We start from the raw sequence: 55888 nt of genomic DNA on the forward strand, positions 1-55888 counted from the left end.
AGGGTGCTCACGGTCGGATCTCCTCGGGAACGGGGTGGTGCGGGGCGGGGATGGATGCGGGGGGCGTCATCCGATCCTCACCCGGGGGTCGAGGAGACCGTAGGCGGCGTCGACGACGATGTTGAAGACCAGGATCGCGGCGGCGCTGAACAGCAGCACGCCCAGCTCCAGCTGGGTGTCCTGGGCGGTGACCGACTTGACCGCCAGCATGCCGAGGCCGTGGATGCCGAAGGAGACCTCGGTGATGACGGCGCCGGAGAGCACCACGCCCAGGTCGAGGCCGAAGATGGTGACGATCGGGGCCATGGCGCCGCGGAGGGCGTAGCGCCACCACACGTACCGGTTCGACATGCCCTTCGCGCGGGCGGCGCGGATGTGGTCCTCGGAGAGCTGCTCGATCATCAGCGAGCGGACCTGGCGGGTGTAGTTCGACCAGAAGATGATCGACAGGACCAGCCACGGGAGGATCATCCCGGTGATCGAGCTGATCGGGTCCTCGGTGAAGGGGGTGTAGCCCGGCTTGTCGAGCCAGTGCAGGTTCGTCACGAACAGGGCCATCGCCAGCGGCGCGACGAAGAAGATCTGGGTCGACTGGCCGAGCTGGGAGAACGAGCTGGCGATCGTGTCGAACAGGCTGCCCTGCTTCCACGCGGAGACCATGCCCAGGGTGACACCGATGACCAGGAAGCAGACCGAACCGCCCAGCGCCAGCATGATGGTGGCCGGGTAGTTGTCCATGATCACGTCGATGACGAACTGGTGACGCGACTGCGAGTAGCCGAGGCACGGAGCGTTGCAGAAGCCGTCGGCACCGTGCGACGCACCGACGAACAGTCCCTTGACGTAGTCGAGGACCTGCTCGAAGTTCGACTTGTCCAGGCCCATGTTGTGCCGGACGATCGCGAGCTGCTGCGGCGAGCAGCCCTTCGGGCAGTTCAGCATGGCCTGGTCGACCGGCAGGCTCATGACTGCCAGATAGGTCAGCAGGACCAGCAGGAAGAGGATGACAATCGCGCCGAGCGCCCGGCGGGTGAGAAATCTGAGCATGGGTTGGGCTCTTCCGAGTCTGGGCGCCGTCGGCGGCCGCGTCGTGGAGAGTGCCGGGCCCGGTGTGGACCCGGATGTGGGCCTGTTCGGTATTCGGCAGCTGGACCGGTGGGGCCGCCCGGTCGGACGGCCCCACCGGCAGAGCGCGGGATCGTCAGATCCCGCGCCCTGTCAGGTCATTACTTGACGAAGATGCTGGAGATGTCCGTCGCGCCGATGACCTCGTTGTAGGCGACGCCGCCGAGGCCGGCACCGTACACCTGGTAGAACTTGTCGTAGGTCAGCGGGATCTTCGGGGTGTCCAGCAGCGCCTTGTCGGCGAGCTTCATCCACTCGTCGGCGGCCTGCTTCACGTCCGGGATCTTGTTGATGCGGTCGATCTCGGCGTTGACAGCGTCGCTGTTGTAGTGGGTGTAGTTCGGCGAACCGTCAGCGATGGTGCGGCCGTCCAGGGTCGGCGGGACGACGGTGGAGATCTGCGGCCAGTCCGCGCCCCAGCCGGTGCGGTACAGGTCGAAGCCGTTGTCCTTCTTGCCGATGGTCGAGTAGTAGCTGGTCGGGTCCAGCTCCTTGCGCTCGACCTTGAAGCCGGAGTTGTTCAGCGCCTCCTGGATGGCGGCGGCAACCGGCTGCCAGCGCGGGGTGTTGGCGTACGCGAGAACGATCGGGTAGTTCTCGGCGCCGGCCTCCTTCAGCAGCGCCTTGGCCGCGTCCGGGTCACCCTCCGGCTTGGCCTTCAGGCCCAGCGGGTCGGAGTCCTTCCAGCCGGCCACGGTCGGGCTGACCAGGTTGTTGGCGACGTCGCCGGTGGCCGAGCCACCGAGCAGCTTCTGCACCTGGGCGCGCGGGAAGGCGAGGGCGAGGGCCTTGCGGACCTTCGGGTCCTTCACGCGGGTGTTGTTGATGTCGAAGGTGTCGACGAACGGCTGGAACTTGTTGATCAGGCGGTCCTTGTAGGACGCCAGGTCACCCTGGATCTTGGCGATCGACGGGTTGTCGGCGTTCTGGACCAGGGTCAGCGCGTTCTTGTCGTCGCCGTTGCCGGCGATCAGACGCTGGGTCAGCAGCGGGTTCGTGATGCCGAGCTCGAACTCCCAGCTGTCCACGTACTGGTGCCGGATCGGGTCGCTCTTCGGGTCCCAGTTGGGGTTCTTCACCAGCTTGAGGGACTTGTCCTTCTCGTAGCTGGCGATCTTGTAGGGGCCGATGGAGACCGGGTGGTCGTTGTACTTCTCCTTGTCGTCCTTCGACTTCTGGATGGCCGTGATGTTCGGCATGGCCATCGCGTAAGGCGCGTCGGCGTGCGCCTCCTTGAAGTGGAAGACGATGGTCTTGTCATCGGGGGTGCCGATGACGTCGTCACCGAGGTCCTTGCCGTCGTACGGACCGGCGTAGACCTTGCGGTAGTCCGCGCCGGACAGCCAGGTCTGGACGTAGGTCGGGCCCTGGTCCTGGTAGTCGGCGTACAGGCGCTCGACCGAGTACTTGATGTCCTTCGAGGTGATCGGCGAGCCGTCCTCGAACTTCAGGCCGTCCTTGAGGGTGTACGTCCAGGTCTTGCCCTCGTCCGACTCCTTGCCGGTGTCGGTGGCCATGTCGCCGACCAGGATGGTCTTGCCGGTGGCCGGGTCGACCTTGTAGTTGGTCAGGGTGCGGCTGTAGAGCTGCGAGACGGCCTGGTACTCGTTGACGTAGATCTGGCCCGGGTCCAGGTAGTCGAAGCCGGCGGACTCGATGCCGTGGGCGGTGCCGCCCGGCTTGGCGCCGGCGACATCCTTGGCCGGGCCGGTCGAGTCGGCAGCGGTGCCGAGGCCGAAGTTCTGCACCTCCGACTTGGCGCCGTCGCCGGAGACCTTGTTGTTGTGACCACTGGAGCAAGCGGTCAGGGACAGAGCGCTGATCGCCAGCATCGCGGGCACGTACGCGGCCTTGCGAAGTCTCATGGGTTCCTACCTGTCACTTGGCATGGGATGTCTGGTCAGCGCTGACCACCGGGGCACCGGGGACTGCTGGACTCAGGTGATGCGGGGGGCTGTGCGAGGGTGGTGCAGTTACCGGATGGTCTTCGGGTCGAGAGCGTCCCGGACCGCGTCCCCGAGCAGGTTGAACGCGAGGACGAAGGTCGTCAGCGCGATGCCGGGGAAGATCAGATAGGTGAGGTCGGACTCGTAGTACTGGGCGGCGTCGGAGAACATCCGGCCCAGGTCCGGGGTCGGGCTGGTGAAGCCCACTCCGAGGAAGGAGAGACCGGCCGCAGAGGTGATCATCGCGGGGAGCGTCAGCGTCGCCTGGACCAGGATCGTGGTGGCCAGGTTGGGCAGCAGCTCCTTGAAGATGATCCGCCGCGGCGAGGCGCCGGCGATCTTCGCGGCCTCGATGTACTCGCGCTCGCGGAGGCTGATGGTGATCGAGCGGATCAGACGGGCCATGCCCATCCAGCCGAGCAGCGCGAGGATCACCCACATGCCGACCAGGCGGACCCAGGTCGGGGTCTCCTTGTCGATCGGCACGATCGCGTTGACCACGATCGGGAAGAAGGCGATCGCCGTCAGCTGGGAGGGCAGCGCCAGCAGCATGTCGCTGAAGCGGCCGACGAAGTAGTCGAACTTGCCGCCGAGGTAGCCCTGGGCCAGGCCGATCACCACGCCCATCAGCGTGGAGCTGATCACCACGATCAGGCCCACACCGAGCGAGGTGCGGATGCCGTAGACGATGTTGGTGAAGATGTCCTGGCCGGTCTGCGGCGTGATGCCGAACCAGAAGTCGCCGCTCATACCGCCGTTGGGCGCGACCGGCAGGCCGAAGTCGTCCAGCAGCGTGGAGTCCTTCATGCCGTAGAACTCGTACGGGCTCTTGCCGTACAGAGCAGAGATCACTGGCGCCAGTACGGCGGCCAGGATGTACGCGAGGGTGATCACAGCACAGACCACGCCCGTGCGGTTGCGCTTGAAGCGGCTCCAGGCGATCTGGCCCGGGGTGCGCCCGAGGAGCTCGACCGGCTTGGCGCCGGCGGCGTCCGTGGACCCGACGAGGACGGGGTCTTCCTCAGTCGTCGTGGCCCCAGTTGGCGTCGTCATGGTGCAAAAGCTCCCGACCGTGGTCCGTGCAGCAGCAAGGAGTAAGAAGTTGGATGCACGGACTCTTGCAAGTCGTTTATCGAACGTCAAGAGTTTCTCAGCTGCTGGTCGGGCATTTCTTGCTTCGTTCTGGAACGTCAACCACTTCGTAGTTCCAAAAACCTTGACAGCGCTCCAGTGAGACGGTCAAAACCGGACAAACGACCCCGAAGCCGGTTCACGCGTCCGTAACCCGAGCGCGACAAGTCCGCTATCAGGACGGCCCGTCCGGCTGGTCGGTAACGCAACGCGCGTAGACTTGATGTCCGAAATGGGGCTTTTGCGGGTTCTTATTCACTGTATTTAAGTGTCCGATAATCGGACACTATCGTTTCGGGGCATCTCGGGGTGAATTCGGGGTGGCATTTTCTCGCCATTGGCGGGTTTTCGCCGCCACGGTTACTTCACGAGGCCGATGTTCTCGTACACGAAGTCGGACAGGCCCGGCGCGCCGAGGTTGGCGACGTTCTTGCGGACGCCGTAGATGGCCGGCCGCTGGTAGAGCGGGACCATGCCCGCCACCTGCCAGGCCTCGGCGTCGGCCCGGTTGATCGCCTCGGTCGCGTCGTCGGTGGTGCCGGCCCGGCCCGCGTCGGCCATCGCGCGGTCCAGGGTCTTGCTGCCCACCTGTGCGTAGTTGCCGCCGGCGTCCTGCTGGAAGGTACTGGTCGAACTCGTCGCAGGGAAGGGGGTGCCCAGCAGGGCGAAGGCGGTCAGGTCGAAGTCGTGCTTGTAGACGTACTTGTCGAAGAACTCCCCCGCGGGGACGCTCTCCACACTCACCTTCACCCCGACCTCGCCCAGCATCCGGGTCACCAGGGTGCTCTCGTTGGCCGCCACCTGGTTGCCGGTCGGCACCACGAAGCGCAGCGCCAGCTCCCGGCCGTCCTTGGCCCGCACCCCGGACGGGCCGACCTTCCAGCCCGCGTCGTCCAGCTCGGCCGCGGCGCCCTGCGGGTCGTAGCGGCTCAGCCCGTTGGAGTTGTCCTGGTAGCCGTGCTGGCCGGGCACCAGGAAGTGGTTGTTCATCGGGACGTACGGCCAGTCCAGGCCGTTCAGGTCGGTGCGGGTGATCTCGGCCCGGTCCACCGCCCGGAACAGTGCCTGGCGCACCCGGGCGTCGGTGAGCTGGGGGCTGCGGCCGTTCAGCAGCAGCTGCCGCAGGTTGGGGCCGCCGGCCTTGCGCACCTCGCCGCCCGCGGTGGCCAGGATCGTCCGGTAACCGGCCGCGTTGGGGCCGTTGTTGTAGAAGTCGACGTCGCCCTTGGCGAAGGCGTCCGGCATCACGCCGGTGTCGATCGCCTTGAAGGTGATCCGGTCCAGCATCGGCCGATCGCCCCACCAGGCGGGGTCCGCGACCACGGTGACGGTCTTCGTCGCCGGGTCCAGCTTCTCCACCTTGAACGGGCCGCCGGTGACCGGGATCCGGCCCTTGAAGGAGGTGTTGAACAGCTCCGGGGTGGAGATGTACTTGGCCGGCATCAGCGGCGAGTTGGCGGCGTTGTTGAACATCGCCTGCCACTCGGAGAACGGCTCCTTGAAGACCATCACGGCCTGGAAGTCGTCCCCGCCCCGGCTGACGCTCTCCACCTGGTCGAAGCCGGTGGTGGTGGACGTCTTGTAGGCGTCGTCGGCGCCGTTCATCGCCTGCCAGGTGGCCTGCAGGTCGCGCCAGGTGATCGGCTCGCCGTCGGACCAGTGCGCCTTGGGGTTGAGGGTCCACACCACGACCTGCTTGCCCTGTCGCGTCTCGACGTGGGCGTCGCGCAGGTAGGCCGGGTTGGGGGTCTGGGTGCCGCCCGCGTCGGACCGCCAGAGGGTCGGCAGCAGGGCCTTCATCACGTCGTTCGTGGAGGCCTCCGAGCCGTCCGCGTTCAGCGGGTTCCACTGGCTGGAGAACTGGTCGATGGCCCAGTTCAGGGTGCCGCCCTGGCGGAGCTGCTCGCGCGGCTTGGCGTTCAGGGCCAGTTGGGTCATCCGGGGTGCGGAGCCGGCGTCCGCCGCCATCGGTCCCCCGCCCGCGTCCGCCGACCCGGGCTGGGCGCAGGAGCAGAGCGCGAAGGACAGGGCCGCCACCGAGGCGGCCAGGGCGAGCGGGATCCGGGGTCTCGGCATGCGGGACATCTTGGGGAGCGTCACCGCGCGTTGTCGACCGGCTCCCGATCAAGGATTGGTAACCGGACCGGTCACGGCGGGCCACCGGGGTGATTTGCCCCGTTGCGCCCCGCCACTGGCGAGGATCCGCCAGTACGCCGCGGGGCCGGGACCCGTTCCAGGTCCCGGCCCCGTTCGGGCTGTTGACGCGCGGTCAGGAGGCGAACTTGAACACGCGGTCCTTGCCGGTCTTGTCGAAGGTCTGGGTGAGACCGTCGGCGACGTCCTGCGCGGTGATCGGCACCAGCTGGCCGTTCTTCTTGAACTTCACCTTGTCGAAGCTGGTGCCCATGGCGGCGTCCAGCTTGTCCAGGTCCCACTTGGGCACGATCTTGCCGGAGGCGTCCGGGGCCAGGGTGAGCGCCTTGGCCGCGGTGTTCTTGCCGAAGTCCCACTTGTGGGTGCCGGCCATGACGGTCACGTTGCCGGCCAGCACCTGCTTGCCGAGCGAGTCGGCGGCGGCCTGCAGCGCGTCCTGGGCGACCTTCGGCTGGGCGGGCGCCAGGCCCAGTGCGATCTCGCCGTCGGCCTGGCCGGCGGCGCGGTTGCGGTACGCCTGCTCGACCTGGTCGGCCGCGCTCGCCGAGTCCAGCCCCTGCCCGGCCTTGCCCGGGACGACCTCGGCCTGGCCGGCGTCGGTGAAGCGGACGAAGCCCTCCTGGAGGCCCGAGCCCGACTTGGCGGCCAGGTCGTCCAGCGCGGCCTTGAGCTTGGCCTTGTCGACCCGGACCTCGGGCGCGACGGCCTTGCCGCCGCCGGTCAGCGAGCCGATCACCTCGACCGGGTTGTAGCTGTGCTTGGTCAGCCCGTCCACGGTGGCGGTGGTGTCGAAGCTGAGGCCGGCGGTCGCCGGGTCCAGCTGCACCGCCTTGTCGCCGATCTTCAGCTTGAGCGGCTGCTGGCCGGCCTTGCCGACCGTGCCGTCCAGCGCGGTGACCGCCTGGTCACGGGTGTCGCCGCCGATGTCGGTGCCGAGCACCGTGGTGCCCTTGGGGATGTCGGCCTGGTTGAGCATCAGACCGGTGCCGTACGCGGCCGCGCCGGCGAACAGCAGACCGCCGACCGCGTAGCCGGCCAGCTTGCCGCCGCGGCCGGACTTCTTCTTGGCGGCCGGGGCGGCGGGAGCGGCGGCCGCGGGGGCCTCCTGCTCCGGCTCGGCGCCCTGGGCGCTCTGGGCGCCGTCCGGAGCCGCCGGGGGCTGGTTGTTCGGGGTGTTCGCCCGCGGCGAGCCGGGGAACGGCCGGGCCGGACCGGGGGAGTCGGCGAAGCGGCCGACACCAGGACGGGTGGTCGCGAACGGGTCCTCGGGGCCGGTGTGCTCGCCCGGATACGGGTCCGCACCGGCGATCGGCCGGCCGGCCGCGTCGGTGCCCGGGCGGCCGGTGGGATGCGGGTCGGCCGGGGCCCGGCCGCCGCGCGGACCACCGGTGGCCGGCGGGGCGGAGGCGAACAGCGGGGCGCCCGGCGCGCCGGGTATCCCGCCCTGGGGGCGGTCGTCCTCGATCGGGTCGAAGCCGCCGATCTGGGTGTCCTCGGGCTCCTCGTCCAGCGGCGGCCGGGGCGCACCCTGCGGGCCGCCCGGGCGCCGAGCGCCGAACGGATCGGCGCCGGGCGCGGGCCGACCGGCCTGGCCGGCGGCGGGCCGGCCGCCCGGACGGCCGGTGGCGAAGGGGTCGGCCTGGGGAGCGGCCCCGAACGGGTCGGCCTGGGGGCCGGCCGCGAACGGGTCCACCGGGCCCTGCGGGCCGCCCGCCGGACGGCCGGCGAACGGGTCCTCGGCGCGGTAGGGCGAGGCCCCGTACGGGTCCTGGCCGCGGCGCTCGGCCGGGCCGGGGCCCTGGCCCTGGCGGGCCGCCGGGGCCTCGGCCCCGGGCTGCGGCGCGAACGGCGACGCCGGAGTGCCGGAGGGACGCGGAGCCGCGCCGCGCCGGGGCTCCGCCGCGGCCGGGCGCTCACCGGCGGGCGCGCCCGCCGGGACGGACGCCGGCTCGGAGTCGTTGCGGGACTTCTGCCGGGGCTTGAACCACTCGCCGGTCGCGTCCGACTCGCTCGCGGGCGCGGGCTCCTGCCACTCCGGCGGCAGGTTCGGCGGGGTCGCGGTCCGGGCGGAGTCCTCCATCACGCCGCGCACCGGGTCACCGCTGCCGCCGCCGCGGTGCCGCGGCCCGGCGGGCTCCTCCGGCGCCTTCTCGTTCTTGACGGGGCTGCGGACGACCACCGGCGGGATCGGGCGGGAGCCCGGGATGTTGATCCGGATCCGGGTGGTCAACGTGGTCTCCGTCTTCGGGACCTCGTCGGCCTCCGGCTCGGGGGCGCCCTGCGCCGCACCGCCCGGGGCGAACGGGTCGGCGCCGAAGCCAGCGGGCATGCCAGTGCCGTAGGGCGGGGTGCCGGACGGGTACGCGTCGGGGCCGCTGCGACGAGGCGGCGGGAAGGCGCTGTCAGATTCGCGGCTGCTCAATGCTGCTCTGCTCCGGGTTCGCGGCCGGGCCGGCTCGGGCCGTCCGCGGCTTTGTGCCAGCTGTTCTCGTGTTGGCTGCGGCCGACTTGCCGCGGCACCACCTTACTGGTCGGCAAAACCGGCAGAACGGCTACCTCAATATCCGGTACGTCCGGTTCGTCCGTATTGAGACTATGGGCGACCATTCCTGACCGCGCGTTGCCCGTCCAGTGGGGGGACCCCGAAGGCGAAGCCCGACCGGGTCGGCAGGGTCGCGCAGACCACGCCCGCCACCGCGCCCAGGAAGAGGTAGAGGTACGAGGTCACGCTCGCCTCCAGGACCAGGTCGCCCTCCCGCCGCGGAGCCAGAAGGACCATCAGCACCAGGAACCAGCCGCCCAGCGGGATCCCCGCGCCGAGCTTGGTCCCGGTCGCCCGCAGGCCGCCGTAGAACAGCGCCGCCGTGGCCACCAGCGCCAGCACCAGGCCGGCCGGCGCCCACAGGGTCTGCACAAATGCTCCGCACAGCGAGACCAGCACACCGAGCAGGAACAGCACCACGTACAGCGTGACGCGCAGCCCGCGCGGCGGCAGCGGCTCGGCCAGCCGCTCGGCGCGGGTCCCCAGAATCCGGCTGATCAGCACGCGTCCACCCCGGCGAACAGATCGGTCTCCGGGCGCCCCTCGCCGAGGGCGCCGCGGACCAGCTGGTAGTACTCGGTGGCCACGAGCGGCTGCCCGAGATTGTTGCTCAACGCGAAGAACGGCCCGTCCACGGTGATCTGGGTGGCGTGCGCCCGCATCGCCGCGGCCTTCGCCCCGGCGTACGCCGAACCCTCCAGCACCGTGGTGACCAGCTCGTCGTCGACCACGCCCGGCACGTCCGACGGCTCCGCCACCCCGGGGAACGGCGCCTTGGCGGCCGTCTCGGCCAGCCCCTGCGCCAGCACCGAGCGCGGCATCCGGTTGTAGTAGACCTTGGCGATCCGCCAGGCCTCGCCCAGCTCCGGCCGGAACGCCGGATCGGCCGCCAGCTCGTACGCGCGCAGCGCCACCCGGTGCGCCTGGATGTGGTCCGGGTGCCCGTAGCCGCCGTTCTCGTCGTACGTCACCAGCACCTGCGGGCGCACCTCGCGGACCACCGCCACCAGGTGGCCGGCCGCCTCGTCCACCTCGGCCCGCCAGAAGCAGCCGGGCACGTCGTTGTCCGGGACGCCCATCATCCCGGAGTCCCGGTAGCGCCCGGCGCCGCCCAGGAAGCGGACGTCGGTGACCCCGAGCTCGCCCATCGCGGCGGTCAGCTCGCCGATCCGGTACTCGCCCAGCGCGTCGTCCCGGTCGGCGGTCAGGTGGGCCTGCCCGGGCGGGATCACCTCGCCGCCCTCGCCGAGGGTGCAGGTCACCAGCGTGACCCGTGCACCCTCGGCGGCGTAGCGCGCCATGGTGGCGCCGTTGCCGATCGACTCGTCGTCGGGATGGGCGTGCACCAACAGCAGGCTGCGCGGCGGCCGGGCGGGGGCGGAGTTCATGGCCAGCAGCCTAGGCCCTCTCTTTCGGATCACGCCGGGCACCCGCCGCCGGAGCACGCACCTCGCCGGCTTGTCGTCGGTCGCCGATGCTCCGCATGGACTCCCTCCTCCGCACCGCCGAGCCACGCACTCCAACGACGCGCGCTGATCCGACGTGACCCGAAAGAGAGGGCCCGGTGCCGCGCCCTCGCGTCAGAGCTTCAGGTTGTTGATCATTCCGGCCACGTTGGCCGTCACGGCCTGGATCGACGGGGCGATGGAGGTGGACGCGAGGTAGAAGCCGAGCAGTGCGCAGATGATCGCGTGGGTCAGCTTGAGGCCCGAGCGCTTGACCAGCACCCAGACCATGACCAGCATCAGCACGGCTGCGGAGACGGACAAAGCCATGACGGCTCACACCCTTCCTCGGGTGCGCCGCCCCGGGGGCCGGGGCGGCGTTGATCGATGGGTCAACTGATACCCGATCCGTGCCCGCCGCATCACGATCCGTGAGTCCGTCCGGGGTGTCGCCGGTGTGTTCGGGGGCGCACCCTGGCCGGTCAGGGCGGGTCGGCCGCCCCGTGCGCGGCCCCGCACGGGCGCTCCGCCGAACGAGTGATCACCGGCCCCCGCCGGCCCTGGGCCCGTCTTCGAGACGGCCCTAGAGTCTGGTGCCATGACCACCGAGCACCCACAGGACACCTTCCCCCGGCAGTCGGCGCGGACCCTGCGCTACACCGTCGGCGCGCCCCGGTCGTTCACCGTCGCACCGGACGGCTCCCGGGTCTTCTTCCTCCGCTCACGCGGCGGCGCCGATCGGGCCAACCTGCTCTGGACCCTGGACACCCTGACCGGCGAGGAGCGCGCCGTCGCCGACCCGCACGCCCTGCTCGGCGGCGGCGAGGAGCACCTGTCCGCCGCCGAACGGGCCCGCCGCGAGCGCAGCCGCGAGGGCTCGGCCGGCATCGTCGGCTACGCCCTGGACGGCGCCGGCACCCGGGCCGCCTTCGCCCTCTCCGGCCGGCTCTTCCTGGCCGACCCGGACCTCGGCTCCGCCCGTGAACTCCCCGCCGCCGGACCGCTGCTGGACCCGCGCCCGTCGCCGGACGGAGCCCACGTCGCGTACGCCAACACCGCCGGCGAGCTGCGGATCAGCCGTACCGACGGCGCCGGGGACCGCGCCCTGGCCTCCCCGGAGTCGGCCGGGGTGACCTGGGGTCAGGCCGAGTTCATCGCCCAGGAGGAGATGGGCCGCGACCGCGGGTACTGGTGGTCGCCGGACGGCCGCTTCCTGCTCGCCGCCCGGGCCGACGACACCCCGGTGCGCCGCTGGTGGATCGCCGACCCGGCCAACCCGGACACCGTGCCCGCCGAGGTCGCGTACCCGGCCGCCGGCACCCCCAACGCGACCGTCGGCCTGTGGCTGATCGGGTTGGACGGCACCCGGGTCGAGATCGACTGGGACCGGGACGCCTTCCCCTACCTCGCCCGGGTGCACTGGTCGGCCGGCGGCCCGCCGCTGCTGCTGGTGCAGAGCCGCGACCAGCGCAGCCAGCAGATCCGCACCGTCGACGTGGCGAGCGGCGCGACCGAGGCGCTCACCGAGGAGAGCGACCCCGTCTGGCACGACCTGTACGCCGGGGTGCCGGCCTGGACGCCGGACGGACGGCTGGTCCGGGTCACCGACCAGGGCGGGGTGCGCGCCCTGGTGGTCGGCGACGAGGCGGTCACCGGGGCCGACCTGCACGTCCGCTCGGTGCTGGCGATCGGCGAGGACGGCGTGCTGTTCTCCGCCTCCGCCGGCGAGGCGGACCGGGAGCGGCCGCCCGGCTGGACCGGACTGTTCGAGGCCGGCCCCGAGGGCGTCCGGCCGTTCGGCCCGGACGGCGGCGCGGCCTCCGCGGTCCGCGGCGGCGACGTCACCGTGCTCTCCACCGCCTCCGCCACCACCCCGGGCACCACCGTCCGGCTGCTGCGCGAGGGCGAGCCGGTCGCCACCGTCGCCTCGTACGCCGAGACCCCGCTGCTCACCGCCCGCCCGGCCTTCCGCTTCGCCGGGGAGCGGCGGATCCCCTGCGCGGTCTTCCTGCCGAGCGGCTACGACGCCGAGCGGGACGGGCCGCTGCCGGTGCTGATGGACCCGTACGGCGGGCCGCACGGCCAGCGGGTGGTGCAGGCCCAGGCCGGCCACCTCACCTCGCAGTGGTTCGCCGACCAGGGCTTCGCCGTGGTGGTCGCCGACGGCCGCGGCACCCCCGGCCGCAGCCCCGCCTGGGAGAAGGCGATCGCCTTCGACTTCGCCGGCGTCACCCTGGACGACCAGGTCCACGCCCTGCACGCGCTGGCCGAGGAGTTCCCGCTCGACCTGGACCGGGTCGGCATCCGTGGCTGGTCCTACGGTGGCTACCTGGCCGCACTCGCCGTCCTGCGCCGTCCCGACGTCTTCCACGCCGCCGTCTCCGGCGCCCCGGTGACCGACTGGCGGCTGTACGACACCCACTACACCGAGCGCTACCTCGGCCACCCCGACCAGCGGCCCGAGGTGTACGAGGCCAACTCGCTGATCGCCGACGCGCCGAAGCTGGAGCGGCCGCTGATGATCGTCCACGGCCTGGCCGACGACAACGTGGTGGCGGCGCACACCCTGCGGCTGTCGTCCGCGCTGCTGGCCGCCGGCCGGCCGCACACCGTGCTGCCGCTCAGCGGGGTCACCCACATGACCCCGCAGGAGCAGGTCGCCGAGAACCTGCTGCTGCTGCAGGTCGACTTCCTGCGCCGCAACCTCGGCTGACACCCCCGGCGGGCCGCCCGACCCATGACATCTGTCATGGCGAAGGCGCGACGGCCTGCACTGCCGCGCGACCCCCCGTTCCGGGGACTCTGGAGAGGTCGGAGAGACCCTCGGAGAGGACATCATGAGGAACGGAACGGGGGAGGTCGCGGCCTTCCGGAACGTCAGCAAGAGCTACGGCCGTGTCAGGGCCGTGGACGGTCTCGACCTGGTGCTGCACCCCGGCGAGACGGTGGCCCTGCTCGGGCCCAACGGTGCGGGCAAGTCCAGCAGCCTCGACCTGCTGCTCGGCCTGCGCGAGCCCGACCGGGGCAGCGTCTCGCTGTTCGGCACCACCCCCCGCGCCGCCGTCGAGGCCGGCCGGGTCGGCGCGATGCTGCAGAGCGGCGGCCTGATGAGCGACGTCAAGGTGCGCGAGCTGGTCGCCTTCGCCTGCGCCGTCCACCCGCGCGGCCACCGGCCCGCGGAGGTGCTCACCCAGGCCGGCATCACCGAGATCGCCGACCGCCGGGTCGACAAGCTCTCCGGCGGCCAGGAGCAGCGGGTCCGGTTCGCGCTGGCCATCGCCGGCGCCAACGACCTGATCGTCCTGGACGAGCCCACCACCGGCATGGACGTCTCGGTCCGCCGCCAGTTCTGGGCCGCCATGCGGGCCGAGGCCGACGCCGGCCGGACCGTCCTGTTCGCCACCCACTACCTGGAGGAGGCGGACACCATCGCCGACCGCGTCCTGGTCCTGCACAAGGGCCGGCTGATCGCCGACGGCACGTCCGCCGAGATCAAGGCCAAGGCCGGCGCCCGCCGGATCTCCTTCGAGCTGCACCCCGATGACGGGCCGGTCGACGAGGCCGCCCTGCGCGCCCTGCCCGGCACCGTGAGCCTGGACCTCACCGGCCGGCCCGACGGCGTGCGCACCGTGCGGATCCGCTCCACCGACGCCGACGCGGGCGTCGCCGGCCTCTACCGGGCCGGGCTCTTCCCGCGCGGCCTGGAGGTCACCAGCCTCGGGCTGGAACAGGCCTTCCTGACCATCACCGGTGCGCAGGACGAGCACGATTCGCAGGACGAGCGGCAGGACGAGCGGCAGGACGAGAAGGTCGAGGAGAACGCGCGATGACCACCCTGATCAAGCTGGAGATCATGCGCACCCTGCGCAACAAGCGGTACCTGCTCTTCACCGTCCTCTACCCGGCGCTGCTGTACGTGTTCTTCATCAGCGCCTACAGCGGCGGCAGCGTCGCCGGCGGCATCCCCGCCAAGTCCTACTTCATGGTCTCGATGGCCACCTTCGGCGCGGTCGGCGCCGTCCTCACCGGCTCCGCGCAGCGCATCTCGCTGGAGCGCAAGAGCGGCTGGGTCCGCCAGCTGCGACTGACCGCGCTGCCCGGCCGGGCGTACACCCTGGGCAAGATCGCCGCCTGCGCGGTGACCACGCTGCCCGCGATCGGCGTGGTCTTCGCCATCGGCGCGATCGAGGGCGTGCACCTGTCCGCCGCCCAGTGGCTCGGGCTGGCCGCCGCGCTCTGGCTCGGCAGCTTCGTCTTCGCGGCGCTCGGCGTCGCCCTCGGGTACGCGGCGCAGCCGGACGCGGTCCAGCCGATCGTGATGATCGTCTACATGCTGATGGCGCTGTTCGGCGGCACCTGGTTCCCGGTCGGCGACTCGCTCAAGAAGTTCGCGCAGTTCAACCCGGTGTACCTCTACAACCGACTGGCCGGATTCGTGCAGCCCGGCCACACCCTGGACACCACCGCCGTCGCCGGACTGGCGGCCTTCCTCGCCCTGTTCGTCGCCGTGGCCGCCCACCTGTACCGCAAGGACGCGCGGCAGGCATGATGGCCCGCATGCTGAAGACCCTCCTGGCCCGCCGCCCCGCCGACCCCGGGGAGACGGGCCGGGAGGCCGCCGCGTTCGGCAACATCCCCGGCACCGCGGTGGAGAACCGCCGACAGCTGCTGGTCAAGCTCGCCTGGATGTCGCTCTGGATGGTCTACCTGGTCTACCCGGTCAAGGACCTGACGAGTGGTCGGCACTCCACCGCCGCCACCGCCGCGGGCGCGATCGGACTGACCGTCTTCCTGGTCGCGTACGTCGGCCTGGTCGCCATCCGCTCCACCAAGGCCGACGGCTGGTGGGGCAAGTACCCGCCGGTCGCCCTGATGCTGGCGATCGCCGTCGCCGCCTCCTTCGGCCTCGGCGAAGCCTGGCTCACCCTGTTCACGTACACCTCGGTCTGCGTCGCCGTGGTGCTGCCGCCCCGGCTCGGCCTCCTCGGCGTGGTCACGCTCACCGCGATCACCGTCGCCGTCGCCCTGCTCAGCCACGCCGACCGGGACACCCTCGCCGCCATCGCCCTGCCCTGCCTGCTCGGCGGCCTCGCCATGACCGGCCTGCAACGGCTGATCGCCACCATGCGGGAGCTGCGCGAGGCCCGCGCCGCGGTCGCCGAGCTCGCCGCCTCCGAGGAGCGCCTGCGGCTCGCCCGCGACCTGCATGACCTGCTCGGGCACTCGCTCTCCCTGATCACCATCAAGAGCGAGCTGGCCGGCCGCTTCATGGACGCCGACAAGGCCGCCGAGGCGCGCGCCCAGGTCGCCGACATCGAACAGGTCGCCCGGCAGTCGCTGATCGACGTTCGGGAGGCCGTCACCGGCTTCCGCCGCCTCACCCTGGCCGTCGAACTCGCCGCCGCCCGGACGGCACTGACCGCCAGCCGGATCACCCTGGAGGCCGACCCGGCGATCGCCGAGGACCGACCCGGACTCGGCGGCGAGGAGGCCGGCGCACTCGCCTGGGCCCTGCGGGAAGCCGTCACCAACATTGTCCGGCACGGTGTCGGCGCGAGCGTCTGCACCGTCACCCTCGACGAGACCTGGGAGGCCGACGGCGCCCGCTACGCCGTCCTCGACGTCGCCGACGACGGCCGCGGCCCCGGCAAGGCCGGCCCCGGCAACGGCCTCACCGGCCTCGACGAACGCCTCGCCACGGTCGGCGGCCACCTGGAGACCGGCCCCGGCCCGCGCGGCAAGGGCTTCCGCCTCCGCGCCCACGTCCCCCTGAGCCCGACCGTCCGCTGAGTGACGCGCCCCTCAGTACACGTCACCTTGGGGTCGGACCCTGCCGCACTACGCTGACCGCATGGCAGAGGAGACGGGGGCGACGGTGCGGGTGCTGCTGGCGGAGGACCAGGGGATGGTGCGCGAGGCGCTCGCGGCGCTGCTCGGGCTGGAGGGCGACATCGAGGTGGTCGCCCAGGTGGGGCGGGGGGACGAGGTGGTCGCGGCGGCGGTCGCCGCCGAGGTGGACGTCGCGGTGCTGGACATCGAGATGCCGGGGATGACGGGCATCGAGGCGGCGGCGGAACTTCGTCGCGTCCGCCCGGCCACCAAGGTGGTGATCGCCACCACGTTCGGCCGCCCCGGCTACCTCCGGCGGGCGATGGAGTCGGGTGCGGACGCGTTCCTGGTCAAGGACGCGCCGGCGTCCGAGCTGGCGGAGGCGATCCGCCGGGTGCTGCGCGGTGAGCGGGTGATCGACCCGACGCTCGCCGCGGCGGCCCTCGCCGAGGGCGCCAACCCGCTGACCGGCCGGGAGCGCGACGTGCTGGCCGCCGCCGCGGACGGGTCGGTCAACGCCGACATCGCGCAGCGCCTGCACCTGTCGGAGGGCACCGTCCGCAACTACCTGTCGATGGCGATCCAGAAGACGGGCGCCCGCAACCGCACCGAGGCGGTCCGGGTCGCCCGTGAGAAGGGCTGGCTGTAGTACGTCAGTTGAGCCGGTGCCGGGCGGCGCGGGCTTCGTGGCGGACCTTTGCGGCGGCTTCCGGGTTGAAGGTGTCGAGGATCTCCGCGTAGCCGTCCATCTCCTCCGCGCCGCCGAGGAAGTCGCCGACCTTGACCAGGAGTTCGGCGCGTTCCAGGCGGAGCTGGGCCGGGTGGCGGGGGAGCAGCAGGGCCAGTTCGGTGGCCCAGAGCTGGGTGCGGGCGTGCTCCGGGCGGTCGGCGGCCCAGCCGCGGATGTTGCCGAGGACGCGCAGGACGATGTCGAGCGGCTGGGCGGGCGTGAGCAGGTCGGGGGTGAAGCGCTGCCCGGTCGCGGCGACCAGCCGTTCCACGTCGGGCAGGTCGAGCAGCCGGCCGCCGTGGAAGGGGTCGGCGAGCACGAACTCGTCGCCGCCGGCGGGGCCGCCGACCGCGACGATGAAGTGGCCTGGCAGGGCAATGCCGTGGACGGTGAGTCCGGCCCGGGCGGCCACCGCGCTCCACACCAGCGAGAGCATGATCGGCAGCCCGCGCCGGCGCCGCAGCACCTCGGGCAGCAACGAGGACTCCAGCCGCCGGTAGTCGGCCTGCCGTCCGTGGAAGCGCTCCCGCCCGCCGAGGACGGCGGCCAGCAGGGCCGCCGTCTCCTCGGGGCCGTTCGGGCGCCGCTCGGCGACCGCTCGGCGGATCGCGGTCGCGTGCCGGTCCAGGGCCGCCTGGCAGCCGGACAGCACCGCCTGCAGGGTGGGCGGTTCCTCGGTGTCGTCCGGGTCGGTGAGGGTGTGCTCGGCGGCCGCCAGCAGGCAGAGCAGCACCGGGTCGGGGTGCTCGGCGCGGGCCTCGGCACGGAAGCGGGATCTGCTCTGCTCGGTCACAGCAGCCTTCGGTTCAGCAGCCTGGGGAGGACGGGTCGGCCTCGGGGAGGACGGATCGGACGGGACGCTACCGCTCGGGGAGGCGTGCGTAGTGGTAAGTGTGACTGGTCGTGAACCCCAGTCGGTCGTACAGCGCGATCGCCCCGCTGTTCTCCGCCTCCACCTGCAAGTACCCGCCGGCCGCGCCCTCCTCGGCCGCCCGGGCCGCGAGCACCGCCATCAGGGTGGTGGCCAGTCCGCCGCGGCGGGCGTGCGGTGCGACCTCGATCGCGCCGAAGCCGGCCCAGGCGCCGTCCACCGTGAGCCGTCCGATCGCCAGCGGTGCGCCGTCCGCCGTGCCGGGGACGGTGGCGAACCAGACCGAGGGCCCGCCGTGGATCACGCTGCGGGCGGCGGCCTCCACCGCGGGGTCGGCGGTCACCCGGCGGTAGAGCGACATCCACTCCGGCCCGGCGGTGCGCGACAGCCGTACCCGGGCGTGGCCGCTGCCGTTGCCGAGCCGGGCCAGGGCGGCGAGCGGCGCGGTCCGCACCAGGGTCGGGGCGTACCCGGCGCCGAGGCGGTCCAGCTCGGCGGCGAGTTCCGGGGGCGAGCCGGGGGTGACCACCTCCACGTACGCGGGCAGGCCGCGGGCCGCGTACCAGTCCCGGACCCGCTCCAGCGCCGCGGCCGGCGGCAGGCCGGGGTCGCCGAGCGCCTGGACCGAGTTGGCCCGCCGGGTGAACCCGGCGGCGGCGCGCAGCGTCCACTCGCCGAGAGCCTCGGTCTCGACGGCCGGCCAGCCGCGGGCCGCGATCCGCTGCAGGTCCAGCGGGTCGGCGGCGGGCAGCGGCAGCCGCCGGGCCGGGAAGAGCGGCACCGGCTTGCCGGCGACCAGCAGCTGCTCGGGGAAGGTCACCGGATCGCCGCTGCGGGGCACCACCGAGATGCCATGATCGTCCCAGGAGTCGAGCACCCCGATCACATCGCGGAACACCGGACGACCGTCCACGACCTCCGAGACACGCCGAACGGAGACTCTCCGCCCCACGTCAGAACGGCTTATCCGGACCTCGGGGCGGCTCTCCACCGGAGTCCCACTCGGCATCAACGGCACCTCCTGTGCATTTGCGGTCTCGGACCCGCGATACTAGGTGCGGGCATCGACGACGCCGCGCTCAACCGCGCGACCGAGTAAACAGTAGGGCGGCAGCCCTTCCGAGGAGGAACGACAGCGTGACCTACGTCATCGCGCAGCCTTGTGTCGACGTCAAGGACAAGGCGTGCATCGAAGAGTGCCCGGTCGACTGCATCTACGAGGGCGAGCGCTCCCTCTACATCCACCCGGATGAGTGCGTCGACTGTGGCGCGTGCGAGCCGGTCTGCCCGGTCGAGGCCATCTTCTACGAGGACGACACCCCGGAGGAGTGGAAGGACTACTACAAGGCGAACGTCGAGTTCTTCGACGACCTCGGTTCGCCGGGTGGTGCGTCCAAGCTCGGCCTGATCGAGCGGGACCACCCGTTCATCGCGGCCCTTCCGCCGCAGAACGCCGACCACTGATCGGTGGCATCCGAGCTGTGACAACCGACAACAGCACGCACGCGCCGTTCCCGGGCCACCCGGGGGCGGCGCGCCGCGTATCCGACCGCCTTCCGGTCTTCCCCTGGGACAAGCTGGAGCCGTACAAGGCGACCGCGCTGGCCCACCCGGACGGGCTGTGCGACTTCTCCGTCGGCACCCCGGTCGACCCGGTGCCGGAGGTGATCCAGAAGGCGCTGGCCGCCCACACGGACACCCCGGGCTACCCGACCGTCTGGGGCCCGCTGGAGCTGCGGCAGGCCGTCGCCGACTGGCTGCACCGCCGGACGGCCGCCGAGATCGGCCCCGAGGCCGTGCTGCCCACCGTGGGCTCCAAGGAGCTGGTGGCGTGGCTGCCCGGCCAGCTCGGCCTCGGCCCCGGCGACCAGGTCGCCTACCCGCGCCTGGCGTACCCCACGTACGAGGTCGGCGCGCTGCTCTGCGGCGCCGAGCCGGTCGCGTACGGCAGCCTGGACGAGCTGGACGGCTCCCGCGTGCGGCTGCTCTGGCTGAACTCGCCGTCCAACCCGACCGGCCGGGTGCTGACCGCCGACGAGCTGCGTGCGGCCGTCGCCTGGGCCCGGGAGCACCGGGCGCTGCTGGTCAGCGACGAGTGCTACCTGGAGCTGGGCTGGGAGGCCGAGCCGGTCTCCGTCCTGCACCCCGAGGTGTGCGGCGGCGGCCACGAGGGCCTGCTGGCCGTCCACTCGCTCTCCAAGCGCTCCAACCTGGCCGGCTACCGCGCCTCCTTCGTGGCGGGCGACCCGGTGGTGGTCCGGGAGCTGCTGGAGATCCGCAAGCACGGCGGCATGATCGTGCCGGCCCCGGTGCAGGCGGCGACCGTCGCCGCGCTGGCGGACGACGCGCATGTGGTCGAGCAGCGCGAGCGGTACGCGGCGCGGCGGGCCGCCCTGCGGGCCGCGCTGGAGGCGTACGGCTTCCGGATCGAGCACAGCGAGGCCAGCCTCTACCTGTGGGCGACCCAGGACCGGCCGTGCTGGGAGACCGTGGCCGAACTGGCCGAGCTGGGCATCCTGGTGGCGCCCGGTGACTTCTACGGTCCGGCCGGCGACCGCTTCGTGCGGGTGGCGTTCACCGCCACCGACGAGCGGGTGGCCGCGGCCGTGGAGCGGCTGCGCCGCTGAGGAACGCCCGAAGGGGCGGGAACACCGACCGGTGTTCCCGCCCCTTCGTCGTGCTTCCGGGTGCGTCCGGGGTCAGCCGATCGGCAGGCCGCCGCCGCCGAGGCCGCCGAGCAGGCCGCCGACCGGGCCGAGGGCGCCGGTCAGGCCGCCGAGCGGGCCGCCGTTGCCGCCGAGGCCCGGCATCGAGCCGAGGCGGTTGGCCGACTCGTGCTCGGCGAGGCCGGCCACGGTCTGGCCGACCGGCAGCGAGTCGGCGATGCCGGTCACCGGGCCGAGCGCGCTGGTGGCGGGCAGGCTCTGGGTCAGGCTGCTGGTCGGCAGGCCCTTGGCCACGGTGCCCAGCGGGTTGGCGGTGGCCTTGTGGGTGGCCGGGACGACCTTGTCGGTCACCGCTGGGCCGACCTTCTCCTCCAGGGCCGGGGCGAGCCGGTCGGAGACGACCCCCACCGCGTCGGTCACCTGGGCGGCCTTGCCGAGCGGGCCCAGCTTGCCCAGCGCCTGGTCGGTGCTGGGAAGGCTGTGGGCGAGCGTGTTGCCGGCCGCGTCGGCGGCGGCCGGTCCGCCGGCGGCGAGGGTGGCGGAGCCGGTGGTGCCCACGACCTGGCCGATCTCGTGCGTCGCCCCCTGCACCGACGAGCCGGAGTTCGGCATGTCGGCGAGCTTGGTCACGCCGGAGCCCAGGTCGGTCTGCGGAACCACCTCGGTGGCGGAGGCGGACCCGACGGCGGCGAAGGGCGCCGCACCGGCGGCGACGACCAGCGCGGCCTGGGCGATCCGGCGCGAGAGGGGGAGGGACATGGTGCTCCTAAGAGGTAGGTGAACGGTCCGCCGGGCGGACGACGTGATTACCGCTAGGGGAGCGAGAAGGTTGCGGCGGGTCAAGGTCAAGGCTCGGCAAAGCCCGGATGCCCTGTTTTCGGGCATCCGGGATATTCCACCCACGTCCGGGCGGCGCGAAGAACCGTCACTTCCCTTGCCCCGTACGGTGTGCGCGCGGGCCGCCGGAACCGTCGGCGGACCCGGCCGCGGGCGGCTCGGAGGTAAACCGGGATTGACCCGAATCACCCATCGGGCGGTAACCCGCTCACCAGTCCGTCAACCGGCGGACCGTCATGTCCTCCGCTACTTCTTGCCCTTCACCGGCGGACCCATGGTCACCAGCACCCGGTCGGTGGGCGCACCCGTCGGCGCGGCCTTCCAGCCGTCGGTCGGCCGGTCCACCCGCCACACCTTGCCGTCGTACGCCACCGCGCCCACCCCGAGGTCCGCCGCCTGCGCCACCGCCCAGTGCGCCACCGCCCAGCCGGCCTGGCGGGCCGCCCCCGGTCCGGAGTCGGTGCTCGCCGTCGCCTGCGGGGTCAGCGCCAGCACGTCCCGCGGGTCCTTGGCCGCCTTCTCGCCCGCCGCCACCGTCACCACCTTGCCGAACTCCCGGCGGGCCCGCTCGGTCAGGTCGGTCGGCTGCTGCCCGGCGGCCGGCGTCGGGTCCGGCGAGGGCAGTGCCAGGTCGTGCACCACGCAGGTCAGCGAGGCCGGCTCCCGGCCGGTCAGCGAGGAGGAGACCAGGGTCGCGTTGGCCTCGTGCTTGGCGTACGCCTGCGGGTAGCCGCTCTTCTGCACCAGCTGGGCGGCGTCGGTCAGCGGCATCCGGGCATAGCCGTTGATCTTCACCAGGCTGTCCAGGAACTTGTTGGTGGCGTACACCGGGTCCTTGATCTGGTCCGCCGTGCCCCAGCCCTGCGAGGGCCGCTGCTGGAACAGGCCCAGCGAGTCGCGGTCGCCGCCGATCAGGTTGTGGATCTTCGACTCCTGCATCGCGGTGGCCAGCGCGATGGTCACCGCGCGTTCCGGCAGACCGCGGGAGATCGCCACCGCGCTGATCGTCGCCGCATTGGCCGCCGCCGGCAGGTCGAGCGTGCCCGAGCCGGCCGATGTCGCGATCGTGCAGCCCTCCGGCGGCACGCTGATCCGGTCGCGGTTCAGGTACAGCACCAGGCCGCCCACCACCGACAGCGCCACCAGGCCGACCAGCACCCGCCGCCACGACGACCGCCGCCGTCGCCCGGGCCGGCCAGCTGTGTTCTGCTCGGCCACCGCAGCCCCTCTCGTTCGCGCCCTCGCCGTTCGCGGACACCGTAACCGGTCGGACGGTTGTACGGCCCGAAGCGGTTGCGCCGTCACGGAGAGTGAGCCGTTCTAGTACAGTGGCCGACCATGAGCAGCCCGATCACGCCACTCGACCTGACCCTCGACGGCGGTGCGCTGACCGCCCGACTCGTGGACTTCCCCTCCGTCAGCGGCGACGAGAAGGCCCTCGCCGACGCCGTCGAGGCCGCCCTGCGGGCCCTGCCCCACCTCACCGTCGACCGGCACGGCAACAACGTGGTCGCCCGCACGAACCTCGGCCGGTCCGAGCGCGTGGTGCTGGCCGGGCACCTGGACACCGTCCCGATCGCCGACAACGTCCCGTCCTGGGTCGAGGGCGACCTGCTCTACGGCTGCGGCACCTCCGACATGAAGTCCGGCGTCGCCGTCCAGCTGCGCCTCGCCGCCACCCTCACCGAGCCCAACCGCGACCTCACGTTCGTGTTCTACGACTGCGAGGAGGTCGAAGCCGCCCGCAACGGCCTCGGCGTCCTGGTCCGCACCCACCCGGACTGGCTGGCCGCCGACTTCGCCGTCCTGATGGAGCCCAGCGGCGCCGTCGTCGAGGGCGGCTGCCAGGGCAGCCTGCGCGCCGACATCCTGCTCACCGGCACCCGCGCCCACGCCGCCCGCAGCTGGCTCGGCGACAACGCCATCCACAAGGCCGCCGAGGTGCTGCGCCGGCTCGCCGAGTACCAGCCCCGCCGGGTCGCCATCGACGGACTGGAGTACCGCGAGGGCCTCAACGCCACCCGGATCGACGGCGGCGTGGCCGGCAACGTCATCCCCGACGAGTGCCGCGTCCACGTGAACTTCCGGTACGCCCCGGACCGCAGCGTCGAGGAGGCCGAGGCCCACCTGCGATCCGTCTTCGACGGCTTCGAACTCGACCTGGTCGACGTCTCCCCGGCCGCCCTGCCCGGCCTCGGGCAGCTCGCCGCCCGGGACTTCCTCGCCGCGGTCGGCGGCGAGCCGCGCGCCAAGTTCGGCTGGACCGACGTCGCCCGCTTCAGCGCACTCGGCGTCCCCGCCGTCAACTACGGCCCCGGCGACCCGAACCTCGCCCACAAGCGGGACGAGCACTGCTCGCTGTCCGCCATCGCCGAGACCGAGGAGCGCCTGCGCGCCTGGCTCAGCTGAGCCCCTGCAGTTCGCTCGCCGTTCCCCGAAAAGCCGAGTCCACAGGCGTAGGGTTTCGTCATGACAGCCACCGGAGATGACAAGGTCTACGGGCACGGCCCCGAGGAAGCCGCCGCGCCCGAACGCAAGAAGCCCTGGCCCGAGAAGCAGAAGGGTCCGGTGCTGCTCCGCCGCGACCAGGTCGGCACCAGCACCACCGACCAGCGCCTGCTGGACACCACCGGCCCCACCGACTGGCTGCACACCGACCCGTGGCGGGTCTGGCGGATCACCTCGGAGTTCGTCGAGGGCTTCGGCGCCCTGGCCGAACTCCCCGCCGCCGTCAGCGTCTTCGGCTCGGCCCGGACCCCGGTCGACTCGCCCGAGTACGCGGCCGGGGTGGCCATCGGACGGGCGCTCGTCGAGGCCGGGTACGCGGTGATCACCGGCGGCGGCCCGGGCGCGATGGAGGCGGCCAACCGCGGCGCCTCGGACGCCGGCGGCCTCTCGGTCGGACTCGGCATCGAGCTGCCCTTCGAGCAGGGCCTCAACGAGTTCGTCGACCTCGGGCTGAACTTCCGCTACTTCTTCGTCCGCAAGACGATGTTCGTGAAGTACGCCCAGGGCTTCGTGGTGCTGCCCGGCGGGCTGGGCACGCTGGACGAGCTGTTCGAGGCGCTGACCCTCGTCCAGACCAAGAAGGTCACCCGCTTCCCGGTGATCCTCTTCGGCAGCTCCTACTGGGGCGGCCTGGTGGAGTGGCTGAAGAACACGCTGGTCGCCGAGGGCAAGGCGTCCCCGCACGACCTCGAGCTGTTCCACATCACCGACGAGGTGGACGAGGTGCTCAAGATCCTTGAGGAGAGCCGCCGCCCGCGCGGCACCGAGCTCTGAGCTCTGGGCTCCGAGCTCTGAACTCTGAGCGCGAGACCCTAGGCGAGTCCCCGGCGGGCCACCGCCGGGGGCCGGGTGCCGCGGATCGAGGCGACCATGTCCAGCACCTGCCGGGTCTCGGCGACCTGGTGGGCCCGGTAGACCTGCGCGCCGAGCCAGGCGGAGACCGCCGTGGTCGCCAGCGTGCCCAGCAGCCGCTCCTGCACCGGCCGGTCCAGGGTCTCGCCGACGAAGTCCTTGTTGGAGAGCGAGACCAGCACCGGGAATCCGGTCGCGGTCATCTCCGGCAGGCGCCGGGTCGCCTCCAGCGAGTGCCGGGTGTTCTTCCCGAAGTCGTGCCCGGGGTCGATGATCAGCGCGTCCCGCCGCACGCCCAGCCCGGCGGCCCGCTCGGCCAGCCCGACGGTCACCCGCAGGATGTCGGCCATCACGTCCTCGTACCCGACCCGGTGCGGCCGGGTGCGCGGCTCGGCGCCGCCCGCGTGCGTGCAGACCAGTCCGACGTCGTACCGCGCGGCGACCTCCGCCAGCTTCGGGTCGACCCCGCCCCAGGCGTCGTTCAGCAGGTCCGCGCCCACCTCGCAGACCGCCTCGCCGACCTCGTGGCGCCAGGTGTCCACGCTGATCACGGCGTCGGGGTGGCGCTTTCGCAACTCCGCCACGAACGGGACGGTGCGGCGCAGCTCCTCCTCGACGGTGACCTCCTCGCCGGGCCCGGCCTTCACCCCGCCGATGTCCAGGATCGCCGCGCCCTCGGCCATCGCCCGGTCCGCCGCGGCGAAGGCCGCCTCGTCGGCAAAGGTCGCCCCCCGGTCGAAGAAGGAGTCCGGAGTCCGGTTGACGATCGCCATGATCACCAGCTCGTCGTCCCCGAACTCACGCGGGCCAAGGCGTAGTGCCACCGGTGTCTCCTCCACGGGTCGCCCGGGTGCAATGATGGGCCCCGGCCTGTAGGGACCATGATCCCACCCACCGGCCGGGGCCGACCGGGGACTGACGGAGGACTGCTCGTGTTCTGGGTGATCGTGGCCGCGATGGCCGTGGTGGTCGGCGGTGCCGCGCTGGTGGCGCTCGGCGGGGGCGGCTCGCTGCCCGAGGCGGAGCACGACCGCCTCGCCGCCCGGCTGCCGCAGGACCGCCCGCTCAGCCGCTTCGACGTGGACGAGCTGCGCCTGCCGATGGCGCTGCGCGGCTACCGGATGGACGAGGTCGACGACGTGCTCGACCGGCTGGGCGCCGAGCTGGCCCTGCGCGACTCCCGGATCGCCGAGCTGGAGGCGGTCGCCACCGTCCGCGGCGCGGTCGAGGCCGGGGCGGGCGCCGCGACCGGCACCGCGGGCGAGCCGCTGCCCGGCCTGGAGTCCTTCGCCAAGGTGATCGAGCCCGCTGCCGAGCCCACCGCCGAGCGCGGCACCGGGCCCGCCGCGGAGCCCACGTCCGAGGACGAGTCCGCCACCGAGCCGCAGGACGCGACCGGGGACCGCGCCGGCAACGGGGACGCGACGTGAGCGGCGCCGTCCTCGGTGCGGACGGGCTGCTCCGCTGCCCGTGGGGCGACTCGACGGACGACTACCGGGTCTACCACGACACCGAGTGGGGCGTCCCGGTGCACGGCGACGACGCCCTGTTCGAGCGGATCGCCCTGGAGGCGTTCCAGTCCGGGCTGTCCTGGATCACCATCCTGCGCCGCCGGGAGGGCTTCCGGGCGGCGTTCGCCGGGTTCGAGATCGCCGAGGTGGCGCAGTTCGGTCCGGCCGACGTGGAGCGGCTGCTCCAGGACGAGTTGATCATCCGCAACCGGGCCAAGATCGAGGCCACCGTCGCCAACGCTCGCGCCGCGCTGGAGCTGGACGGCGGCCTCGACCCGCTGATCTGGCGGTTCGCCGCCGAGCCCGGCCGTCCGGCCCCGAGCACCCTCGCCGACGTCCCGGCGGTCACGCCCGAGTCCACGGCGCTCGCCAAGGAGCTGAAGAAGCAGGGCTTCCGCTTCGTCGGGCCGACCACCGCGTACGCGCTGATGCAGGCCTGCGGGCTGGTCAACGACCACCTGGTCGACTGCCACGCCCGCTGACCCGCACCGGCGTCACCTCATGGGACGTCACCGGCCGAGGTAGACCGGCTTCTCCTTCGCCACGAAGGACCGGACGGCGATCCGGTGGTCCTCGCTCTGGCCGGCCAGGGTCTGCAGCTCGTCCTCCTTGTCCAGCAGCTCGCTCAGCGAGTGCGAGGCGCCGTACGCCAGCGACTCCTTGATCGCCCCGTACGCCACCGTCGGGCCCTCGGCCAGCTGCTGGGCGAACTCCCGGGCCACCGCGGCGAGCTCCGCCGCCGGCACCACCCGGGTGGCGAGTCCGAGCGACAGCGCCTCCTCGGCCCTGACGGTGCGGGGCAGCATCAGCAGCTCGGTGGCGCGGGCGTGGCCGACCAGGCGCGGCAGCGTCCAGGAGGCCCCGGAGTCGGCGGTCAGCGCGACCCCGGCGAAGGAGGTGTTGAAGCCGGCGGTGTCGGCGACGATCCGGAAGTCGCAGGCGAAGGCGAGCGAGGCGCCGGCGCCGGCGGCCACGCCGTTCACCGCCGCGACGGTGGGCTTGCGCATCCCGGCCAGCGCCCGGACCAGCGGGTTGTAGTGCTCGGCGACCGTCCGCAGGGCGCCCTCGCCGGTCTCCTCCTGACGCTTGAGCAGGCCGAGGTGCTCCTTGAGGTCCTGGCCGACGCAGAACGCCTTCTCGCCGGCACCGGTCAGCAGCACCGCCCGGACCGCGGGATCCTCGGCGGCGGCGGTCACGGTGTCGCGCAGCGCGACCTTGGTGGGCACGTCCAGCGCGTTCATCGCGTCCGGTCGGTTGATGGTGATGACGGCCAGGCCGCCGTCGAGCCGGTAGCTGACGGAGTCGGACATGGGCGAGCTCCCGAGGGTGGTGGGTCTACTGACGTCGTCCGTCAGCATGCCGGAGCACGGGCCCGGCTGGGGAGTGTGAGGTACCGCACCTTCGAAACGCGTGTCGGCGGCCGCCCGGATGCGGCTTCTGGCAGGTAATCGGCCGGTTCCGCCGGTTCCGGGCGGGCTTGCGGAGAGAGTGATGTTGGTCATCGGGGTGTCGCATGCGGGATAATGGCTTCCGATCAATGCGTTCGATACCGGCGGTGGACGGACTGCCGGTACGTAGCTGAGCGGTTGCAGGAAGGGGAACGAGCATGGCGGCCATGAAGCCGCGGACGGGTGACGGCCCGCTCGAGGTCACCAAAGAGGGGCGGGGCATCATCATGCGAGTTCCGCTCGAGGGCGGCGGGCGCCTCGTGGTGGAGCTCACGCCCGACGAGGCCGACGCCCTGGGCGAGGCGCTGAAGAAGGCCTGCGGCTGACCGCAGCAGGTATCCCCATGTCCTGGGTGAGCCCGGGTCCGTTGAACGGGCCCGGGCTCATCGCTGTCCGCACGCCGTCCGGTTCTACCGCTTCACCGCGCACAGCAGCCCGTCGCTGACCGGCAGCAGCGCCGGCAGCAGGACGTCGCTCTCGCGCACCTCGCGGACCAGCTCCCGCAGGGCGTGGGTCTGCGGGTCGTCCAGCTCCGGCTCGGCCAGTCGGCCCTCCTGGAACACGCCCTCGAAGCAGACCATCCCGCCCGGCCGCAGCAGCCGCAACGATTCTGCAAGGTACTGCTGCGACTCCGCCGGGTCGCCGTCGCAGAACACCAGGTCGTACTGGCCGTCCGCGAGCCTCGGCAGCACCTCCAGCGCGCGGCCCGGGATGAAACGGGAGCGGTTGGTCGCGAAACCGGCCGCGTGGTACGCCTCGCGGGCGTACTGCTGGCGCACCGGCTCGGAGTCGACCGTGGTCAGCACCCCGTCCGGGCGCATCCCGCGCAGCAGGTACACGCCGGAGACCCCGGTGCCGGTGCCGATCTCGGCCACCGCCTTGGCGTCCAGCGCCGCCGCCAGCAGCCGCAGGCAGGCCCCGCCGCTCGGCCCGATCGCCCGGATCCCGGTCCGCGCCGACTGCGCCCGGGCGTAGGTCAGCACGGCATCCTCGCCCACGTAGGTGTCGGCGAGGGCCGCGCGCGCGGGCCCGAACTCGGTGATGGCTGCCTCTCCGGAGCGCCGGATGCCGACCTGATGTCGACAATTGCAGCCACAGACTACTGGCCGACCGGGAACCGCGTTCGGCGGCTGGCCGTTGAAGTCCAACGGGTGGGCGTTCAATCGCTTTTATCCGGATCCGACGGGCGAGGTGGATATGGTGGTGGCTCTGCTGGGCAGAAGAGCCGACCGAGGAGGTGTGGCCGAGGGCGACGTCCCTGTGCAGCGGCACTCCCGCGGCATTGCGTCGGCCCGTACGCCGAAGCCCGTGATGAACCAGTCCCTGCACACCCCCCTGGACGCGTCGAACGCAGCCGACGAGTCGACGACCGAAGGCACCGGCACGCTCGCGACCTTCGCCGAGGGCCCCGACGCGCAGAACTGGACGCCGCCCAGCTGGGAGGAGATCGTCGAGGCGCACAGCGCCCGCGTCTACCGCCTGGCCTACCGGCTGACGGGCAATCAGCACGACGCCGAGGACCTCACACAGGAGGTCTTCGTCCGGGTCTTCCGCTCGCTGTCCACGTACACCCCCGGCACCTTCGAGGGCTGGCTGCACCGCATCACCACCAACCTGTTCCTGGACATGGTGCGCCGCCGCCAGCGGATCCGCTTCGACGCCCTCGCCGAGGACGCCGCGGAGCGCCTGGCCAGCCGCGAGCCCAGCCCGGCCCAGCACTTCAGCGACACCCACTTCGACGCCGACGTCCAGCAGGCGCTCGACACCCTGGCCCCCGAGTTCCGGGCCGCCGTGGTGCTCTGCGACATCGAGGGGCTCTCCTACGAGGAGATCGCCGCGACCCTGGGCGTCAAGCTCGGCACGGTGCGCAGCCGCATCCACCGCGGCCGCTCGCACCTGCGCGCCGCCCTCAAGCACCGTGCGCCCAACGCCGCGGCCGGCCGGGCCCGCCGCGGCGGCTCCGCCGAGCCGGTGCCGGTCGGCGCCGAGCCCGCCGAGAGCGATCGGAGGGGCTCATGAACGACCGCGGTACGGGCCGTACGGACAGCGGCGGCCGCTCCCGCTGGGCGCAGCTCGCCCGCCGCGGCGAGCAGCCCGCCCAGCCCTCCGCGCCCGAGCTGCGGGCCGTCGCCGTACGCCCGGCCGAGCCGGCCGTCGAGGAGCACCTCGGTGACCGCCTCTCCGCGTACCTCGACGGCGAGCTCGGCCACGACTCCCGCGAACGCGTCCAGGCCCACCTGGCGACCTGCCCCGACTGCCTCGCCGAGGCCGAGTCGGCCCGGGCGGTCAAGCGCGCGCTGAACGGCACCGACACGCCGGCCCCGTCCTCCCTGCTGATGGCCCGGCTGCTCGCGGTCGCCGCCCTCCCGGACGACGAGCCGCACGACGGCGCCGGCCCCGGCGGCCCGGTCGCCTCGGCCGGCACGTTCGGCAACAGCCGGCTCACCGGCGGCTCCTTCGGCCGCGGCGCGGGCTCCACCTTCGGCGGCGGCGCCCTCGGCGCGGACACCCCGATACCCGGCATCGACCCGCGGGCCCAGCAGCCCGGCCCCCGGCCGTTCGGCGCCCGCCGCAGCCCGGTCGCCATGCCCCGGCCGCTCGCCGCCCTCGCCGAGGTGCCGCTCCTGCGCCCCGCCCCGCGCGGCCGCCGCCTGGTCGTCGCCGCGGCCGGCGCCTTCTCGGTCGCCGCGGTCACCCTCGGCGGCGTCGGCGGCTTCGCCTCCGCCCCGAACGGCGGCGGCAACCAGCGCTCCACCACCGTCACCCCGGTCGGCGGCAACCCCGTGGTCCCGGTCAACGCCCAGCTCTCGGCCGACTACCTGGACTACCCCGCCCGCGGCCACGCCGCCCCGGGCGACCCGCACGGCCTGCTGCGCTGAGGCCGGCCCGTTGCCCGGCCGCCGGAGTGGTCTTCACCACCGTGTCATCTTCGGCAGGGGTACATCCGGGCCGGTCGCCATTACCCTGTAGAGACGGTTGTCAGGTGCTGGGGAGCGTACGTGTTTTCAGACATAGGCGGACTCGAGGTCGTGACGCTGGCCATCATGGCCATCGTCATCTTCGGGCCGGACAAGCTCCCGAAGCTCATCCAGGACGCCATGGGCTTCATCCGGAAGATCCGGTCGTTCGCGGACAGCGCCAAGGAGGACATCCGCAGCGAGCTGGGCCCGGACTTCAAGGACTTCGACTTCGAGGACCTCAACCCGAAGACCTTCGTCCGCAAGCAGCTGATCGGCAACGGCGACGACCCGCTGGGCTTCAAGGAGCTCAAGGACGGCCTGGACCTCAAGTCCGCCCTGAACGGTGAACCGGCCCCCGCCGCCGCCCCCGCCGCCAACCTCGCCAAGACCGCGGCCGGCTCGCCCGGCGCCCCGCTGAGCCCCGGCGAGCGCCCGCCGTTCGACCCCGACGCCACCTGAGGGCCCACCGCCCCGGTCCCGACGCCCCGCCGCCTCGACGCCCTCGATGCGCGGGGCGTCGGCGCGTCCGCCGCTATTGTGCTCAGTACCTTCGGTGTGCCCTCCGTCACCTTCGGCCGTGTCCGGAGGCCGATGGCGCGGCGGAGGGGCCCGCGGTGCGCCACCATGGAGCGCGCTCAGGCAGCAAGAACGGCCGTGTTGAGGAGGCTCGGGGATGGACACGACGAGTACGGGGAGTACCGCCACCACACGCGTGGTGGGGGCCCAGGCGAAGCCGGTCGACCCGCTGGCGCCCTACCTCACCGCCGACTTCCCCTGGTACGGCCTCGACGAGGGCTGGACCGGCCGCCGCTGGCTCGGCCAGGTCGGCGCCGGCCACCACCGCATCGGCCAGCCCGCCACCGCCGACTACGGCAGCCTCGGCCACGGCGACGAGCCCGCCAAGCAGTCCGACGCCCGCGACGCCCGCCGCTTCGCCGTCGTGGTCACCGTCGCCCGCCGCCCCGGCCGCCGCAGCGCCGACAACACCGGCACCCTCGAGGCCACCTCCGCCTCCTCCGCCGCCTGGCTCGCCGGCTCCGGCCTGCTCGCCGCCACCTGGCCGGGCAATCTGGACCGCACCCTGCGCCAGGACTGGCTCGACCAGCAGTCGGCCCTCGCCTGGGATCTCGCCGACGACCTCGACGGCCCCGGCTGGTCCTCGCTCACCCTCCCCGTCAACGGCCTCCCGCAGCCCTTCCGCTACCGCGAGTCCGAGTACGGCTGGGTCCTCGCCGGCGAAGCCCCCGGCGTCCTCCTCGGCGCCTACGGCCGCGGCGTCTCCGCCTACGGCACCGGCTTCACCACCGTCCCCGACCTCACCACCTACAACGGCCGCTGACCACCCGACTCAGCGGTCGTAGCAGGTGTAGCGGCCGCTCTCGTCCGCCGAGACGTACCCGTGGCCCCAGCAGTGCATCAGGGGGGCCACCGAGTGCAGCCGCAGGGCGCTGCCGGTCAGCAGCAGCCCGCACACCACGCCGACCGCCACCAGCCGCCCCCGCGACGCCCGCCACACCGCCGCGATCGCGCCGACGCAGGCCAGCACGCTGAGCGCCACCAGCACGACCGCCAACCCGCTCCGGTTCGCCCGCAGCCCAGGGAAGAGCTCCGGACTCTCCGCCTCGATCCCGGCCCCCACCGAGCACGCCAACAGCACCGCCGCCACCGGCACCAGCAGCCCGGCCAGGCACCCCCGCCCGCTCTTCTCGGTCACGGCCCCTGAGACGGTCCGGCCCCCCACCCGGTTCCGTCCCGGGTATGCCGAAGGCCCCGCACCGAGTCGGGGCCTTCGTACGGGTGGTGCGTCAGAACTTGTTCTTCGGCGTGAGACCGAGGGAGAGGCCGGAGAGGCCGCGCTGGCGGCCGCCGAGCTTGCCGGCGACGGCGCGGAGGGCGGCGCCGGCGGGGGAGTCGGGGGCGGCCAGGACGACGGGGCGGCCGTCGTCGCCGCCCTCGCGGAGGCGGACGTCGATCGGGATGGAGCCGAGGACGGGGACGGTCGCGCCGACGCTGCGGGTGAGGGCGTCGGCGACGGTCTGGCCGCCACCGGTGCCGAAGACGTCGATCATCTCGTCGCAGTGCGGGCAGGGCATGCCCGACATGTTCTCGATGACGCCGACGATCTTCTGGTGGGTCTGCAGCGCGATGGTGCCTGCCCGCTCGGCGACCTCGGCGGCGGCCATCTGCGGGGTGGTGACGATCAGGATCTCGGCGTTGGGGACGAGCTGCGCGACCGAGATGGCGATGTCGCCGGTGCCCGGGGGCAGGTCGAGCAGGAGGACGTCCAGGTCGCCCCAGTAGACGTCGGCGAGGAACTGCTGCAGCGCGCGGTGCAGCATCGGGCCGCGCCAGACGACGGGGGCGTTGCCGGGGGTGAACATGCCGATCGAGATGACCTTCACGCCGTTCGCGGACGGCGGCATGATCATGTCCTGGACCTGGGTGGGCCGGCCCTCGACGCCCAGCATGCGCGGCACGCTGTGGCCGTAGATGTCGGCGTCGACGACGGCGACCTTCAGGCCGTCGGCGGCCATCGCGGCGGCCAGGTTGACGGTGACCGAGGACTTGCCGACGCCGCCCTTGCCGGAGGCGACCGCGTAGACGCGGGTGAGGGTGCCGGGCTTGGCGAAGGCGATCTCGCGCTCGGGGGCGCCGCCGCGCAGCAGCTGGGAGAGTTCGCGGCGCTGCTCGTCGCTCATCACGTCGAGCTCGACGGCGACCGAGGTGACGCCGGCGACCTTGGCCACCGCGTCGGTGACCCGCTGGGTGATGGTCTCGCGCATCGGACAGCCGGAGACGGTCAGGTAGACGCCGACCCGGACGGCGCCGTCGGCGGCGATGTCGACGGATTTCACCATGCCGATCTCGGTGATCGGGCGGTTGATCTCCGGATCGTGCACGGTCGCCAGGGCCTCGCGGACGGACTCCTCCGTCACGCCGGTCGCAACCTCTGTCTCGTTGGCCATGCCTTGATGGTACGGCGCCGGGGCTCGCCCCTAACCCATCGGTAGCGTGCCGCCGGTCACAGGCTGCCGCGCCGCCGCGTACGGCCCGCCGCGCCGCCGGTCAGAGCAGGTCGGAGGGTTCCCGCTGGCCGTCGAGCTCCTTGAGCAGGGCCTGCAGCTCGGAGCGGATGAAGTCGCGGGTGGCGACCTCGCCGAGCCCGTGCCGCAGGGCGGCGACCTCGCGGGTGAGGTACTCGGTGTCGGCGATGTTGCGGTCGCTGCGGGCGCGGTCCTGCTCCATGTTGACGCGGTCGCGGTCGTCCTGCCGGTTCTGGGCGAGCAGGATCAGCGGGGCCGCGTAGGAGGCCTGCAGGGAGAGCATCAGGGTGAGGAAGATGAAGGGGTAGTTGTCGAAGTGGACCTGCGCGGGCAGCAGGGTGTTCCAGACGACCCAGGCGATGATCACCACGGTCATCCAGACGATGAACCGTCCGGTGCCGAGGAAGCGCGCGATCCGTTCGGAGAGCTTGCCGAACGCCTCCGGGTCGTAGCTGGGCAGGCTGATCAGGCCGGGCCGGGTGGTGCGCGGCTGGTCGAGCCGGGACCGGGACGAGTGGCCGGAGACCTCGGTGCGCTGAGTGCGCCCGCTGCCCGGGGGGCGGCCGCCGTCGCGTCCGCGCAGCTCGCGCAGCTGGCGCAGCGAGCGCAGTTCGCCGCCCTGTGCCCGCCGTCCCGGGGTGTCCTCGCGGTCCCGGTCCCGGCGGCCCTTGCGGTCAGCGTCCACCGGACACCTCGCTCTCCTCGGCGGTGAGCCGGGCGGCGTGCTCGTCGGTGTGCTCGTCCAGGAGGTGCAGCGAGGCCTCGCGCCAGTCGTCCGGCAGGAGGTGGTCGAGGACGTCGTCGACGGTGACGGCGCCGAGCAGGTGGTCGCCCTCGTCCACGACGGGGGCGGCGACCAGGTTGTAGGTGGCCAGGTAGCTGGTGATGAGGGGGAGCGGGGTGTCCGGCGGCAGCGGGTCGAGGTCGTCGTCGACCAGCGAGCCGACCAGGACGAACGGCGGTTCGCGCAGCAGCCGCTGGAAGTGCACGGTGCCCAGGTACTTGCCGGTGGGCGTCTCGCTGGGGGCCCGGCAGACGTACACCTGGGCGGCGAGGGCCGGCTTGTTGTCGCGGACCCGGACCCGGGCGAGTGCCTCGGCGACGGTGGCGTCGGGCTCCAGGACGATCGGCTCGGTGGTCATCAGACCGCCGGCGGTGTCCTCCTCGTAGGAGAGCAGCCGGCGCATCTCGGCCGCGTCCTCGGGCTCCATCAGGCGCAGCAGCCGCTCGGCGTCCTCCTCGGGCAGCTCGTTGAGCAGGTCGGCGGCGTCGTCCGGGTCCATCGCCTCCAGGATGTCGGCGGCGCGCTCCTCCTTCAGCTTGCCGATGATCTCGACCTGGTCGTCCTCGGGCAGCTCCTCGAGGACGTCGGCGAGCCGGTCGTCGTCGAGGGCGGCGGCCACCTCGGCGCGGCGCTTGGCGGAGAGGTGGTGCATCACGTTGGCGAGGTCGGCCGGGCGCAGCTGTTCGAAGGTGGCCAGCAGGTTGGCGGCGCCCTGGCCCTCCTCGGCGAGCGAGAAGCCGGTGACGGCGGACCAGTCGAGCAGCAGGGTCTCGCCCCTGGAGCGGCGCAGCCGGCTGACCTTGCCGACCTGGACGAAGACCTTGGCGATCTCCCACTCGCGGACCCGGGTCTGCACCATGGCCACGTCCAGGACGGTGACCTCGTCGCGGGTCTTCACCCGGGTGACGGTGAGGTCGAGGAGTTCGGCGAGGACCAGGGTCTCGGACGGGCGCTGCTCGAAGCGGCGCATGTTGATGACGCCGGTGGTGAGGACCTGCCCGGACTCCAGGCTGGTCACCCGGGTCATCGGCAGGAAGATCCGGCGGCGGCCGATCACCTCGACCACCAGGCCGAGCACCCGGGGCGGGCGGCCGCCGATCCGGAGCGAGACCACCACGTCGCGGACCCGGCCGACCTGGTCACCGTTGGGGTCGAAGACCGCGACGCCGGAGAGATGCGAGATGTAGACCCGGCTGCCCGGCCCTGCCATGGATGTCCCTCCTCGCGCGCTGACCGTCTGGACCGTCTGACCCGTGGCCAAGGCTACCCGCGCACCCGGGCCCGGGCTCGCCGACCCGGGGCACGTCCGACTGCCCGGGGACGCCCCGGGAAGGGGCGCCCGCCGGGGCCTGCGCCGGCTGCTAGCGCCGCTTCTTGAACAGCAGCCTGGGCAGTCCGGCCGGGATCGGTTCGCGGGTGGTGGCGGGGGTGGGCATCGGGGCCTCGGCGAGCGAGCCGTCCGGCATCGCGCCGGGCTGCTCGGTCAGCGGGCCGGCCGGCACCAGCCGCAGGACGCGGCACTCGCGGGCCCAGCGCTCGCCGATGGTGTCGGTGTCGGGCGCGTTGAGCCGCTTGCCCTTGAGCTCCTCGACCGCGCCCTGCCAGGCCTCGCCGCCCGCCGGCAGCTCCTCGACCCGGGCCGTCCAGCCGGTCAGCCGGCCCCACTTGTCCTTGGAGCGGACGGTCACGGCGGCGGTGGATCCCGCCGTCAGTCCGTGCAGCGGCTGCTCGGCGCCGTCGCCGACCACCACCACGGCGCCGTCGTGCCAGGCGTGCCACAGCGCCCGCGCCTGCGGCTGCCCGGCGGGCTGCACCCAGAGCAGGCCCGACTTCTTCGCGGCCTCCTCCAGCAGGGCCCGGTCGAGGAAGTCGGCTGCGGTGGTCGTCGTACGCTCCATGGCGCACAGCGTACGGCTTCGCACGTCCCGCCGTCCGCGAGGTGTCTCACCGCTCAGGACGACAGTGCCGTCAGGGTGGAACAGGCCTTACCGTAGTGTCCGTTCCGTTCTGATCCGTTCCGCCCGTACGAGGAGTGCCGTGCCCGCCGCCCGGCCCGACACCGCGGCCACCGCCGCTCCCGCGACCACCGCGAGCAGCGGCCTGCCCGCCAGGCAGCCGCTGCCGACCGTCGACCTGGTCCTGCTGGCGGTCTCGATCGGCGGGATCTCGCTCTCCGCACCGCTGATCAGCGCCACCGCCGCACCCGCGCTGGCCATCGCGTTCTGGCGCAACGTCATGTCGGTCGGCGTCCTCGGCCCGTACGCGCTGCTGCGCCACCGCGCCGAGCTGCGGGCGATCGGCCGCCGGGCGCTGCTGCTGGCGATGGCCGCGGGCGCGCTGCTGGCGCTGCACTTCGCGCTCTGGATGCCCAGCCTGCGGATGACCTCGGTGGCCTCGGCCACCGCGCTGGTGACCACCACCCCGCTGTGGACCATCCTGCTGATGCGGCTGTTCGGGGTGCGCGCGCCGCGGATGGTCTGGCTGGGCACCGCGGTGGCGTTCGCCGGTGTGCTGGTGCTGACCGGCGTCGACCTCTCGCTCTCGCCGCGCGCCCTGCTCGGCGACTCGCTGGCGCTGGGCGCGGGCCTGGCGGCTGCCGGGTACATGCTGCTCGGGGCGGAGGTTCGCAAGACCGTCTCCACCACCGCGTACACCCTGGTCTGCTACGCGACCTGCGGGCTGGTGCTGCTGGGCGTCTGCCTGGTCGCGGGCTCCCCGCTGTCCGGCTGGTCGGCCGGGGCGTGGTGGCAGATCTTCCTGCTGATGGTGTCGGCCCAGCTGCTCGGGCACTCGCTGAGCAACCGGGTGGTCCGCGCCCTCGGCCCGTCGATCACCTCGACGGCGATCCTGCTGGAGACCCCGGGTGCGGCCCTGATCGCGGCGCTGTGGCTCGGTCAGTGGCCGCCGGCCGCCGCGTACCCGGCGGTCGGCGTGATCCTGCTCGGCCTGGTCCTGGTCGCCCGCGGAGGTCGGGCCCGGTAGCCGCCGGGCCCGACAGTCAGAGCCAGCCGTTGCGGCGGAAGCCGCGGTACATCCCGACACAGATCAGGGCGACCGCGCCGAGCACCATCGGGTAGCCGTACTTGTGGTGCAGCTCCGGCATGTAGTCGAAGTTCATGCCGTAGACGCCGGTGATCATCGTCGGCACGGCGAAGATCGCCGCCCAGGCGGTGATCTTGCGCATGTCCTCGTTCTGCGCCACCGACACCTGCGCCAGGTTGGCCTGGAGCAGCGAGTTGAGCAGCTCGTCGAAGCCGTGCACCTGCTCGGTGACCCGGGCCAGGTGGTCGGCGACGTCCCGGAAGTACTTCTGGATCTCCGGGTCGACCAGCCGCTGCATCGGCTCGGAGAGCAGCTGCATCGGCCGCAGCAGCGGGGTGACGGCGCGCTTGAACTCCAGCACCTCGCGCTTGAGCTGGTAGACCCGCCCGACGTCGGTGCCGCGGCCGCCCTTGTTGGCGAAGACGTCGTACTCGATCTCGTCGACGTCGGTCTGCAGCCGGTCCGCCACCAGCAGGTAGTTGTCCACCACGTGGTCGGCGATGGCGTGCAGCACCGCGTGCGGGCCCTTGCGCAGCAGGCCCGCGCCGTCCGCGTCGGCCTCGAGCCGGTGCCGCAGCTCCTGCAGCGAGGAGTGCCCGCCGTGCCGGACGGTGATCACGAAGTCCTGGCCGGCGAAGACCATCAGCTCGCCGGTCTCCACCACCTCGCTGGTCGGGGTGAGCTGGTCGTGCTCGACGTACCGGATGGTCTTGAAGACGGCGAACAGCACGTCGTCGTACCGCTCGACCTTGGGCCGCTGGTGCGCGTGCACCGCGTCCTCGACCGCCAGCGGGTGCAGGCCGAAGCGCTGGGCGATGCCCTCGAACTCGGCCTCGGTCGGCTCGTGCAGGCCGATCCAGCTGAACGATTCGCCGTCCGCGTGCTGGGTGGCCTTGACCCGGCGGGCCGCCTCGCGCGGGGTGCAGCTCTCGCCGGCCCGCTTGCCGTGCTGGTACACCGCGCAGTCCACCACCGCGGACGGCACGTGGCCCGGGTGCAGCGAGTCGAACGGCTCGTCGGACCGGCGGCGGGCCGGGCGGACGGCGGCACGGAGGTTGTTGATCATCGACATGGCAGCAGGCTCCTTGCGCGGGAGCCGACGCACGGCGGGGCGGGTGGGCGGCGCGGTGCGGCGGCGGGAAACACCGATGGACACGCGGTGCCCGAACTCGCCGAACGACTTCGCGGAGGCGAATGTGTTTGGGTCGAGGGACACCGGGGAAGGTGCTCTCCCGGCCGGGACTGACGTCGCGTCGGCTACCTCAGCTGCTGAGGTCGCGGCGAAGGCGCGCAGGCCGGGCAGAGCTGCCGGTACTGCATGGTCGACTGCTATCCACCGCGACCACCTCCTTCACGCCGAGGCCCCGAGAACAAGGATCCCCGGTGGCCAGCTGCTCACACTAACACTTATTCGGCCAGTCACGCCGGGGTGTGCGCGAACGCACAGGTGGCGGCAGGCGAAGGCGCGCGGGGCGGCGCGCTAAGGTCGCGTCATGGCCCACGACTTCCCGCTCTTCGGCGACTTCTCGGACCCGGACGCCGGCTCGGAACTGACCCGTGCGTCCGTGCTCGCCGCCGTCGAGGCCCGGCTGATCAGCACGTTCGGCGAGCCGAGCGGGCGGGCCTCGGTCACCTTCCTCGGCGCGGACCGGATCGAGGTGCTGCGCTTCGGCCCGGACCGCGACGGACTGGTCCGCTACGCCACCCTCGGCATGGCCGGCGCGCCGATGACCGACCCGTCCGCGGCGGTCGCCGACCCGGTCCGCGGACCGCGGGTCGAGCTGGTGCTCACCGTCCGCGGGGGGCGTGACGAGGTGCACCGCGCGCTGGCCTTCTTCGCGGCCTCGCCGCAGGTGGAAGGCCTGGTGGTGGCCCCCGGCGGCTCACTGGACCTCGGCACCCCGCTCTGGGACGGCGCCCCCTTCACCTCGGTGCTGGTCGCCGAGGGCGGCGGCCTGGTCGAGGACCTCGAACTCGCCGAACCCGCCGAGCCGGTCCGCTTCCTGCCGCTGCTGCCGATGACGCCCAACGAGGCCGCCTTCAAGCGGGTCCAGGGCGCCGCCGCACTGGAGGAGCGCTGGCTGAAACACGGCACCGACCTGCGCGACCCCGCCCGCCGCGGCGTCCCGCTGGACTGACGGCCCGTCGGCCGTGCGGTGTGCGGGGCCCGGCCGGACCGGGCCCCGCACCGCGATCAGGCGCCCGGCTGGTGCCTGCCGCGGCGGCGCAGGGCGACCAGGATGCCCGCGCCGAGCGCCACGGTCGCGGCGCCGCCGACGGCCAGCGGCAGGGCGTCGGCGCCGCCGCCGGTGGAGGCGAGGCCCGAGCCCGTGTCAGCGGCCGCGGTGGTGGTCCCGGTCGAGGCCGGAGTGGTGGTGCCGGGCGCGGCCGGGGCCGTGGTGGTCGGCGTGGCACCGGTCGTGGCGGTCGCCGTGCTCGTGGCGGTGGCCGTGCTGGTGGCTGTGGCGGTGGCCGTGTTGGTGGCAGGCGGCGTCGTCGGGGGGACCGGGTCGCCCTGGGGGACGACGGTGAAGGCCGTCTGCCCGCTCTCCACCGCCACCTTCTGCGCCGTGGTCCCGGGCATCGGCAGGCTCCAGCCGCCGAACGCGAGGGTGCCGTCGCCGAGCGGAGCGATGCCCATGAACGTCAGCTGCACGGAGAAGGTGCGCGACTGGCCGTCGTGCAGATCGACGACCGCGTCCGCGGCGCCGGGCCGCCCGAGGCGCAGGCGCACGGTGCTCCCGAGCGAGTCGACCTCGTGGCTGCCCTGGTCCCAGCTGCCGTCCTTCTTCTGGAACATGACCAGGCTGCCGCCGTCCAGCCCGGGCTTGCCGCGGAAGACCAGGTCCGGGACGAACCGGACGTCCTTCCCGGTGTGGTTGGCGACGGTGACCTGGAAGGACTGCTTCTCGCCCTTGGTGATCGTGCGGGCCAGCCCGGTCACGCCGACCGTCGGTGTGCCCGGTGCCTCCTGGCTCGGCGCACCGCCGGCCGCGATGACCGAGAAGTCCTGGGTGTCGCTCCAGCCCTGACGGTACTGCCGCTCCGGCTCCGGCGGCTCGGAGGGGTCGAACTCCACCGTGTTGGCGAAGGCGCTCGCGAGGCCGGCGTGCACATCGGCGCTCAGCGAGAGCCGCAGCCCGTACGTGTAGGTCACGTAGCCGTCCATCGGGCGGACGGCCAGCGGGTCGTCGGCGGACGGGGCGAGGGCGTAGACCAGGCCGGAGCCCTGGCCGGTCAGCAGTGCGGCGGGCTTCCACTCGGTGCTGCCCGGGGCGCGGTACTCCAGCTTCACCTGGCTCGCCGTCAGACCCGCGGTGGCGTCGGTGATGGTGAACCGGGGCCGGAACGTGATGTCGTGGCCCCCGGTGTTGACGTACGCCGCGGAGAACTCGACCGGCGCCGCGCCGCCGACCAGGGCCGCGGGGGCCTTGTCGAGGCCGATCGCCACCCGCGAGAAGAAGACCGGATCGGCGGCAGCGGCGGCCACCGGAGCGGCCGGCGGCATGGCGAGCGCGGCCGGAGCGGCCGTCAGGGCCGCCGTCGAGACCAGGGTGGCCGCGGCGGCCACCAGAGCGAGTCTGCGGTGCTTGCGCAAAGGGACCTCGTGAAGGGTGCGGGGCTGAGCCCGGAAGTCAGGGGAGTCAGCTGCGTGAGGAGCCCTGGAACCGCGGTGATCACCCGCCGATGCGTAGCCCCCCGACCGCTGTCGACGCGGTGGATCTTATCCGAACGGTTGACCGATCGGGGGGAATTTCCGGCCCGAGGTGACGGGTGGTCAGCCGGTGACCGGTGCGGCGCCGGTGGCCTGGGCCACCAGGGCCTCGTACACCGCCGGGTCGGTGGTGAACTCGCCGAGCCGGACGGTCTTGCGGTGCCCGTGGTAGTCGCTCGACCCGGTCACCAGCAGGCCCAGGTCGGCGGCCAGGCCGCGCAGGTGCGCCCGGGCCTGCTCGTCGTGGTCGGTGTGGTCCACCTCCAGCGCCGCCAGGCCCGCCGCGGCCAGGTCGGCGATCACCTGGTCGGAGACGGTGCTGCCGCGCTTGACCGCGCCGGGGTGGGCGAACACCGGCACCCCGCCGGCGGCCCGCACCAGGCGGACGGCCGTCACCGGGTCGGTCTCGTGCTTGCGGACGTCGGCCCGCCCGCCGTTGGCCAGCCACTGCGGGGTGAACGCGTCCGACACGGTGGCCACCACGCCGGCCTCGACCAGGGCGGAGGCGATGTGCGGTCGGCCGACCGAACCGGCGCCGGCGATCCGCTCGACCTGCTCCCAGCTGATCGGGGCGCCGAGTTCGCGGCAGCGCTCCACGATCGCCCGGCCGCGGCGGAAGCGGTCGGTGCGGACCAGCTCGCGCTCCTCGGCGAAGGCCGGCTCGGTCGGGTCGAAGAGGTACGCCAGCAGGTGCAGCGAGACGCCGTCCACGTGGCAGGACAGCTCAGCGCCCGGCACCAGGGTCAGTCCGGTGCCCTCGACCGCCGCGATCGCCTCGCCGTACCCGGACACCGTGTCGTGGTCGGTCAGGGCCACCACGTCCAGCCCGGCCGCGACGGCGGCCGCCACCAGCTCGGCGGGCGAGTCGGTGCCGTCGGACGCGTTGCTGTGGGCGTGCAGGTCGATGCGCATGGGCCCAAGGATAGGGAGCCGGGGCAGGCCCGGTCAGCCGGGTCCGTCAGCCGAGCAGGCGTGGGGTGAGCGCACCGCAGGGCAGCAGGCCGAGCTCCGCGCCGGCGTCCCGCAGGTCGGTGAGGACCAGCTCGTCGTGCATCAGCAGCGCCGACTGCTCGGGCCAGGCGATGGCCCAGATCCAGAGGCCGCGCGCCTCGCCGACGTAGACGGCGCGGTCGTCCGGCGCCTCGGGGACGTGGAACATCGGGGTGGGCCGGCCGGCCGCCATCAGCTTGGCGTCCGCGGGCTTGTAGAGCGAGACCGAGTCGCCCGGGTCCGGACCGTCCAGGCCCGCGTACCGGGCACCGAGGCCGACGCCGAGCTCCTCGGCGACCAGCACCAGCTCACCGAAACCGCCGAGCGGCGCGGGGCCGGAGCAGGCGACCGCGGTGGCGCGGGCGCCGGACAGGTCGTCCCCGGCGTGCGCGATCCCGGTGAACAGCCAGCCGACCGGAAGCGGCCACGGCAGCCAGACCGGCACCTGGGAACGGGTGACCGCGACGTTCAGCGCCTCCACGCTCGGGGGCAGCACCGGTTGCATCGGGTGGACAGCACCGTGCTGGTCGCACTGCCAGGTGTCGGAGAAGAGACCGGGGGCGCGGACCCGACCGGCGCACCTCGGGCAGCTTGGCTCGCCCCTCATAACCGACAACGGTCCTCCCTCCGGACAGCCGCGTCAAGGACGATCACCCGTAAGGAGTGTGTCACGGTGTGTCACCGGATGTCGAACGGCGGTCGCGGCCGGCTCCGCCAGGTCATGTCCCGCGGTCGCCGCGGCCAAACACCGCGCTGGTCGCGGGGGTCGGACGCACTGACGCCCCGTCTCCATGGTGCTGGATGGCGGGGCGTCAGTCGGGTATCGGAACGTCGGACGGCGCGTCGGCCGATCCGCGCCCGGTCAGATCTCGTTGCACGGGCGGATGTACAGGCGTTCGCCGGTCTGTGCGGCGGCCTTCACGTACTCGCGGACCGTCTCGGCGTCGGCGATCAGGCGGTCGGTGGCGACGCCGTCGGCGTCGTCCAGTCGGAGGATCTCGAAACGCATGGGTCTCTCCCTTCCTGGCAGGTGCAGTCGTCCGGCAGGCGTCCTCACCGTGTCGCTCCCCCCGCGCGTGCCGCTCGGTGCGGGCACTGGGCGGAGGCGGCGGTGCCTCGTGGGTCAACAGTGCCGCTCGGCTGATTCGGAGCGGTTGCCCGCCCGTGACGTCGCGGTTTCGGCCGGCGCGACCGACCGTGCTGAGGGTGAAGTAATCCCGGACAGAATCAAATATTACCCGAGCTAACGATTTTTGTCGCGCACTTTGTCAGGTGGCCCGCGGGGCGGAGGCTCAGGAGGCCCAGAAACCGGCCAGCGCGGCGGCCGTCTCGGCCGGCCGCTCGGCGTTGGGGGAGTGGCCCGCGCCCTCGACCACCGCGCGGAGCGCATGCAGCCGCTCGGCCATCGCGGACTGCTCCTCGACCGGCCAGGCGTAGTCCTGGACACCGGAGACGACCAGCTTGGGCAGCGGCACCGCCGCCAGCTCGTCCACCCGGTCCGGCGCCGCCACCAGGTGCGAGCCCATCGCGGTCAGCGCCTGCGGGACGTTGGCCAGCCAGCGCCGGTGCAGGAACTCGGCGATCTCCGGCCCGTGGCCCGGCGCGGCCTCGCCGTCCATCTGACGCATCACCTGCCAGATCGACTCCAGGTCCATCGAGGCCAGCGCGTCGACCAGCAGCCGGGTCCGGGCCGCCTCGGCCGGGTCGATCGCACCCGGGCCGGTGGAGAGCAGGGTCAGCGAACGCCACGGCAGCTCCCCGCCGGCGGCGTACGCGGCCAGTACGGCCTCGCGGACCACCTGGCCGCCGAAGGAGTGCCCGAGCAGGTGCAGGTCGCCCTCGCCGGCGAAGCGGTCGGTCAGCGCCAGCACGTCACGGCCGAGTTCGGCCACCGCGTACGCGGACTCGTCGGCCGGGCCGCCGGTCTCGTACTGCCCGCGCTGGTCGACCGCGACCACCCGGTACCCGGCATCGGCCAGCGGCTCCAGGAGGGCGATGAAGTCCTCCTTGCTGCCGGTGTAGCCCGGCACCAGCAGCGCGGTGCCCCGGCGCTCGCCCTCCGGCTCGGCCCACAGCGCGGCGAAGGCGCCCCGAGCGGTCTCCAGCCGCAGCGCCCGCGCGCAGCCGGGCAGCTTCAGGAACGACGGCGTGCTCATGGCGGCTCCAAACGGGAAAAGGGCGCGGGGACCAGGGCGAGTCGTCAGGAGCCTACCGGCGTGCCGACTCGCGCGGGTCCCCGCGCCCTTCGTGCGGGGGTCAGCCCTCCTGGACCGCCTCGACCTTCTTACGGGTCCGGCGACGCGGCGCCGGGATCTCGTCGGTCACGTCGACCACGTCCGCCTGGGCGGCCGGCGCGGCCGCAGCGGCCTTCCGGGTGCGCTTGCGCGGGGCCGGGGCCTCCTCCGCCACCGGGGCGGCGACGACGGCCTCGACCGTCTCGGCGGTCTTGCGGGCGCGGGTGCGCTTGCGCGGCGCGGGGGCCTCCTCGGCCACCGGGGCGGCGACCGTCTCGGCCGTCTCGACGACGACCGTCACGGCAGCCTTGCGGGTGCGCTTGCGCGGGGCCGGGGTCTCCTCGGCGACCGGGGCGACGGCCTCGACCGTCTCGACGGCGGCCGGGGCGGTCTCGGCGGTCTTGCGGGCGCGGGTGCGCTTGCGCGGCGCCGGGGCCTCGTCCGCCACCGGGGCGGCGACGACGGCCTCGACCGTCTCCACCGCGACCGGGGCGGCCTCGGCCGCCTTGCGGCTGCGGGTGCGCTTGCGCGGGGCCGGGGTCTCCTCGGCGACCGGGGCGACGGCCTCGACCGTCTCGACAGCCACCGGGGCGACCGGGGCGGCCTCGGCCGGCTTCCGGCTGCGGGTGCGCTTGCGCGGGGTACGCGCCGCCGGGGCCTCCTCGGCCACCGGGGCCGCCACCGCGTTCACCGGCTCGACGGCCTCGACCGTCTCGACGGCGAGCTGCGCCTCCTCGCCCGGGCGGGCGCCACCGCGGGTGCGACGGCGCTCGCGCTGGCGACGGGCCGGACGCTCCGCCGGGGTCTCGACCGGGGCGGCGACGGGCTTGCCGCCACGGCCGCCGCGGGTGCGGGCGCCGCGACCGCCGGTCTCGCCGAGGTCCTCGACCTCCTCGGCCGCCAGGCCGGCCCGGGTCCGCTCGGAGCGGGGCAGGACGCCCTTGGTGCCCGGGGCGATCTTCAGCAGCTCGTACAGGTGCGGGGAGGTGGAGTAGGTCTCCTCCGGATCGTTGAACGGCAGGTCCAGCGCCTTGTTGATCAGCTGCCAGCGCGGGATGTCGTCCCAGTCGACCAGGGTGACGGCGGTACCGGAGGCGCCGGCCCGGCCGGTGCGGCCGATCCGGTGCAGGTAGGTCTTCTCGTCGTCGGTGCACTGGTAGTTGATGACGTGGGTGACGCCCTCGACGTCGATGCCGCGGGCGGCCACGTCGGTGCAGACCAGCACGTCGACCTTGCCGTTGCGGAAGGCCCGCAGGGCCTGCTCGCGGGCGCCCTGGCCGAGGTCGCCGTGGACCGCGCCGGCCGCGAAGCCGCGCTTGGTCAGCTGCTCGGCGACGTCGGCGGCGGTGCGCTTGGTCCGGCAGAAGATCATCGCCAGGCCGCGGCCGTCGGCCTGCAGGATGCGCGAGACCATCTCGACCTTGTCGAGCGAGTGCGCACGGAAGATGTGCTGCTCGATGTTGGCGACGGTGGTGCCATGGTCGTCCGGCGCGGCGGCGCGGATGTGCGTGGGCTGGCTCATGTAGCGGCGGGCGAGGCTGATCACCTGGCCCGGCATGGTGGCCGAGAAGAGCAGGGTCTGCCGCTTGGCGGGCAGCATGGTGATGATCTTCTCGACGTCCGGGAGGAAGCCCAGGTCGAGCATCTCGTCGGCCTCGTCGAGGACCAGCGACCGGACCTTGGACAGGTCCAGCTTGCGCTGGCCGGCCAGGTCGAGCAGGCGGCCGGGGGTGCCGACCACGATGTCGACGCCCTTCTGCAGCGCCTCGACCTGCGGCTCGTACGCGCGGCCGCCGTAGACCGCCAGCACGCGCACGTTGCGGACCTTGCCCGCGGTCTGCAGGTCGTTGGTGACCTGGGTGCACAGCTCGCGGGTCGGCACCACGATGAGCGCCTGCGGGCTCTCCGAGAGCTGCTCCGCGGTCGCCCGGCCGGCGTCGAGGTCGGCGCGGACGACGACCCGCTCGATCAGCGGGAGGCCGAAGCCGAGGGTCTTGCCGGTGCCGGTCTTGGCCTGGCCGATGACGTCGTGGCCGGTCAGCGCGACCGGCAGGGTCATCTCCTGGATGGGGAAGGGGTGGACGATGCCGACGGCCTCCAGGGCCTCGGCGGTCTCCGGGAGGATCCCCAGGTCCCGGAAAGTGGTCTTGGTGGGTTCAGCGGTGGTGGACAGGGTGCTGCCTCTTCCATGTGGGGGGCCGAGAGCGAGCGGGCGGCGTGTGCCTGCCGCACGGCTGCGAGCGGGCTGATGACAGCCCTGCCGCCGTGGGACGCACAACCGCGCCGACACCCCTGCGTCCTGCCGGCTCCGGCGGCCCGGGTGGGCGCGTCGTCCGGCGGCGCGGGGGAGGATTCCCGTGAGGGGTTCGGCGCGGGACCTGCGCCGTGGGGCGCCGTCCGCGGCGGCCCTCGCTCGGCCACTGATGCGGTGCCTGGCCCGAGGTCCGGGCCAAGGTCGGAGCCGATCGGGTCTCCGACCGGGCATCCGCGTACGTGAGTGCCAGGTGACCCGTGCTGGGCACGATCGCGCGGCCTGCCAACAGGGGGCGGGCCGCGCGGGTACACCAGGCCTCGCTACCACCATACAGTCAAGCGACCACTCGAACACGTGACGCGGCTAACCCCGCAGGTGGACAAGGCTTAAGGTTCCTGCCATGGAGACTCAGGAATCAGGTTCGATCGGCGACTGGGCGACCCGTGCGGCGGACCCGGACTACCGCGCCGCCGTGCTCGACCTGCTGGGCGCGCTCGCGTACGGCGAGCTGAGCGCCTTCGAGCGGCTGGCCGAGGACGCCAAGTTCGCGCCCGGCATCGCCGACAAGGCCGCGCTGGCACGGATGGCCTCGGCCGAGTTCCAGCACTACCAGCTGCTGCACGACCGGCTGGCCGAGGTCGGGGCCGACCCCACCGAGGTGATGAGCCCCTTCGTCGAGCCGCTGGAGAACTTCCACCGGCTGACCGCGCCCTCGGACTGGCTGGAGGGCCTGGTCAAGGCGTACGTCGGCGACGCCATCGCCACGGACTTCTACCGCGAGGTGGCCGTCCGGCTGGACGACGACACCCGCGAGCTGGTGCTCGGTGTGATGGCCGACACGGGGCACGCCGAGTTCGCGGTGGAGCGGGTGCGCCGGGCGATCGAGGAGAACCCCCGGGTCGGCGGCCGCCTCGCGCTGTGGGGCCGGCGGCTGATGGGCGAGGCGCTCAGCCAGGCCCAGCGGGTGGTGGCCGAGCGCGACGCGCTGTCCAACCTGCTGGTCGGCGGCGCCGAGGTGCAGGGCTTCGACCTGGTCGAGGTCGGCAAGATGTTCAACCGGATCACCGAGGCGCACACCCGGCGGATGGCCGCCCTGGGTCTCGCCTCCTGAAGCGCGGTCGGCCCGGGGTTCAGGCGTGGCGGCGGTGGCTGCCGCGCCGCACCCGGTCCGGCCGGGCCAGCACCGACACCAGCAGCGCGGAGGCCAGCGCCGAGAGGGCGAACTGCACCACCGCCCCGCCCTCGTCCAGCACGTAGCCGGTGAGCCGGCCGCCGAGCAGGGCGGCCACCACCGCGGTCGAGACGGTCAGGGCGCGGCCCGCGAAGTACTCGGGGAACCGGGCCAGCGCACCGGCCCCCACCACGAGGCCGATCAGGGCGAAGGCGAACGTCTCGAGGACCACGGGCTGCCTCCCGGGGGCGTGCGGCGCTGCGTACACACCCGCCATACCCTCCGTGCGCGTCCGGTACGCGTCCGGACCCGGATACGCCGCCGCCCCGTCCCCCCGGTGGGGGAACGGGGCGGCGGCGGTTCGCGTCAGAGCGTGCCGAAACCGACCTTGCGGGTGGCCGGCTCGCCGATCTCCACGTACGCCAGGCGCTCGGACGGGACGATGACACGGCGCCCGTGCTCGTCGGCCAGCGTGAAGACCTTCGCGGTCCCGTCCAGGGCCTTGGCGACCGCGTCCGCGACCTCCTCGGCAGTCTGCGCGCTCTCGAGCACGATCTCTCGGGGCGCGTTCTGCACGCCGATCTTGACCTCCACGGCTTCCGTCCCTCCGGTAGCAGCAATCCACGCGCTCGAACCGCTGTTCGCGGGCGTCGCGCCGTACGGCTTCACCTTAGAGCAGCGGTGGGGCCGATCGAGGAAGGTCGGCGATCGCTCCGCTCAGGGCTTACTGGCCCGCGGCGGCGCCCGCCTCCGGGGCCGGGTGCATCGGGAAGCCCTTCAGACCGCGCCAGGCCAGGCTGGCGACCAGCCGGACCGCCTCGTCGCGGGGGATCTCCTGGCCCTGCGAGAGCCAGTACCGCGCGGTGATCTGGGCCAGGCCGCAGACGCCGGCGGCGAGCAGCTTCGCCTCGTTCTCGGGGAGGTCGGTGTCCTCGGCGATGACCTTGGAGACCAGGGTCGCGCTCAGGTCGCTGGCCCGCTCGACCCGCTCGCGCACCGCGGGCTCGTTGGTCAGGTCCGACTCGAAGACCAGGCGGAAGGCGCCCGACTCGCTGGAGACGTAGTGGAAGTACGCCTCCATGGTCGCGGCCACGCGCATCTTGTTGTCGTTGGTCGCCTCGAGCGCGGCGCGGGTGGCGTCGACCAGCGCGTCGCAGTGCTTGTCGAGCAGCGCGAGGTAGAGCTCGAGCTTGCCCGGGAAGTGCTGGTACAGCACCGGCTTGCTGACCCCGGCCCGCTCGGCGATGTCGTCCATCGCAGCGGCGTGGTAGCCCTGCGCGACGAACACCTCCTGTGCGGCTCCGAGCAGTTGTTCACGGCGGGCGCTTCGCGGCAGGCGGGCACCGCGCGGGCGCTCCTGCGCCTCCTGGATGGCCGTCACGGCGCTCCTCACTTCACGGTCTGCGATGGGCTGGCAGGGTGATTGATTCTACTTTTCGGTAACCCCGTCCGCGCGAGGTGAAGCCGAGTAAAGCGCAGATCCTGCCTTGTCGGGAGCCCACAATACGGCTCCGGCCTGCGGTGTCCAGGGGTCGAGACCATCGCGGCACTCGGTGGAGCGGGGTCCGCGCTCACTACCATCGTGCTCCATGAGCGCCGACCAGCTGCCCGCGACCGCCCCCGACTCCTACCGCACCGTCCAGGTCCCCGGAGCGGTCCTGGCGGTCAGCACACCGCCCGCCCCCGCCGACGGTTTGCCGCCGGCTCTCTTCGTGCACGGCCTCGGCGGCAGCGGCGACAACTGGCGCGAGCTGATGGCGGAGCTGGCCGGCGAGGTCGCCGGCGAGGCGGTCGACCTGCCCGGCTTCGGCTGGTCCGCGCCCCCGGCCGACGGCAACCTGTCGGTCTCCGGCCACGTCCGCGCGGTGATCGGGTACCTGGAGCACTCCGGCCGCGGCCCGGTCCACCTGTTCGGCAACTCGCTCGGCGGCGCGGTCGCGGTCCGGCTGGCCGCCCTCCGCCCCGACCTGGTGCGCAGCCTGACCCTGATCTCGCCCGCGCTGCCCGAACTGCCCCCGCAGCACTCCGCCTGGCCCACCGGACTGCTCGCCGTCCCCGGGGCGGCGGCGATGCTCACCCGGCTCCGCGGCAGCGGACGCGGCGCGGACGAGGCCACCGAGGAGCTGCTGCGGCTGGTGTACGCCGACACCTCGGCGATCCCGGCGCTGCGCCGCGCCCAGGCGGTGTCGGAGTACCGGCGCCGCGCCGACCTGCCGTACGCGCTGGAGGTGCTGGTCGGTTCGGCGCGCGGGATCGTCACCGCCTACACCGAGCGCGGCGAGCAGGCGCTGTGGCGGCAGGCGGAGCAGGTCCGGGCGCCGGTGCTGCTGGTCTACGGCCTCAAGGACAAGCTGGTCTCCTACCGCTCGGCCCACCGGGCCTGCGCGGCCTTCCCCGACGCCCGGCTGCTGGTGCTGCCGGACTCCGGGCACGTGGCGATGCTGGAGCACCCGCGGCAGGTCGCGCGGGCCGTCCGGGAGCTGCTCGCGGAGGCCTGAAACGGCGGCGGAGGCCCGAGGTCACGGGTGTTCACTCGTTCAGGTGGCATGGCGGCCCGGGGCCCTAGGGCGGTCCGGGCGGAGCTCTAACGTCGTGTTGTCGGACCGAACAGGTGTGGGGGCGCAGGCGACGGGACGGCGGCCGCGGGGAGCGGCCGCCGCCGTGCGGTCGCCGGCTTTCTGAGCGCTGGTGTCACTGGCTGAACCGGCTCCCTGTCTCGTCGTGGATCCCGGGTCAACCGCTCAGCTCTGGAGGCGTCGTGCGCATCGCTCTGCTCACCGAGGGTACTCATTCCGCCGCGCAGCGTGGCGACGGCGGCTGGTGCGGCCGCCTGGTCGAGGGCCTGCCCGAGCACGAGTTCCGGCTCTTCCGGCTGGTCCGGGGCGACCGGCCGGCCGACCCGACCGGGGTGCGCGGGCTCAAGGGCCTGCAGGAACTGCCGATGTGGGGCTGCCGAGCGGCCGGCCGCGGACCGTCGCTGCACCGCCGCCGCAGTTATGCGCGGGCGTACGAGGACCTGGTGAAGGCGCTGGTGCTGCCCGGCGAGCGGGCGCTGTTCGGGCCCGGCCTGTACCGGCTCGCCGAGCTGGCCGCCGAGGACGGCGCGCTGCCCGCCTTCCTCGCCTCCGGGCACGCCCACCGGGTGCTGGAGCGGGTCTGGCGCTCACCGGGCGCCGACACCGCCGCCGGCCAGCCGCTGGTCCGCGACGTGCTGGTCGCCGCCGACCTGCTGGAGCAGTGCCTGCGGCCGCTCTCCGCGCCCTGGTACGGCACCGGCCCGGCCGGCCTCGGCGGCGCCGACCTGTGCCACGTGGTCGGCGGCGGCCCGGCGGCGCTGCCCGCGCTGGTCGCCCGTCGGCTGCACGGCGTCCCGTTCGTGGTCACCGAGCACGGGCTGCACCTGCGCGAGCAGTACCGCAGCTACCGCACCGCCCCGTACCGCTGGCCGGTCCGGGCGCTGCTGCTGTCCTTCTTCCGGCTGCTCGCCGAGGAGACCTACCGCCTGGCCGCCGTGCTCACCCCGGGCAGCGCCTACGACCGCCAGTGGCAGCAGCGCTGCGGCGGCGACCCCGAGCGCACCCGGGTGGTGTACGAGGGCACCCCGGCGGTCACCCGGCCCGCGGCCGGGCCCGAGCCGGCGGCGCCCACCCTGGTCTGGGCGGGCGCACTGGAGCCCGGCCGCGACCCCGAACTGATGCTGCACGCCTTCGCCCGGGTCCGGGCCGAACGGCCCGAGGCCGAACTGCTCATGTACGGCGAGGAGGGCGTGCCCGGCTACCGCGCGCACTGCGAGGCCATCGCCGAGCGGCTCGGCGTCGCCGCGGCGGTCCGCTTCGCCGGACGGCCGAAGGCGATAGCCGACGCCTGGGAGTCCGGCAGCGCGGTGGTGTTCTCCGCCCTCGCCCAGCGCAGCCCCCGACTGCTGGCCGACGCGATGCTCAGCGGGCGGGCGGTGGTCGCCACCGAGGTCGGGGTGGCCCGCGAGGTGCTCGGCCCCAGCGGGCTGCTGGTGCCGCCGCGCAGCCCGCAGGCGCTGGCCGCGGCCTGCCTGGCGCTGCTCGGCGACCAGGAGCGGCGGGCCCGGCTGGGCCTGGCCGGACGGCTGCGCGCCCAGGAACGCTTCGCGGTGGAGCCGGTGGTCAGCGCCTTCCGGGAGATCTACCTGGAGCTGGTCTCGCGCTACCCGGCCTTCCCGGCCGGCGGCGGCGAGGCGGCGCGGCCGTTCGCACGGCCGGCGGAGTACTGGGTGGCCGGCGCGGTGACCGGGACGACCGGCGAAGGGGCGGCCCGGCCGGAGGAGCGCGGTGCCGCCGGGCCGTTCGCGCGCCGGGCCGGTGACCGCGGTGGGCCGGTGGTGCCCGCGATGGCGGAGGTCGGGTGATGGTCGGCCCGGCGGATCCGGTCCGCGAACTGATCGAGGTCCACCGCGAGTTGTGCGAACAGGCGGTGGACGTGCTGGACATCGCCGCCGGGCTGGAGGACTCCGGGATCGGCCCGGCCGGCGCGGCCGCGTACCGGCACACCGACGTCTTCGGCCTCGCCGAGGAGCTGTCCGCCCGGGTGGCCCGCCGCCCGGACGGTCCGGGCGACCCGGACGGTCCGGGCGGGCCCGGGCCGGTCGCCCGGCGGTCGCGGCGGGCCGCAGCGGCGCTGACCGCGGCCGCCGCCCACCTGGTGCCGGTGGCCGTCCTGGCCGTCGGCGGGGCGAGTGTTCCGGTGGCGGCCGCGGCGGTGATCGTCGGCGCGGTGGTGCTCACGCTCGCCACCGGGAGGCCCCGATGGTCCCGGTGGCCAGGGTGGGCCGCCGCCGGGTACGGGCTCGGGGCGGCGGTGCTGCTGGCGGCGGTCACCGCCGGGTCGGTGCCGCTCGGCGCCGCCGCCGCGACGGCGGCCGGTTCGGCCCGCTGGTGCGCCCGCTGGGTCCGCGACCTGGGCCGCGGCCACCTGGGCGCGGCCGTCACCATGGCCGAGTTCCGGGCCCGGATGCGTCCGGTGCTGCCGGTGGCCGCCGTGCTCCAGCTGGCGCTGACCGGGCTGTGGACGGCCGCCGCGCTCGCCCTGACCCCCGGCGCCCCGCACGGACCGGACGGCTCCGCCGCGGCGGCGGCGCTGAGCGGCGCGGGCGTCACCGCCTGGGCGGTGCAGGGCTGTGCCGGGCTCGCGCTGCTGGTCTCGGCCGTCCTCGCGCACGCCGGACGGGCGGCCCTGGCCGCGTCCGTCGTGCTGCTCGCCGGGGCCGGGACGGCCGCCCTGCTGCTGCCGTCCGCCCAGACCGCGGGCCGACTGGTCTGCGCGGGCCCGCTCGCCCTGCTGCTGCCGTACGCCTGGCTGCTGCTGGGACGGCCCGGGGCACACCGTGCCCGGCCGGCCGGCTGACCGCCCGTCCCCGGGCCGGTGGACGGCCCGGGCGAACCAATCAATCCGTAAACCGCCCGGCCGCTTCCCCGGCCGGGCCTCGTGGAAGGACACACCCCGATGAGGGTGCTGCTGCTGGGTGCCGACGGTTTCATCGGCCGCCGGGTCGCCGAACGGCTACTCGTGGACGAGGGCATGCAGGTCACCGTGCTGGGCCGGCGCGACTCGGCCGACATCCGCTTCGACCTGACGGCGGGCAGCCCGGGTGCGCTGTCCCGGTTCCTGGACGCGGTGGCGCCGCAGGTGGTGATCAACTGCGCCGGGGCGACCTACGGCACCTCCCGGGCGCTGATCCGGGCCAACACGCTGGCGGTGGCCACCGTCTGCGAGGCGATCCGGCGCAGCCGGGAGCCGGCCCGGCTGGTGCACATCGGCTCGGCGGCGGAGTACGGGCCGGTCCCGCCGGCCGGTCCGGTCCCGGAGAGCGCCGAGCCGCGGCCGGTCGGCCCGTACGGCGTCTCCAAGCTGGCCGGGACGGAGCTGGTGCTGGCCTCCGGGCTGGACGCGCTGGTGCTGCGGATCTTCGACGTGGTCGGCCCCGGATCGCCGAGCGCCTCGCTGTTCGGGCGGCTGGCCGAGGGCCTGCGCCGGGCGCTGGAGCAGGACGAGCAGCAGGTGAGGATGCCGGACCTGTCCGGATACCGGGATTTCGTCGATGTGCGGGACGTCGCCCGGGCGATCCACGCGGCCGCCGTGTCGGCCGCCACCGGCGTGATCAACATCGGCAGCGGGCACGCGGTGCGGGCCCGGGACGCCGCGCACCTGCTGGTCCGGGCCTCGGGGTTCGAGGGCACGGTCAGCGAGGACGCCCGCCAGGTGGTGCTGCCCGCGCAGGCGGCGCCCGGCACCGAACCGCCGCGGCACCTGGACGCCCGGCCGGTGCTGGAGCCGGTCCAGTGGCGGCAGGCCGACGTGCGGACCGCCCGGGACCGTCTCGGCTGGCGGACGCAGGTGCCGCTGGAGGAGTCGCTCGGGGACATCTGGCTGGAGACCGCCTGCCGGGTGTGAGGTGCGCAGGTCGGGCCCGGCGCCGGCGGTCCCACCATCCGATGTCGGGCATCTCACGTACTGGACCTGTTGTCTCGGAATACCCCGGGCGCGTGACACTGTTGGCGTAGTCAAACGTGAACTGACGACCATCGGAGTCCCCGTGTCGCTGCCACCCCTGGTCGAGCCGGCCGCCGAGCTCACCGTCGACGAGGTCCGCCGGTACTCCCGCCACCTGATCATCCCCGACGTGGGCATGGACGGGCAGAAGCGGCTGAAGAACGCCAAGGTGCTGTGTGTCGGCGCCGGCGGCCTCGGCTCGCCCGCGCTCATGTACCTGGCCGCCGCGGGCGTCGGCACGCTCGGCATCGTCGAGTTCGACACCGTCGACGAGTCCAACCTGCAGCGTCAGATCATCCACGGCCAGTCCGACATCGGCCGCTCCAAGGGCGAGTCGGCGCGGGACTCGGTCAAGGAGATCAACCCGTACGTCGACGTGATCCTCCACGAGGAGCGCCTCGACAACGACAACGTGATGGAGATCTTCTCCGGCTACGACCTGATCGTGGACGGCACCGACAACTTCGCCACCCGGTACCTGGTGAACGACGCCGCGGTGCTGCTCGGCAAGCCGTACGTGTGGGGCTCGATCTACCGCTTCGACGGCCAGGCCTCGGTCTTCTGGGCCGAGCACGGCCCGTGCTACCGCTGCCTCTACCCGGAGGCCCCGCCGCCGGGCATGGTCCCGTCCTGCGCCGAGGGCGGCGTGCTGGGCGTGCTCTGCGCCTCGATCGGCTCGATCCAGGTCACCGAGGCGATCAAGCTGCTGGCCGGTGTCGGCGAGCCGCTGGTCGGCCGACTGATGATCTACGACGCGCTGGAGATGCAGTACCGCTCGGTCAAGGTCCGCAAGGACCCGAACTGCGCGCTGTGCGGCGAGAACCCGACCGTCACCGAGCTGATCGACTACGAGTCGTTCTGCGGTGTCGTCTCGGAGGAGGCCGCGGAGGCCGCGCAGGGCTCGACGATCACCTCCAAGCAGCTCAAGGAGTGGATCGACGAGGGCGAGAACATCGACATCATCGATGTCCGCGAGGTCAACGAGTACGAGATCGTCAGCATCCCGGGCGCCCGCCTGATCCCGAAGAACGAGTTCCTGATGGGCAACGCCCTCCAGGACCTGCCGCAGGACAAGCGGATCGTGCTGCACTGCAAGACCGGTGTCCGGTCGGCCGAGGTGCTCGCCGTGCTGAAGTCCGCGGGCTTCGCGGACGCGGTGCACCTGGGTGGCGGCGTGATCGGTTGGGTCAACCAGATCGAGCCGGAGAAGCCCGTCTACTAAGGCGAACCACGAGCCAGGGGCGCGAGGAACTGCGCGACCGGCCATCGCTCGACGTGAGCGGGTGGCTGGGCGCGCAGTTCCTCGCGCCCCTGCTGGTTTGCCCCGACAGTCAGAGCGCACCCTTGCGCTGGAGGACGTTGTAGGCGATCCAGCCCGGGGCCACCGGCAGCCAGAAGGTGAGCAGGCGGTAGAGGAAGACCGCCGGGGTGGCGGCGGTGGCGGGGACGCCGGCCACGGTGAGGGCGGTGATCAGGGCGATCTCGACCGGGCCGATGCCGCCGGGGGTGGGGATCGCCGAGCCGGCCGCGTTGGCGGTCAGGAAGACCACCGCGACCGCCGCGAAGGTGACGTGGGC

At 73.3% G+C, this 55888-nt stretch carries 56 protein-coding genes (2 of these 56 running past the window's edge); 24 read left to right on the plus strand and 32 right to left on the minus strand.

Annotation, left to right across the window (positions count from 1 at the left end; genetic code table 11):
• The 9 genes from FHR36_RS02535 to FHR36_RS02575 form a co-directional block, all read right to left on the minus strand.
• Window positions 1-11 carry the beginning of an ABC transporter ATP-binding protein gene (locus tag FHR36_RS02535; RefSeq protein WP_253793374.1) on the minus strand. The gene continues 1063 nt to the left of window position 1, outside the view, so only the first 11 of its 1074 coding nucleotides appear in the window; its start codon is at window positions 9-11; its stop codon lies beyond the left edge, outside the window.
• A gap of 55 nt (window positions 12-66) precedes the next feature.
• Window positions 67-1047, minus strand: coding sequence for an ABC transporter permease (locus FHR36_RS02540; RefSeq protein WP_253793375.1), 981 nt, complete (start codon window positions 1045-1047; stop codon window positions 67-69).
• Window positions 1048-1226: 179 nt separating this feature from the next.
• Window positions 1227-2990, minus strand: a complete 1764-nt coding sequence (locus FHR36_RS02545) for an ABC transporter substrate-binding protein (protein WP_253793376.1) — start codon at window positions 2988-2990, stop codon at window positions 1227-1229.
• A gap of 108 nt (window positions 2991-3098) precedes the next feature.
• Window positions 3099-4124, minus strand: a complete 1026-nt coding sequence (locus tag FHR36_RS02550) for an ABC transporter permease (RefSeq protein ID WP_253793377.1) — start codon at window positions 4122-4124, stop codon at window positions 3099-3101.
• Window positions 4125-4562: 438 nt separating this feature from the next.
• Window positions 4563-6278 carry an ABC transporter family substrate-binding protein gene (locus FHR36_RS02555; RefSeq protein WP_253793378.1) on the minus strand — a complete coding sequence of 572 codons (1716 nt, stop codon included), beginning with the start codon at window positions 6276-6278 and terminating at the stop codon, window positions 4563-4565.
• 193 nt (window positions 6279-6471) lie between these two features.
• Window positions 6472-8685, minus strand: a complete 2214-nt coding sequence (locus FHR36_RS02560; protein ID WP_253793379.1) for a peptidoglycan binding domain-containing protein — start codon at window positions 8683-8685, stop codon at window positions 6472-6474.
• 264 nt (window positions 8686-8949) lie between these two features.
• The gene (locus FHR36_RS02565; RefSeq protein WP_253793380.1) at window positions 8950-9402 is read right to left on the minus strand and encodes a DUF6113 family protein; all 453 of its coding nucleotides are present in this window, start codon (window positions 9400-9402) and stop codon (window positions 8950-8952) included.
• Window positions 9396-10286, minus strand: a complete 891-nt coding sequence (mshB, locus tag FHR36_RS02570; protein ID WP_253793382.1) for an N-acetyl-1-D-myo-inositol-2-amino-2-deoxy-alpha-D-glucopyranoside deacetylase — start codon at window positions 10284-10286, stop codon at window positions 9396-9398. Before mshB ends, FHR36_RS02565 begins: the two co-directional genes overlap by 7 nt.
• Window positions 10287-10478: 192 nt before the next feature.
• Complete coding sequence (locus tag FHR36_RS02575; RefSeq protein WP_253793384.1) at window positions 10479-10673, minus strand: DUF2304 domain-containing protein; 195 nt, start codon at window positions 10671-10673, stop codon at window positions 10479-10481.
• Window positions 10674-10941: 268 nt separating this feature from the next.
• Here FHR36_RS02575 and FHR36_RS02580 point away from each other — a divergent pair, with 268 nt between their 5' ends.
• From FHR36_RS02580 to FHR36_RS02600, 5 genes are all read left to right on the plus strand, one after another.
• A complete protein-coding gene (locus FHR36_RS02580; RefSeq protein ID WP_253793386.1) occupies window positions 10942-13056 on the plus strand; it encodes a S9 family peptidase in 2115 nt (704 codons plus the stop codon).
• A 124-nt stretch (window positions 13057-13180) separates the two neighbouring features.
• Window positions 13181-14173, plus strand: a complete 993-nt coding sequence (locus FHR36_RS02585; RefSeq protein WP_253793388.1) for an ABC transporter ATP-binding protein — start codon at window positions 13181-13183, stop codon at window positions 14171-14173.
• Window positions 14170-14892 (plus strand): ABC transporter permease, encoded by a 723-nt coding sequence (locus tag FHR36_RS02590; protein ID WP_253793390.1) that lies wholly within the window; start codon window positions 14170-14172, stop codon window positions 14890-14892. Before FHR36_RS02585 ends, FHR36_RS02590 begins: the two co-directional genes overlap by 4 nt.
• An 8-nt stretch (window positions 14893-14900) precedes the next feature.
• Window positions 14901-16133: a sensor histidine kinase gene (locus tag FHR36_RS02595; protein WP_253793392.1), complete on the plus strand. Its 1233-nt coding sequence runs from the start codon at window positions 14901-14903 to the stop codon at window positions 16131-16133.
• Window positions 16134-16194: 61 nt separating this feature from the next.
• Window positions 16195-16821 (plus strand): response regulator transcription factor, encoded by a 627-nt coding sequence (locus FHR36_RS02600; protein WP_253793394.1) that lies wholly within the window; start codon window positions 16195-16197, stop codon window positions 16819-16821.
• Between the two features lie 4 nt (window positions 16822-16825).
• Here the strand turns inward: FHR36_RS02600 and FHR36_RS02605 are convergent, their stop codons facing one another.
• Window positions 16826-17695 carry a transglutaminase family protein gene (locus FHR36_RS02605; RefSeq protein ID WP_253793396.1) on the minus strand — a complete coding sequence of 290 codons (870 nt, stop codon included), beginning with the start codon at window positions 17693-17695 and terminating at the stop codon, window positions 16826-16828.
• Between the two features lie 67 nt (window positions 17696-17762).
• A complete protein-coding gene (locus FHR36_RS02610; RefSeq protein ID WP_253793398.1) occupies window positions 17763-18782 on the minus strand; it encodes a GNAT family N-acetyltransferase in 1020 nt (339 codons plus the stop codon).
• 128 nt (window positions 18783-18910) lie between these two features.
• Here FHR36_RS02610 and fdxA point away from each other — a divergent pair, with 128 nt between their 5' ends.
• Window positions 18911-19237 (plus strand): ferredoxin, encoded by a 327-nt coding sequence (fdxA, locus tag FHR36_RS02615; RefSeq protein WP_030061559.1) that lies wholly within the window; start codon window positions 18911-18913, stop codon window positions 19235-19237.
• 17 nt (window positions 19238-19254) lie between these two features.
• The gene (gene dapC, locus FHR36_RS02620) at window positions 19255-20400 is read left to right on the plus strand and encodes a succinyldiaminopimelate transaminase (RefSeq protein WP_308199136.1); all 1146 of its coding nucleotides are present in this window, start codon (window positions 19255-19257) and stop codon (window positions 20398-20400) included.
• Between the two features lie 72 nt (window positions 20401-20472).
• Here the strand turns inward: dapC and FHR36_RS02625 are convergent, their stop codons facing one another.
• Together FHR36_RS02625 and FHR36_RS39155 are read right to left on the minus strand one after the other, a co-directional pair.
• The gene (locus FHR36_RS02625) at window positions 20473-21198 is read right to left on the minus strand and encodes a hypothetical protein (protein WP_253793400.1); all 726 of its coding nucleotides are present in this window, start codon (window positions 21196-21198) and stop codon (window positions 20473-20475) included.
• Window positions 21199-21522: 324 nt separating this feature from the next.
• The gene (locus FHR36_RS39155) at window positions 21523-22494 is read right to left on the minus strand and encodes a VldE C-terminal domain-containing protein (protein ID WP_301329686.1); all 972 of its coding nucleotides are present in this window, start codon (window positions 22492-22494) and stop codon (window positions 21523-21525) included.
• Between the two features lie 120 nt (window positions 22495-22614).
• On the opposite strand from FHR36_RS39155, the gene dapE reads away from it, so the two are divergent.
• On the plus strand, window positions 22615-23685 hold the full coding sequence (gene dapE / locus FHR36_RS02635) for a succinyl-diaminopimelate desuccinylase (protein ID WP_253793402.1): 1071 nt from the start codon (window positions 22615-22617) through the stop codon (window positions 23683-23685).
• Window positions 23686-23745: 60 nt separating this feature from the next.
• On the plus strand, window positions 23746-24558 hold the full coding sequence (locus FHR36_RS02640; protein WP_253793404.1) for an LOG family protein: 813 nt from the start codon (window positions 23746-23748) through the stop codon (window positions 24556-24558).
• A 38-nt stretch (window positions 24559-24596) separates the two neighbouring features.
• Here the strand turns inward: FHR36_RS02640 and folP are convergent, their stop codons facing one another.
• On the minus strand, window positions 24597-25409 hold the full coding sequence (folP, locus tag FHR36_RS02645; RefSeq protein WP_253794675.1) for a dihydropteroate synthase: 813 nt from the start codon (window positions 25407-25409) through the stop codon (window positions 24597-24599).
• Between the two features lie 159 nt (window positions 25410-25568).
• On the opposite strand from folP, the gene FHR36_RS02650 reads away from it, so the two are divergent.
• Together FHR36_RS02650 and FHR36_RS02655 are read left to right on the plus strand one after the other, a co-directional pair.
• A complete protein-coding gene (locus FHR36_RS02650) occupies window positions 25569-26066 on the plus strand; it encodes a DivIVA domain-containing protein (protein WP_253793405.1) in 498 nt (165 codons plus the stop codon).
• Window positions 26063-26629 carry a DNA-3-methyladenine glycosylase I gene (locus FHR36_RS02655; protein ID WP_308199137.1) on the plus strand — a complete coding sequence of 189 codons (567 nt, stop codon included), beginning with the start codon at window positions 26063-26065 and terminating at the stop codon, window positions 26627-26629. Before FHR36_RS02650 ends, FHR36_RS02655 begins: the two co-directional genes overlap by 4 nt.
• Window positions 26630-26656: 27 nt before the next feature.
• Here FHR36_RS02655 and FHR36_RS02660 read toward each other — a convergent pair whose 3' ends face one another.
• The gene (locus FHR36_RS02660) at window positions 26657-27457 is read right to left on the minus strand and encodes an enoyl-CoA hydratase-related protein (protein WP_253793406.1); all 801 of its coding nucleotides are present in this window, start codon (window positions 27455-27457) and stop codon (window positions 26657-26659) included.
• Between the two features lie 296 nt (window positions 27458-27753).
• On the opposite strand from FHR36_RS02660, the gene FHR36_RS02665 reads away from it, so the two are divergent.
• Entirely contained in the window at window positions 27754-27921 is a 168-nt protein-coding gene (locus FHR36_RS02665) for a DUF3117 domain-containing protein (protein ID WP_014137929.1), read from the plus strand.
• Between the two features lie 84 nt (window positions 27922-28005).
• Here FHR36_RS02665 and FHR36_RS02670 read toward each other — a convergent pair whose 3' ends face one another.
• On the minus strand, window positions 28006-28662 hold the full coding sequence (locus tag FHR36_RS02670) for an O-methyltransferase (protein WP_253794677.1): 657 nt from the start codon (window positions 28660-28662) through the stop codon (window positions 28006-28008).
• Between the two features lie 244 nt (window positions 28663-28906).
• Here FHR36_RS02670 and sigE point away from each other — a divergent pair, with 244 nt between their 5' ends.
• From sigE to FHR36_RS02690, 4 genes are all read left to right on the plus strand, one after another.
• Window positions 28907-29614: an RNA polymerase sigma factor SigE gene (gene sigE / locus FHR36_RS02675; RefSeq protein ID WP_380231598.1), complete on the plus strand. Its 708-nt coding sequence runs from the start codon at window positions 28907-28909 to the stop codon at window positions 29612-29614.
• Window positions 29611-30474, plus strand: a complete 864-nt coding sequence (locus tag FHR36_RS02680) for an anti-sigma factor (protein WP_253793408.1) — start codon at window positions 29611-29613, stop codon at window positions 30472-30474. The genes sigE and FHR36_RS02680 overlap by 4 nt, the downstream gene beginning before the upstream one ends.
• A 120-nt stretch (window positions 30475-30594) precedes the next feature.
• The gene (locus tag FHR36_RS02685) at window positions 30595-31014 is read left to right on the plus strand and encodes a sec-independent translocase (RefSeq protein ID WP_253793409.1); all 420 of its coding nucleotides are present in this window, start codon (window positions 30595-30597) and stop codon (window positions 31012-31014) included.
• Window positions 31015-31228: 214 nt separating this feature from the next.
• Window positions 31229-31894, plus strand: a complete 666-nt coding sequence (locus FHR36_RS02690) for a hypothetical protein (protein ID WP_253793410.1) — start codon at window positions 31229-31231, stop codon at window positions 31892-31894.
• 9 nt (window positions 31895-31903) lie between these two features.
• On the opposite strand, the gene FHR36_RS02695 is transcribed toward FHR36_RS02690, so the two are convergent.
• The 5 genes from FHR36_RS02695 to FHR36_RS02715 form a co-directional block, all read right to left on the minus strand.
• Entirely contained in the window at window positions 31904-32269 is a 366-nt protein-coding gene (locus FHR36_RS02695; RefSeq protein ID WP_253793411.1) for a hypothetical protein, read from the minus strand.
• Between the two features lie 91 nt (window positions 32270-32360).
• Window positions 32361-33521 carry an Mrp/NBP35 family ATP-binding protein gene (locus FHR36_RS02700; protein ID WP_253793413.1) on the minus strand — a complete coding sequence of 387 codons (1161 nt, stop codon included), beginning with the start codon at window positions 33519-33521 and terminating at the stop codon, window positions 32361-32363.
• Between the two features lie 100 nt (window positions 33522-33621).
• A complete protein-coding gene (locus FHR36_RS02705; RefSeq protein ID WP_407660796.1) occupies window positions 33622-34182 on the minus strand; it encodes a DUF1003 domain-containing protein in 561 nt (186 codons plus the stop codon).
• A gap of 91 nt (window positions 34183-34273) precedes the next feature.
• Entirely contained in the window at window positions 34274-35593 is a 1320-nt protein-coding gene (locus tag FHR36_RS02710) for a magnesium transporter MgtE N-terminal domain-containing protein (RefSeq protein ID WP_253793416.1), read from the minus strand.
• 151 nt (window positions 35594-35744) lie between these two features.
• The gene (locus FHR36_RS02715; protein ID WP_253793418.1) at window positions 35745-36281 is read right to left on the minus strand and encodes a pyridoxamine 5'-phosphate oxidase family protein; all 537 of its coding nucleotides are present in this window, start codon (window positions 36279-36281) and stop codon (window positions 35745-35747) included.
• Window positions 36282-36420: 139 nt separating this feature from the next.
• Here FHR36_RS02715 and FHR36_RS02720 point away from each other — a divergent pair, with 139 nt between their 5' ends.
• Window positions 36421-37365 carry a DMT family transporter gene (locus tag FHR36_RS02720; RefSeq protein ID WP_407660777.1) on the plus strand — a complete coding sequence of 315 codons (945 nt, stop codon included), beginning with the start codon at window positions 36421-36423 and terminating at the stop codon, window positions 37363-37365.
• 16 nt (window positions 37366-37381) lie between these two features.
• Here the strand turns inward: FHR36_RS02720 and corA are convergent, their stop codons facing one another.
• The gene (corA, locus tag FHR36_RS02725) at window positions 37382-38497 is read right to left on the minus strand and encodes a magnesium/cobalt transporter CorA (RefSeq protein WP_253793419.1); all 1116 of its coding nucleotides are present in this window, start codon (window positions 38495-38497) and stop codon (window positions 37382-37384) included.
• 421 nt (window positions 38498-38918) lie between these two features.
• Between corA and FHR36_RS02730 the strand changes: the two genes are divergently transcribed.
• Window positions 38919-39563 (plus strand): suppressor of fused domain protein, encoded by a 645-nt coding sequence (locus FHR36_RS02730; protein ID WP_253793420.1) that lies wholly within the window; start codon window positions 38919-38921, stop codon window positions 39561-39563.
• A 56-nt stretch (window positions 39564-39619) separates the two neighbouring features.
• Here FHR36_RS02730 and FHR36_RS02735 read toward each other — a convergent pair whose 3' ends face one another.
• The 6 genes from FHR36_RS02735 to FHR36_RS02760 all read right to left on the minus strand — a co-directional run bounded on the left by FHR36_RS02735 (window position 39620) and on the right by FHR36_RS02760 (window position 46423).
• On the minus strand, window positions 39620-40996 hold the full coding sequence (locus tag FHR36_RS02735) for a hypothetical protein (protein WP_253793421.1): 1377 nt from the start codon (window positions 40994-40996) through the stop codon (window positions 39620-39622).
• Between the two features lie 207 nt (window positions 40997-41203).
• A complete protein-coding gene (locus tag FHR36_RS02740) occupies window positions 41204-42052 on the minus strand; it encodes a PHP domain-containing protein (protein WP_253793422.1) in 849 nt (282 codons plus the stop codon).
• A 46-nt stretch (window positions 42053-42098) separates the two neighbouring features.
• Window positions 42099-42737 carry a DUF6758 family protein gene (locus FHR36_RS02745; protein ID WP_253793423.1) on the minus strand — a complete coding sequence of 213 codons (639 nt, stop codon included), beginning with the start codon at window positions 42735-42737 and terminating at the stop codon, window positions 42099-42101.
• Window positions 42738-42992: 255 nt separating this feature from the next.
• Window positions 42993-43139, minus strand: a complete 147-nt coding sequence (locus FHR36_RS02750) for a DUF8834 family protein (protein ID WP_253793424.1) — start codon at window positions 43137-43139, stop codon at window positions 42993-42995.
• A 283-nt stretch (window positions 43140-43422) separates the two neighbouring features.
• Window positions 43423-44286: an alpha/beta fold hydrolase gene (locus FHR36_RS02755; protein ID WP_253793425.1), complete on the minus strand. Its 864-nt coding sequence runs from the start codon at window positions 44284-44286 to the stop codon at window positions 43423-43425.
• Between the two features lie 100 nt (window positions 44287-44386).
• A complete protein-coding gene (locus tag FHR36_RS02760; RefSeq protein WP_253793426.1) occupies window positions 44387-46423 on the minus strand; it encodes a DEAD/DEAH box helicase in 2037 nt (678 codons plus the stop codon).
• A 595-nt stretch (window positions 46424-47018) separates the two neighbouring features.
• Here FHR36_RS02760 and FHR36_RS02765 point away from each other — a divergent pair.
• Window positions 47019-47729, plus strand: coding sequence for a ferritin-like fold-containing protein (locus tag FHR36_RS02765; RefSeq protein ID WP_253793427.1), 711 nt, complete (start codon window positions 47019-47021; stop codon window positions 47727-47729).
• 19 nt (window positions 47730-47748) lie between these two features.
• Here the strand turns inward: FHR36_RS02765 and FHR36_RS02770 are convergent, their stop codons facing one another.
• The 3 genes from FHR36_RS02770 to FHR36_RS02780 form a co-directional block, all read right to left on the minus strand.
• Window positions 47749-48021 (minus strand): hypothetical protein, encoded by a 273-nt coding sequence (locus tag FHR36_RS02770; RefSeq protein WP_253793428.1) that lies wholly within the window; start codon window positions 48019-48021, stop codon window positions 47749-47751.
• A 134-nt stretch (window positions 48022-48155) separates the two neighbouring features.
• The gene (locus FHR36_RS02775; protein ID WP_253793429.1) at window positions 48156-48383 is read right to left on the minus strand and encodes a DUF3107 domain-containing protein; all 228 of its coding nucleotides are present in this window, start codon (window positions 48381-48383) and stop codon (window positions 48156-48158) included.
• Window positions 48384-48513: 130 nt separating this feature from the next.
• Window positions 48514-49170 (minus strand): TetR/AcrR family transcriptional regulator, encoded by a 657-nt coding sequence (locus FHR36_RS02780; protein WP_253793430.1) that lies wholly within the window; start codon window positions 49168-49170, stop codon window positions 48514-48516.
• Between the two features lie 208 nt (window positions 49171-49378).
• Between FHR36_RS02780 and FHR36_RS02785 the strand changes: the two genes are divergently transcribed.
• From FHR36_RS02785 to moeZ, 5 genes are all read left to right on the plus strand, one after another.
• Complete coding sequence (locus FHR36_RS02785; protein ID WP_253793431.1) at window positions 49379-50287, plus strand: alpha/beta fold hydrolase; 909 nt, start codon at window positions 49379-49381, stop codon at window positions 50285-50287.
• Between the two features lie 260 nt (window positions 50288-50547).
• Window positions 50548-52170 carry a DUF3492 domain-containing protein gene (locus FHR36_RS02790; RefSeq protein WP_253793432.1) on the plus strand — a complete coding sequence of 541 codons (1623 nt, stop codon included), beginning with the start codon at window positions 50548-50550 and terminating at the stop codon, window positions 52168-52170.
• Window positions 52167-53165 (plus strand): hypothetical protein, encoded by a 999-nt coding sequence (locus tag FHR36_RS02795; RefSeq protein WP_253793433.1) that lies wholly within the window; start codon window positions 52167-52169, stop codon window positions 53163-53165. The genes FHR36_RS02790 and FHR36_RS02795 overlap by 4 nt, the downstream gene beginning before the upstream one ends.
• Before the next feature lie 99 nt (window positions 53166-53264).
• Window positions 53265-54212 carry an NAD-dependent epimerase/dehydratase family protein gene (locus FHR36_RS02800; protein ID WP_253793434.1) on the plus strand — a complete coding sequence of 316 codons (948 nt, stop codon included), beginning with the start codon at window positions 53265-53267 and terminating at the stop codon, window positions 54210-54212.
• 142 nt (window positions 54213-54354) lie between these two features.
• On the plus strand, window positions 54355-55533 hold the full coding sequence (moeZ, locus tag FHR36_RS02805) for an adenylyltransferase/sulfurtransferase MoeZ (RefSeq protein WP_253793435.1): 1179 nt from the start codon (window positions 54355-54357) through the stop codon (window positions 55531-55533).
• 109 nt (window positions 55534-55642) lie between these two features.
• Here the strand turns inward: moeZ and FHR36_RS02810 are convergent, their stop codons facing one another.
• Window positions 55643-55888, minus strand: partial view of a lysylphosphatidylglycerol synthase domain-containing protein gene (locus FHR36_RS02810; protein ID WP_380231593.1) — the end only. The gene runs 2445 nt beyond the window's last position; only the last 246 of its 2691 coding nucleotides appear in the window; its start codon lies off the right edge, out of view — the gene reads right to left on this strand; the stop codon is at window positions 55643-55645.

Source organism: Kitasatospora cinereorecta, from assembly GCF_024172095.1.
GTDB classification, from domain to species: Bacteria; Actinomycetota; Actinomycetes; order Streptomycetales; family Streptomycetaceae; genus Kitasatospora; species Kitasatospora cinereorecta.

Bases quoted from the DNA above. Each gene is read 5' to 3' on its own strand.
- FHR36_RS02540 (WP_253793375.1), bottom strand. From the start codon at position 1,047: ATGCTCAGATTTCTCACCCGCCGGGCGCTCGGCGCGATTGTCATCCTC.
- FHR36_RS02545 (WP_253793376.1), bottom strand. From the start codon at position 2,990: ATGAGACTTCGCAAGGCCGCGTACGTGCCCGCGATGCTGGCGATCAGC.
- FHR36_RS02550 (WP_253793377.1), bottom strand. From the start codon at position 4,124: ATGACGACGCCAACTGGGGCCACGACGACTGAGGAAGACCCCGTCCTC.
- FHR36_RS02555 (WP_253793378.1), bottom strand. From the start codon at position 6,278: ATGCCGAGACCCCGGATCCCGCTCGCCCTGGCCGCCTCGGTGGCGGCC.
- FHR36_RS02560 (WP_253793379.1), bottom strand. From the start codon at position 8,685: ATGCCCGCTGGCTTCGGCGCCGACCCGTTCGCCCCGGGCGGTGCGGCG.
- mshB (WP_253793382.1), bottom strand. From the start codon at position 10,286: ATGAACTCCGCCCCCGCCCGGCCGCCGCGCAGCCTGCTGTTGGTGCAC.
- FHR36_RS02575 (WP_253793384.1), bottom strand. From the start codon at position 10,673: ATGGCTTTGTCCGTCTCCGCAGCCGTGCTGATGCTGGTCATGGTCTGG.
- FHR36_RS02580 (WP_253793386.1), top strand. From the start codon at position 10,942: ATGACCACCGAGCACCCACAGGACACCTTCCCCCGGCAGTCGGCGCGG.
- FHR36_RS02585 (WP_253793388.1), top strand. From the start codon at position 13,181: ATGAGGAACGGAACGGGGGAGGTCGCGGCCTTCCGGAACGTCAGCAAG.
- FHR36_RS02590 (WP_253793390.1), top strand. From the start codon at position 14,170: ATGACCACCCTGATCAAGCTGGAGATCATGCGCACCCTGCGCAACAAG.
- FHR36_RS02595 (WP_253793392.1), top strand. From the start codon at position 14,901: ATGCTGAAGACCCTCCTGGCCCGCCGCCCCGCCGACCCCGGGGAGACG.
- FHR36_RS02600 (WP_253793394.1), top strand. From the start codon at position 16,195: ATGGCAGAGGAGACGGGGGCGACGGTGCGGGTGCTGCTGGCGGAGGAC.
- FHR36_RS02610 (WP_253793398.1), bottom strand. From the start codon at position 18,782: ATGCCGAGTGGGACTCCGGTGGAGAGCCGCCCCGAGGTCCGGATAAGC.
- FHR36_RS02625 (WP_253793400.1), bottom strand. From the start codon at position 21,198: ATGTCCCTCCCCCTCTCGCGCCGGATCGCCCAGGCCGCGCTGGTCGTC.
- dapE (WP_253793402.1), top strand. From the start codon at position 22,615: ATGAGCAGCCCGATCACGCCACTCGACCTGACCCTCGACGGCGGTGCG.
- FHR36_RS02640 (WP_253793404.1), top strand. From the start codon at position 23,746: ATGACAGCCACCGGAGATGACAAGGTCTACGGGCACGGCCCCGAGGAA.
- folP (WP_253794675.1), bottom strand. From the start codon at position 25,409: ATGGCGATCGTCAACCGGACTCCGGACTCCTTCTTCGACCGGGGGGCG.
- FHR36_RS02660 (WP_253793406.1), bottom strand. From the start codon at position 27,457: ATGTCCGACTCCGTCAGCTACCGGCTCGACGGCGGCCTGGCCGTCATC.
- FHR36_RS02665 (WP_014137929.1), top strand. From the start codon at position 27,754: ATGGCGGCCATGAAGCCGCGGACGGGTGACGGCCCGCTCGAGGTCACC.
- sigE (WP_380231598.1), top strand. From the start codon at position 28,907: ATGAACCAGTCCCTGCACACCCCCCTGGACGCGTCGAACGCAGCCGAC.
- FHR36_RS02680 (WP_253793408.1), top strand. From the start codon at position 29,611: ATGAACGACCGCGGTACGGGCCGTACGGACAGCGGCGGCCGCTCCCGC.
- FHR36_RS02690 (WP_253793410.1), top strand. From the start codon at position 31,229: ATGGACACGACGAGTACGGGGAGTACCGCCACCACACGCGTGGTGGGG.
- FHR36_RS02700 (WP_253793413.1), bottom strand. From the start codon at position 33,521: ATGGCCAACGAGACAGAGGTTGCGACCGGCGTGACGGAGGAGTCCGTC.
- FHR36_RS02710 (WP_253793416.1), bottom strand. From the start codon at position 35,593: ATGGCAGGGCCGGGCAGCCGGGTCTACATCTCGCATCTCTCCGGCGTC.
- FHR36_RS02715 (WP_253793418.1), bottom strand. From the start codon at position 36,281: ATGGAGCGTACGACGACCACCGCAGCCGACTTCCTCGACCGGGCCCTG.
- corA (WP_253793419.1), bottom strand. From the start codon at position 38,497: ATGTCGATGATCAACAACCTCCGTGCCGCCGTCCGCCCGGCCCGCCGC.
- FHR36_RS02730 (WP_253793420.1), top strand. From the start codon at position 38,919: ATGGCCCACGACTTCCCGCTCTTCGGCGACTTCTCGGACCCGGACGCC.
- FHR36_RS02740 (WP_253793422.1), bottom strand. From the start codon at position 42,052: ATGCGCATCGACCTGCACGCCCACAGCAACGCGTCCGACGGCACCGAC.
- FHR36_RS02745 (WP_253793423.1), bottom strand. From the start codon at position 42,737: ATGAGGGGCGAGCCAAGCTGCCCGAGGTGCGCCGGTCGGGTCCGCGCC.
- FHR36_RS02750 (WP_253793424.1), bottom strand. From the start codon at position 43,139: ATGCGTTTCGAGATCCTCCGACTGGACGACGCCGACGGCGTCGCCACC.
- FHR36_RS02755 (WP_253793425.1), bottom strand. From the start codon at position 44,286: ATGAGCACGCCGTCGTTCCTGAAGCTGCCCGGCTGCGCGCGGGCGCTG.
- FHR36_RS02760 (WP_253793426.1), bottom strand. From the start codon at position 46,423: ATGACCCTGCCGGTCGCGCTGACCGGCCACGACGTCATCGGCCAGGCC.
- FHR36_RS02765 (WP_253793427.1), top strand. From the start codon at position 47,019: ATGGAGACTCAGGAATCAGGTTCGATCGGCGACTGGGCGACCCGTGCG.
- FHR36_RS02785 (WP_253793431.1), top strand. From the start codon at position 49,379: ATGAGCGCCGACCAGCTGCCCGCGACCGCCCCCGACTCCTACCGCACC.
- FHR36_RS02800 (WP_253793434.1), top strand. From the start codon at position 53,265: ATGAGGGTGCTGCTGCTGGGTGCCGACGGTTTCATCGGCCGCCGGGTC.